52 protein-coding genes (2 of these 52 cut by a window edge) are annotated in these 56,841 nt (G+C 71.2%); 21 read left to right on the top strand and 31 right to left on the bottom strand.

Going from position 1 to position 56,841, the window contains the following annotated elements; all coding sequences use genetic code 11:
- The 3 genes in view from HD596_RS56125 to HD596_RS56135 are tightly spaced (at most 57 nt apart) and all read left to right on the top strand, a layout consistent with a single transcriptional unit that may run on beyond the window.
- Positions 1-743 carry the 3' portion of an MFS transporter gene (locus HD596_RS56125; RefSeq protein ID WP_185077541.1) on the top strand. The gene continues 664 nt to the left of window position 1, outside the view, so the window shows 743 of its 1,407 coding nt (coding positions 665-1,407); the start codon falls outside the window, past its left edge; the stop codon is at positions 741-743.
- Positions 740-1,087 carry a nuclear transport factor 2 family protein gene (locus HD596_RS56130; protein WP_185077542.1) on the top strand — a complete coding sequence of 116 codons (348 nt, stop codon included), beginning with the start codon at positions 740-742 and terminating at the stop codon, positions 1,085-1,087. Before HD596_RS56125 ends, HD596_RS56130 begins: the two co-directional genes overlap by 4 nt.
- A gap of 57 nt (positions 1,088-1,144) precedes the next feature.
- Positions 1,145-1,837: a DUF998 domain-containing protein gene (locus HD596_RS56135; RefSeq protein ID WP_185077543.1), complete on the top strand. Its 693-nt coding sequence runs from the start codon at positions 1,145-1,147 to the stop codon at positions 1,835-1,837.
- Here HD596_RS56135 and HD596_RS56140 read toward each other — a convergent pair.
- The 8 genes from HD596_RS56140 to HD596_RS56175 all read right to left on the bottom strand — a co-directional run bounded on the left by HD596_RS56140 (position 1,779) and on the right by HD596_RS56175 (position 11,385).
- Positions 1,779-2,027, bottom strand: coding sequence for a hypothetical protein (locus HD596_RS56140; RefSeq protein ID WP_185077544.1), 249 nt, complete (start codon positions 2,025-2,027; stop codon positions 1,779-1,781). The genes HD596_RS56135 and HD596_RS56140 overlap by 59 nt on opposite strands.
- Before the next feature lie 130 nt (positions 2,028-2,157).
- Positions 2,158-3,798, bottom strand: a complete 1,641-nt coding sequence (locus HD596_RS56145) for a monocarboxylic acid transporter (RefSeq protein ID WP_313047274.1) — start codon at positions 3,796-3,798, stop codon at positions 2,158-2,160.
- Positions 3,795-4,124: a DUF485 domain-containing protein gene (locus HD596_RS56150; protein ID WP_185077545.1), complete on the bottom strand. Its 330-nt coding sequence runs from the start codon at positions 4,122-4,124 to the stop codon at positions 3,795-3,797. Before HD596_RS56150 ends, HD596_RS56145 begins: the two co-directional genes overlap by 4 nt.
- A gap of 165 nt (positions 4,125-4,289) precedes the next feature.
- Positions 4,290-7,124 carry a glycosyl hydrolase family 95 catalytic domain-containing protein gene (locus HD596_RS56155; protein WP_185077546.1) on the bottom strand — a complete coding sequence of 945 codons (2,835 nt, stop codon included), beginning with the start codon at positions 7,122-7,124 and terminating at the stop codon, positions 4,290-4,292.
- A gap of 94 nt (positions 7,125-7,218) precedes the next feature.
- Positions 7,219-8,055 carry a carbohydrate ABC transporter permease gene (locus HD596_RS56160; protein WP_185077547.1) on the bottom strand — a complete coding sequence of 279 codons (837 nt, stop codon included), beginning with the start codon at positions 8,053-8,055 and terminating at the stop codon, positions 7,219-7,221.
- Complete coding sequence (locus HD596_RS56165; protein WP_185077548.1) at positions 8,052-8,936, bottom strand: carbohydrate ABC transporter permease; 885 nt, start codon at positions 8,934-8,936, stop codon at positions 8,052-8,054. Before HD596_RS56165 ends, HD596_RS56160 begins: the two co-directional genes overlap by 4 nt.
- Positions 8,933-10,189, bottom strand: coding sequence for an ABC transporter substrate-binding protein (locus HD596_RS56170; RefSeq protein WP_185077549.1), 1,257 nt, complete (start codon positions 10,187-10,189; stop codon positions 8,933-8,935). The genes HD596_RS56165 and HD596_RS56170 overlap by 4 nt, the downstream gene beginning before the upstream one ends.
- A 32-nt stretch (positions 10,190-10,221) precedes the next feature.
- Positions 10,222-11,385 (bottom strand): trans-sulfuration enzyme family protein, encoded by a 1,164-nt coding sequence (locus HD596_RS56175; protein WP_185077550.1) that lies wholly within the window; start codon positions 11,383-11,385, stop codon positions 10,222-10,224.
- Between the two features lie 11 nt (positions 11,386-11,396).
- Here HD596_RS56175 and HD596_RS56180 point away from each other — a divergent pair, with 11 nt between their 5' ends.
- On the top strand, positions 11,397-12,431 hold the full coding sequence (locus HD596_RS56180; RefSeq protein WP_185077551.1) for a LacI family DNA-binding transcriptional regulator: 1,035 nt from the start codon (positions 11,397-11,399) through the stop codon (positions 12,429-12,431).
- A gap of 41 nt (positions 12,432-12,472) precedes the next feature.
- Complete coding sequence (locus HD596_RS65410) at positions 12,473-14,611, top strand: helicase-associated domain-containing protein (RefSeq protein WP_185077552.1); 2,139 nt, start codon at positions 12,473-12,475, stop codon at positions 14,609-14,611.
- A gap of 12 nt (positions 14,612-14,623) precedes the next feature.
- Here the strand turns inward: HD596_RS65410 and HD596_RS56190 are convergent, their stop codons facing one another.
- From HD596_RS56190 to HD596_RS56235, 10 genes are all read right to left on the bottom strand, one after another.
- Positions 14,624-16,111 carry a sodium/solute symporter gene (locus HD596_RS56190; protein ID WP_185077553.1) on the bottom strand — a complete coding sequence of 496 codons (1,488 nt, stop codon included), beginning with the start codon at positions 16,109-16,111 and terminating at the stop codon, positions 14,624-14,626.
- Positions 16,112-16,178: 67 nt separating this feature from the next.
- A complete protein-coding gene (locus HD596_RS56195; RefSeq protein WP_185077554.1) occupies positions 16,179-16,559 on the bottom strand; it encodes a hypothetical protein in 381 nt (126 codons plus the stop codon).
- A 43-nt stretch (positions 16,560-16,602) separates the two neighbouring features.
- Positions 16,603-17,349, bottom strand: a complete 747-nt coding sequence (locus tag HD596_RS56200) for a LytR/AlgR family response regulator transcription factor (RefSeq protein WP_185077555.1) — start codon at positions 17,347-17,349, stop codon at positions 16,603-16,605.
- Between the two features lie 33 nt (positions 17,350-17,382).
- The gene (locus HD596_RS56205) at positions 17,383-18,561 is read right to left on the bottom strand and encodes a histidine kinase (protein WP_185077556.1); all 1,179 of its coding nucleotides are present in this window, start codon (positions 18,559-18,561) and stop codon (positions 17,383-17,385) included.
- 9 nt (positions 18,562-18,570) lie between these two features.
- Complete coding sequence (locus HD596_RS56210) at positions 18,571-18,978, bottom strand: HIT family protein (RefSeq protein WP_185077557.1); 408 nt, start codon at positions 18,976-18,978, stop codon at positions 18,571-18,573.
- Positions 18,979-19,012: 34 nt separating this feature from the next.
- Positions 19,013-19,729: a DUF1838 family protein gene (locus HD596_RS56215; RefSeq protein WP_185077558.1), complete on the bottom strand. Its 717-nt coding sequence runs from the start codon at positions 19,727-19,729 to the stop codon at positions 19,013-19,015.
- Positions 19,730-19,749: 20 nt separating this feature from the next.
- A complete protein-coding gene (locus tag HD596_RS56220; RefSeq protein WP_185079365.1) occupies positions 19,750-20,172 on the bottom strand; it encodes a protease inhibitor I42 family protein in 423 nt (140 codons plus the stop codon).
- A gap of 51 nt (positions 20,173-20,223) precedes the next feature.
- A complete protein-coding gene (locus HD596_RS56225) occupies positions 20,224-20,862 on the bottom strand; it encodes a DUF3618 domain-containing protein (protein WP_185077559.1) in 639 nt (212 codons plus the stop codon).
- Positions 20,859-21,239: a phage holin family protein gene (locus tag HD596_RS56230; RefSeq protein ID WP_185077560.1), complete on the bottom strand. Its 381-nt coding sequence runs from the start codon at positions 21,237-21,239 to the stop codon at positions 20,859-20,861. Before HD596_RS56230 ends, HD596_RS56225 begins: the two co-directional genes overlap by 4 nt.
- Positions 21,240-21,495: 256 nt before the next feature.
- Positions 21,496-22,257 (bottom strand): methyltransferase domain-containing protein, encoded by a 762-nt coding sequence (locus HD596_RS56235; protein ID WP_185077561.1) that lies wholly within the window; start codon positions 22,255-22,257, stop codon positions 21,496-21,498.
- Between the two features lie 91 nt (positions 22,258-22,348).
- On the opposite strand from HD596_RS56235, the gene HD596_RS56240 reads away from it, so the two are divergent.
- Together HD596_RS56240 and HD596_RS56245 are read left to right on the top strand one after the other, a co-directional pair.
- On the top strand, positions 22,349-25,312 hold the full coding sequence (locus HD596_RS56240; RefSeq protein WP_185077562.1) for a DEAD/DEAH box helicase: 2,964 nt from the start codon (positions 22,349-22,351) through the stop codon (positions 25,310-25,312).
- Entirely contained in the window at positions 25,312-26,076 is a 765-nt protein-coding gene (locus HD596_RS56245; RefSeq protein ID WP_185077563.1) for an SWIM zinc finger family protein, read from the top strand. The genes HD596_RS56240 and HD596_RS56245 overlap by 1 nt, the downstream gene beginning before the upstream one ends.
- Before the next feature lie 12 nt (positions 26,077-26,088).
- Here the strand turns inward: HD596_RS56245 and HD596_RS56250 are convergent, their stop codons facing one another.
- From HD596_RS56250 to ctaD, 8 genes are all read right to left on the bottom strand, one after another.
- Positions 26,089-27,027 (bottom strand): diacylglycerol/lipid kinase family protein, encoded by a 939-nt coding sequence (locus HD596_RS56250; RefSeq protein ID WP_185077564.1) that lies wholly within the window; start codon positions 27,025-27,027, stop codon positions 26,089-26,091.
- 95 nt (positions 27,028-27,122) lie between these two features.
- Positions 27,123-29,867, bottom strand: a complete 2,745-nt coding sequence (locus HD596_RS56255) for an immune inhibitor A domain-containing protein (protein ID WP_313047284.1) — start codon at positions 29,865-29,867, stop codon at positions 27,123-27,125.
- 146 nt (positions 29,868-30,013) lie between these two features.
- Complete coding sequence (gene frdD, locus HD596_RS56260) at positions 30,014-30,355, bottom strand: fumarate reductase subunit FrdD (RefSeq protein WP_185077565.1); 342 nt, start codon at positions 30,353-30,355, stop codon at positions 30,014-30,016.
- The gene (locus tag HD596_RS56265; protein WP_185077566.1) at positions 30,352-30,735 is read right to left on the bottom strand and encodes a succinate dehydrogenase/fumarate reductase transmembrane subunit; all 384 of its coding nucleotides are present in this window, start codon (positions 30,733-30,735) and stop codon (positions 30,352-30,354) included. Before HD596_RS56265 ends, frdD begins: the two co-directional genes overlap by 4 nt.
- The gene (sdhB, locus tag HD596_RS56270; protein WP_221520069.1) at positions 30,732-31,466 is read right to left on the bottom strand and encodes a succinate dehydrogenase iron-sulfur subunit; all 735 of its coding nucleotides are present in this window, start codon (positions 31,464-31,466) and stop codon (positions 30,732-30,734) included. Before sdhB ends, HD596_RS56265 begins: the two co-directional genes overlap by 4 nt.
- Positions 31,459-33,192, bottom strand: a complete 1,734-nt coding sequence (gene frdA, locus HD596_RS56275) for a fumarate reductase (quinol) flavoprotein subunit (RefSeq protein ID WP_185077567.1) — start codon at positions 33,190-33,192, stop codon at positions 31,459-31,461. Before frdA ends, sdhB begins: the two co-directional genes overlap by 8 nt.
- A gap of 4 nt (positions 33,193-33,196) precedes the next feature.
- A complete protein-coding gene (locus tag HD596_RS56280) occupies positions 33,197-33,430 on the bottom strand; it encodes a hypothetical protein (protein WP_185077568.1) in 234 nt (77 codons plus the stop codon).
- 33 nt (positions 33,431-33,463) lie between these two features.
- On the bottom strand, positions 33,464-35,215 hold the full coding sequence (gene ctaD / locus HD596_RS56285; RefSeq protein WP_313047288.1) for an aa3-type cytochrome oxidase subunit I: 1,752 nt from the start codon (positions 35,213-35,215) through the stop codon (positions 33,464-33,466).
- A 269-nt stretch (positions 35,216-35,484) separates the two neighbouring features.
- On the opposite strand from ctaD, the gene HD596_RS56290 reads away from it, so the two are divergent.
- Together HD596_RS56290 and HD596_RS56295 are read left to right on the top strand one after the other, a co-directional pair.
- Positions 35,485-36,312, top strand: coding sequence for a TIGR03619 family F420-dependent LLM class oxidoreductase (locus HD596_RS56290; protein WP_185077569.1), 828 nt, complete (start codon positions 35,485-35,487; stop codon positions 36,310-36,312).
- Positions 36,313-36,407: 95 nt separating this feature from the next.
- Positions 36,408-37,613 (top strand): aspartate aminotransferase type Ic, encoded by a 1,206-nt coding sequence (locus HD596_RS56295; RefSeq protein ID WP_185077570.1) that lies wholly within the window; start codon positions 36,408-36,410, stop codon positions 37,611-37,613.
- 1 nt (position 37,614) lies between these two features.
- Here HD596_RS56295 and HD596_RS56300 read toward each other — a convergent pair whose 3' ends face one another.
- Positions 37,615-38,184 carry a hypothetical protein gene (locus HD596_RS56300; protein WP_185077571.1) on the bottom strand — a complete coding sequence of 190 codons (570 nt, stop codon included), beginning with the start codon at positions 38,182-38,184 and terminating at the stop codon, positions 37,615-37,617.
- Positions 38,185-38,284: 100 nt separating this feature from the next.
- Between HD596_RS56300 and HD596_RS56305 the strand changes: the two genes are divergently transcribed.
- The 7 genes from HD596_RS56305 (at position 38,285) to HD596_RS63315 (ending at position 49,234) form a co-directional block, all read left to right on the top strand.
- Entirely contained in the window at positions 38,285-39,646 is a 1,362-nt protein-coding gene (locus HD596_RS56305; RefSeq protein WP_313047292.1) for an FAD-binding oxidoreductase, read from the top strand.
- A gap of 205 nt (positions 39,647-39,851) precedes the next feature.
- Positions 39,852-42,188, top strand: coding sequence for a serine/threonine protein kinase (locus HD596_RS64485; protein WP_313047294.1), 2,337 nt, complete (start codon positions 39,852-39,854; stop codon positions 42,186-42,188).
- A gap of 66 nt (positions 42,189-42,254) precedes the next feature.
- On the top strand, positions 42,255-42,893 hold the full coding sequence (locus HD596_RS56315; protein ID WP_221520070.1) for a TetR/AcrR family transcriptional regulator: 639 nt from the start codon (positions 42,255-42,257) through the stop codon (positions 42,891-42,893).
- Positions 42,894-42,946: 53 nt separating this feature from the next.
- A complete protein-coding gene (locus HD596_RS56320) occupies positions 42,947-44,479 on the top strand; it encodes an acyl-CoA carboxylase subunit beta (RefSeq protein WP_185079370.1) in 1,533 nt (510 codons plus the stop codon).
- Positions 44,476-46,353, top strand: coding sequence for an ATP-binding protein (locus tag HD596_RS56325; RefSeq protein WP_185077572.1), 1,878 nt, complete (start codon positions 44,476-44,478; stop codon positions 46,351-46,353). Before HD596_RS56320 ends, HD596_RS56325 begins: the two co-directional genes overlap by 4 nt.
- A complete protein-coding gene (locus HD596_RS56330) occupies positions 46,350-47,111 on the top strand; it encodes an enoyl-CoA hydratase-related protein (RefSeq protein WP_185077573.1) in 762 nt (253 codons plus the stop codon). The genes HD596_RS56325 and HD596_RS56330 overlap by 4 nt, the downstream gene beginning before the upstream one ends.
- Positions 47,112-47,119: 8 nt before the next feature.
- On the top strand, positions 47,120-49,234 hold the full coding sequence (locus tag HD596_RS63315) for an acyclic terpene utilization AtuA family protein (protein ID WP_246555493.1): 2,115 nt from the start codon (positions 47,120-47,122) through the stop codon (positions 49,232-49,234).
- Here the strand turns inward: HD596_RS63315 and HD596_RS56340 are convergent.
- Positions 49,223-50,086 carry an ROK family protein gene (locus HD596_RS56340; RefSeq protein ID WP_185077574.1) on the bottom strand — a complete coding sequence of 288 codons (864 nt, stop codon included), beginning with the start codon at positions 50,084-50,086 and terminating at the stop codon, positions 49,223-49,225. The genes HD596_RS63315 and HD596_RS56340 overlap by 12 nt on opposite strands.
- Positions 50,087-50,113: 27 nt before the next feature.
- On the opposite strand from HD596_RS56340, the gene HD596_RS56345 reads away from it, so the two are divergent.
- From HD596_RS56345 to HD596_RS56365, 5 genes are all read left to right on the top strand, one after another.
- Positions 50,114-50,920, top strand: coding sequence for a GNAT family N-acetyltransferase (locus HD596_RS56345; protein WP_185077575.1), 807 nt, complete (start codon positions 50,114-50,116; stop codon positions 50,918-50,920).
- 279 nt (positions 50,921-51,199) lie between these two features.
- Positions 51,200-52,213: a phosphotransferase family protein gene (locus HD596_RS56350; protein ID WP_185077576.1), complete on the top strand. Its 1,014-nt coding sequence runs from the start codon at positions 51,200-51,202 to the stop codon at positions 52,211-52,213.
- Between the two features lie 86 nt (positions 52,214-52,299).
- Entirely contained in the window at positions 52,300-52,554 is a 255-nt protein-coding gene (locus HD596_RS56355) for a hypothetical protein (RefSeq protein WP_313047298.1), read from the top strand.
- 57 nt (positions 52,555-52,611) lie between these two features.
- Complete coding sequence (locus HD596_RS56360) at positions 52,612-53,463, top strand: helix-turn-helix domain-containing protein (protein WP_185077578.1); 852 nt, start codon at positions 52,612-52,614, stop codon at positions 53,461-53,463.
- 69 nt (positions 53,464-53,532) lie between these two features.
- Positions 53,533-53,799, top strand: coding sequence for a hypothetical protein (locus tag HD596_RS56365; RefSeq protein ID WP_185077579.1), 267 nt, complete (start codon positions 53,533-53,535; stop codon positions 53,797-53,799).
- Positions 53,800-54,353: 554 nt separating this feature from the next.
- On the opposite strand, the gene HD596_RS56370 is transcribed toward HD596_RS56365, so the two are convergent.
- The 3 genes in view from HD596_RS56370 to HD596_RS56380 are tightly spaced (at most 14 nt apart) and all read right to left on the bottom strand, a layout consistent with a single transcriptional unit that may run on beyond the window.
- Positions 54,354-55,328: an ABC transporter substrate-binding protein gene (locus tag HD596_RS56370; RefSeq protein WP_185077580.1), complete on the bottom strand. Its 975-nt coding sequence runs from the start codon at positions 55,326-55,328 to the stop codon at positions 54,354-54,356.
- A 14-nt stretch (positions 55,329-55,342) separates the two neighbouring features.
- Positions 55,343-56,290: an ABC transporter permease gene (locus tag HD596_RS56375; protein ID WP_185077581.1), complete on the bottom strand. Its 948-nt coding sequence runs from the start codon at positions 56,288-56,290 to the stop codon at positions 55,343-55,345.
- Positions 56,287-56,841 carry the 3' portion of an ATP-binding cassette domain-containing protein gene (locus tag HD596_RS56380; RefSeq protein WP_185077582.1) on the bottom strand. It continues 219 nt past the right edge of the window, so 555 of the gene's 774 nt are visible here — the last part of the coding sequence; its start codon lies beyond the right edge, outside the window — the gene reads right to left on this strand; its stop codon occupies positions 56,287-56,289. The genes HD596_RS56375 and HD596_RS56380 overlap by 4 nt, the downstream gene beginning before the upstream one ends.

Raw genomic sequence — 56,841 nt, forward strand, 5'->3', positions numbered from 1 at the left:
TGTTCGGCCTGGCCAGCGGGCCGGAGGCCGGATGGGGGTCGGTACGCGGCGCCGGGTCGCTGATCGCGGGCCTGGTGCTGCTGGCGCTGCTGGTCCTGGTCGAGGCGCGCGGCCGGGATCCGCTGATCCCGCTGCGGCTGGTCCGGCGGCGCGGCCCGGCCACCACGATGGTGGTGATCGCCGTGTTCCAGGGCACGCTGGGCGGCGCCTACTACGTGCTCACCACGTACCTGCAGCCGGTCCTCGGCTACAGCGCCCTGGCGGCGGGGCTGACGTTCCTGCCGCTCACCCTCGTCTGCATGGCCGCCGCGCTGAAGGCCGCCCCGGTGATGCTCGGCCGGTGGGGGATCCGTACGACGCTCAGCGCCGGCATGCTCGGCGCCGGAGCCGGGATCGCCATGCTGACCGCGGGCATGCCCGCGGGCGGCGGCTTCTGGACGTTGATGCCGGGCAGCCTCGTCTGGGGCTTCTTCGGCGGCGTGGCCTTCGTCGCCCTGTTCGCGGCGGCCGGCGCCGGGGTGGCCCCGGAGGCGCAGGGCGTCGCGTCGGGCCTGGCCAGCACGGCCAAGGAGGTCGGCGGCGCGATGGGGCTGGCCGTCTTCGTCGCCGTCGCCACCGCCTCCTCCGACCTGCTCGGCGGTCTGCACGCGGCCGGCTGGGCCGCCGCGGCCGCCACCGCCCTGGGCGGCCTCGCCGCCCTGGCACTCGAACCGAACCCGACCTCGGAAGGAATCACGTCATGATCGACGACCTCATCGGCAAGTACCTGGACATCTGGAACGAGCGCGACGCCGCCGCCCGGGACCTCCTGATCAAGGCCGTGCTCACCGACGACTCGGTCTACTCCGACCCCGACTACGCCGGGCTGCACGGACACGCGGAGCTGTCGGAGGCGATCGGCCGGGCTCAGGAGAACTTCGGCGACCTGGTGTTCACGCTCGGCACGCTGATCGGCGCCCATCACGACACGGCGCTGTTCACCTGGCGGCTCGGCGCGCCGGGCTCGGACGCGCCGGTCGCGACCGGCTACGACGTCGTGGAGTTCGCGGACGACCGCATCAGCCGCGTGGTCGGTTTCTTCGGGTGAGCCCTCCTTGTCAGGCTGGATTGACAGCGACTCGCCTGTCAGTCTAGCTTGACAAGCATGCGAACTCTCACACCTGCGGACCACTGGCGGCTGCTGCTGTGCGGCGTGGTCGCCGGGCCGCTGTTCGTCGTCGCGTTCCTCGTCCAGGGCGCCCTCCGCCCTCACTACGACCCGCTGCGCCACCCGGTCAGCTCGCTCGCGCTCGGGCCGGGCGGCTGGGTGCAGGCGGTCAACTTCGTCGTGGCCGGCCTCCTGACACTGGCCTTCGCCGCCGGGCTGCGGCGGGCGCTCCACCGGGTCTGGGGCCCGGTCCTGGTGGGGGTCTGGGGCGCCGGCCTGATCGGCGCCGGGCTGTTCACCACCGACCCGGTGAGCGGCTATCCGCCGGGCACTCCCGGCCTGCTGCCCGAGTACGGCAGCGCGCACGCGGCGTTGCACGACTACCTCTCGCTGGCGGCATTCGTGGTGCTGGTCGCCGCCTGCTTCGTCTTCGCGGCCGGGTTCGCGCGGGACCGGGAGTTCGGGTGGGCGGCGTACTCGGTGGCCAGCGGGGCCGGGTTCACGGCGGCGATGGCGACCGCCACGATCGCCTTCGGCCAGGACCCGGCGCTGGTCGCCCACGGCGGGCTCTACCAGCGCGTCGCGATCGCCATCGGCTGGGCCTGGCTGACCCTGCTGGCGCTGCGGCTGCTCAGGCGGCGACCCGCCGGGCCGCGAACACCAGCAGGACGGCCGCGGCGACCGTCATGACCGCGTTGCCGGCCAGGTCGGCCGCCGGGCTCGCGCGCACGATCACCTGCCACGGGAACGAGTGCCACGCGTACGTGAGCATGGCCCCCGCCGCGACGGACACGCGGCGAACCAGGGCGAGAGGCCTTTGGGGTCGCAACGCGTAGAGGAGCACGAAGAGCGCACCGGCCACCAGGGCGAACGCGAACATCACCCACGGGCCCGGCGCCCGCCCGGCGACGGAGGGGCCACGCGAGCGAAGGGCCCGGCCTCGCGGGAGGCCGGGCCCTCGGGTGCAGGCGCCTTCAGGAGAGGAGGGGGGAGGCGCCTTCGGGGGAACGTCAGTGCTGGGTCGCCTTCTCCGCGCCGACGCCGGTGAGGGAGCGGACCTCCATCTCGGCGTACTTCGCCGCGTTGTACTCCTTGCTGAGGATCGTGCCGAGCCACCCGCACAGGAAGCCGATCGGGATCGACAGGATGCCGGGGTTGCTCAGCGGGAACCAGTGGAAGTCCACGCCGACGATCAGTGCGGTCGGCTTGACGCCGGCCGGGGGCGGCGGCGCGGAGACCACCGGCGAGAAGATGACCAGGATCAGGGCCGAGATCAGGCCGCCGTAGATGGCCGAGACCGCGCCCGTCGTGTTGAACCGCTTCCAGAACAGGCTGTAGAGGATCGCGGGCAGGTTGGCCGAGGCCGCGACGGCGAAGGCCAGGGCGACCAGGAAGGCCACGTTCTGGCCCTGGGCCAGGATGCCCAGGCCGATCGCGATGGCGCCGATGATCAGGGCGGAGACGCGCGCCACCACGACCTCCTGGCGCTCGCTGGCCTGGCCGCGCTTGAAGACGTGCGCGTACAGGTCGTGCGAGAAGCTGGAGGAGGAGGCCAGCGTGAGGCCCGCCACGACGGCGAGGATCGTGGCGAAGGCGACGGCGCCGATGAGCGCCAGCAGGATCGTGCCGCCGACCGAGCCGAAGATCTCCTGGCCGACGCGTTCGGCCAGCATCGGCGCGGCGGTGTTGCCCGCCGGGTCACCGGCGACGATCGCGGACTTGCCGACCAGGGCCGCGGCGCCGAAGCCGAGGACGAGGGTCAGCAGGTAGAACACGCCGATGATGCCGATGCCCCACAGGACCGACTTGCGGGCGTCCTTGGCGGTGGGGACGGTGTAGAAGCGGATGAGGATGTGCGGCAGGCCCGCGGTGCCGAGCACGAGCGCCAGGCCCAGGCTGATGAGGTCGATCTTGCCGGCCAGCCCCTGGGCCTCCGTGCCGTACTTCAGGCCGGGGATCAGGAAGCTGCCCGGGTTCGCCTTGGGGCCGCTGGTGGTGGCGGCCTGGCCGAGCAGGGACGACAGGTTGAAGCCGAACTTGCCGAGCACCAGCACCGTCACCAGCGCGGCGCCGCCCATCAGCAGCACGGCCTTGACGATCTGCACCCAGGTGGTGCCCTTCATGCCGCCGAAGACCACGTAGACGATCATCAGCGCGCCCACGCCGACGATGGTCCACGCCTTGCCCGCCGGGGAGGTGATGCCGAGCAGCAGGCCGACCAGGGCGCCCGCGCCGACCATCTGGGCCAGCAGGTAGAAGATGCTGACCACGATGGTGGACACGCCCGCCGCCGTGCGCACGGGGCGCGGGCTCATCCGGAAGGCCAGCACGTCGGCCATGGTGAACTTGCCCGAGTTCCGCATCAGCTCGGCGACCAGCAGCAGCGCGACCAGCCACGCCACCAGGAAGCCGATCGAGTACAGGAACCCGTCGTAGCCGGACAGCGCGATGATGCCGGCGATGCCGAGGAAGGAGGCGGCCGACATGTAGTCGCCGCCGATGGCCAGCCCGTTCTGCACGCCGGTGAACGACCGACCGCCGGCGTAGTAGTCGGCGGCCGTCTTGGTCTGCCGGCTCGCCCAGAACGTGATCCCCAGCGTGGCCGCGACGAACGTGAGGAAGAGGATCATCCCCAGGGTGTGGGAGCTCACTTGGTCTTCTCCTCAACCTCGTGGCGGAGCTTGTCGGCGATCGGGTCGAGCTTCTTCTCGGCGTGCCTGGCGTACGCCCACGCGATGAGGAACGTGGAGACGAACTGGAGCAAACCGAAGACGAGGCCGACGTTGATCTCGCCGAGCAGCTTGATCCCCATGAAGCCGCGGGCCCATCCGGACAGCACCACGTAGAGCAGGTACCACACGAGGAACGCCACGGTCATCGGGAACGTCCAGGCGCGGAATCGCCGTTTCAGATCCTGGAACTCACTGCTCTCCTGAACTTCCTCATAGACCGATGCGTCATGTTCTTTAGTCGTCACGAGACCTCCACTGTGATGCGGATCACGCCCAACGTAAGAGCGCAACCTACCCGTCGTGGAGGTCCCTGGTGACGTTGTTCGGCGAGTCGCTGGGGTCCGGCGATTAGTTGGGAATGGCTTGCGGTGAAAGGTCTGTTGCGCGCGACGAGCGGTTGATCGCGCCTCTCATCGGGGTGCTTCCACGGAGAGCGCGAACAGGTGGAGCTGCGGCCGGGTGAGCGCGGGCAGGGTGAGCGAGCGCAGCTCCCTGGCCGGGTCGAGCGCCGCCTGCACCTCGAAGAGCCCGACCCGCAGCGAGTTGGCGCCCGTACGGCCGTGGCGGTGGGTGCAGCGGATCACCTCGGAGGCCCCCGCCCCGGGCTGGCCGCCCCAGTCGGGCAGGACGAACGGCACCTGGGCGGTGGTCCCGTCGGCGTACGTGGCGGTCAGCGCGGAGGTGAGGACCCCGGAACTGGCCGCGCCCAGCAGCCGGACCTTGGCGTACTTCCCGGGCGTGACGGCGATCGGCTGCCCCTGGCCGGTGACGTTGTTCTCGACCCCGTCCCCGTACGCGGGGAAGGCGAAGCTCAGGCCCTCGTGGACGAGCGCCCCGGCGGGCGGCAGCTCCTCGGCCGGATAGGTGTAGCCGGACCCGTCGAAGTCGCCGTCCGTCATCGCCTCGTGCGTGGAGACGCCGTCGTTGTCGAAGTACGCCGACAGGTCCACCGGCGTGGTGGCGCCGGGAGGCGGGACCGGCGGCAGCCCCCAGGCGGCGCCCGGCCTGCTCACCGGCACAGGTCCGATGACCGGGTCGGGCCGCGCGCCCGCGTGGACGAGCACCTCGCTCCCCCTGCCCAGGGTGATCTCCACGACGCCCTCCCCCAGGTCCTTCACCCGGGCGGGACGGCCGTCGGGCAGCACGGCGGTGACCGGCCCGTCGAGCCCGTGCTTGAGCCTGAGCGGCGCCCCCGCCAGGCTCCTGACCCGGATGAACGAGGTGCGGCCGCCCTTGCGCACGGCCGAGACCAGGAACGCGCCCTGCGTCCGGAAGTCGTGGATCGCCACGTCGGCCCACGAGGCGGGCACCGCCGGGAAGACGCGGACGATCCCGCCCCAGCTCTGGCAGAGCATGTCGTGGAGGGACTGGGCGGCCGACAGCGGCGTCTCGATGACCGGCCCGGCCTCGGCGTAGTGGGTGTTGGCCGTGCACGGGTAGCGGCTGGCCGGGTCGAAGAACCGGTCCAGGTAGGACAGCGCGGTGTCGCCCCGGCCCATCATCGCGTAGAGCGAGGCCGCGCCGGTGTAGCTGTAGCCGCGGTGCGCGCTGGTCAGCGACTGCCAGTGGGCGACCGACTTCTCGATCAGCTCGCGCTGCTCCGGCTGGTCCCAGTTGACCAGGTAGAGGGGGTAGATCATGAGGAGGTGGGAGTAGTGGCGGTGCGACTGCGCGTACGGCGTGCCCGCGCCGATCATGAAGCCGTTGGCGTCGGCCGGGTAGTCCACGAGCGTGGCCAGCACCTCGCGCCACTTCGCCGCGAGCGGGTCGTCGATCCCGAGCCGCTCGGCCGACTCGATCAGCGTCCGGCAGCCCCATCGGATCAGCGCCAGGTCGTAGTTGGTGTCCTGGGGCGGGGTGACCGGGTACTCGGGTGAGAGCGTGCTGGGCAGGTGCAGCCTGCCGTCCGGGCCCGCGGCCAGGAAGTGCAGGTAGTAGTTGATCGCCCGCCGCAGCAGCGGGAAGACCGTGTCACGCAGCAGTTTGTCGTCCATGGTGTGCCGGTAGGTCAGCCACACGTTGTGCAGCGCCCACGTGAGGTCGCCCACCTCGGCGCCCGTGCCGGGCGTGCCGACGCTCCGGTTGCAGAACATGTCGGAGCTGCGTCCCACCCCGGCCGAGTCGGCGCGGTAGGCGGCGGGGACGTTGGCGACGAGCTGGTCGCGGTTGCGGTCGAGCGTGCTGGTGAGCGAGTCGAGCTCCAGGTGGTTGGAGCCGTGGATGAGCCAGTATTCGAGCTGCACGTTGAGGTTCCACCACACCGCCGGCCACGGGGTGGACTCCAGCCAGGGGCCGCTGGTGGCCATGACCGGGCCGCCCGTCCGGCTGGCGGAGGCGACCTTGTAGAGCTGGATCCAGTAGAAGCTCTGCAGCCGCTGGTCGGGCAGGGAGATGAAGCTCTTGCCGTAGAAGTCGTGCCACCAGTCGCGGTGCCGCTTCTTCATGATCCCGTACGGCGGCGCGTTCCGGATCCTGGCGAGCGCGCTCTCCTGGGCCTCGGTCGCGGACGGGAAGCTGTGGCCCACGGTGACCAGGAGCGTCCCGTCCTTGACGCGGTAGGCGGTGGCGGTCTGGCCGCCGCCGGTGAGCGGCTGGAGCACCTGCTCGACGTCGCCGGCGGTCGCGGTGGTCCACGGAGGGTTGGGCGTGTAGCCGCTGGGCGGGGCCTCGGAGGCCGATCGGGGGCTGACGGCCTCCTCGGGGTGGAACGTCCAGCGGACCTGCTCCTCGCCGTCGGCCTCCGCCCTGGCGACGAGGACTTCGTCGTGGATGAACGCGGAGAAGGACAGCTTGCCCTTGTCCGTGGTGACGGTGCCGGTGACCTCGGCGTCCCACAGGCTGAGCCGCCAGTCGACGGCCGTGATCGTGCCGAGGGGGTCGAGGGTGACGTGGCCGACGGGCAGGCGGCAGGTGCCCCAGCCGCTGCCGAACTGGGGGCGGTGGTCCTGGACGCGGCCGTGCTGGACGGTGAAGCGGACCTTGTTCTGGCCGGGCTCCTGGTAGACCATGCTGCCCAGCAGGCCGTCGCCGAGGAACGGGCCCTCGTACCAGGTCCTGGGCATCCTGCCCCAGAGCAGGTCCTGGCCTTTCATGAACTCCGCCCAGGGCACGCGCTGCCGGAGCTGCCAGCCCCGGGCCGCCCCGGCGTGCTCGGTTTGCGCGAGCGCCGGGGCGGCGGGGACGAGGGCGAGACCTAAGCCGCCGAGCACGGCGCGGCGGGTCGGGTCGTGAGAGGGGGGTGTCATACGGGACCTCACAGACGAGACATCGGGTCTTTCGCCTGTATGACACGCAAGATGACCTTAGTCAAGGGCGGTCAACCGAAATTCATCGGATGCATCACCCCTTAACGGCGCCCGCGGTGAGCCCTTCGACGATGTAGCGGCGGATGGCGGCGAACAGGACGAGGGTCGGCAGCACCGAGATCACGGTGGCCGCGGCCATGGAACCCCAGTCGATGTCGTACTGGGTGATGAAGGAGTTCATGGCGACCGGGATGGTCTTGGCGTCCTCGCTGTCGATGAACGTGATCGCCAGGAACAGCTCGTTCCAGCACTGCACGAACGCGAAGATGAACGTGGCCGCGATGCCCGGCAGCATGACCGGGATGACGACGCGCACCATGGCCACCAGCCGCGAGGCGCCGTCCACCTGCGCGGCCTCCTCCAGCGCGACCGGCACCCGCTCGTAGAAGCCGCGCATGATGATCGTGGAGAACGGCACCAGCATGGCCACGTACACCAGCATCAGCCCGGCCAGCCGGTTGAGCAGGTCGAGGTCGGACATCAGCAGGTAGAGCGGGCCGAGCGCGATGAACAGCGGGATCATCTGCGTGACCAGGAACGCCAGCATCAGCGCGCCCCTGCCGGGGAAGGCGAAGCGGGCGAGGGTGTAGCCGCCCAGCACGCCGATCGCGGTCACCACGCCGGCCGCGACGAGCGAGACGAGCAGGCTGTTCAGCAGGTACGCGCCGAAGTCCGCGAACGAGAACAGCTCCGCGTAGTGCTCGAAGGTCACGTTGCCCGGCCAGTACCTGAGGGGCATCGAGAAGATCTCGGACTTGGGCTTGAGCGAGGTGACGACGATCCAGTAGAGGGGGAAAAGGGTGATCAGCAGCCAGGCGCCCAGCACGACGACCTTGACCGCCGTCTGCAACAGGGTCGCGACACGTCTCATCTGGATTTCTCGAATCTCGTCGCGTTCAGGTAGAAGACGCTGAAGGACAGCAGCAGGCCCAGGATGAGCAGGCCCACCGCGCCCGCGCGGCCGTAGTCGCCGCCGATGACCTGCTGGATGAGGAAGGTCGTGATGATGTCGGTGCCGCCGGCCGGGCCGCCGCCGGTCATCGAGTAGATGAGGTCGGGGAAGTTGAGGATCCAGATGATCCGCAGCAGCACGATGAGGGCGAGCGTGGGCCGGATGTGCGGCAGCGTCACGTGCCAGAACTGCCGCAGCCGCGACGCGCCGTCCACGGCCGCCGCCTCGTACAGCTCCTTCGGCACCGACTGCAGGGCGGCCATGATCATGATGGCGAAGAACGTGACGCCGTACCAGATATTCGCCACGATCACCGACGTCATCGCCCACCCGGGCGTGGCCAGGAAGCCGATGCGCTGGTCGATGAGGCCGGTCTTGAGCAGCAGGTCGTTGATCACGCCGAACTGCCCGTTGAACATCCACCGCCACAGCAGCCCGATCAGGAACCCCGACATGGCCCAGGGGAAGAACACCCACGCCTGGTAGAGGCCCCGGCCGCGGAAGTGCCGGCGCAGCAGCAGCGCCAGCCCGAAGCCCAGGAAGAACTGGAAGAACAGCGAGACGACCACCCACGTGCCGGTGTTGCGCAGCGCGGTCCAGAACCGGTCCTCCGACAGGACGGCCCGGAAGTTCTCCAGGCCGACGAAGGGCGTCGAGGTGATGTCGAACAGGTTGTAGCGCTGGAAGGCGATGACCGTGCCGCGGATCATCGGGTAGTACGTGAACAGGGCCACGAAGACCACGCCGGGCAGCAGGCACAGGGCGATGAACCTGGCCCGGCGGGCGGTGAAGAGCCTCATGAGACCTTCTTGGCCTGGTCCGTCCAGAAGGCGTCCCACGACTTGAGCACCTCGGCCGTGGTCTTCTTGCCAGTGATCAGGGCCTGGACGTCACGGTCGGAGTCGACGAGGAACTGGCTCCAGCCCGGGTAGTCGACGGGCCTGATCGTGATCACCTGCTTGGGGTCCTGCTGGGCCTGCAGGTACGCCTTCCACGCGCCCTGCGAGAACTGCGGGTCGCTCTGGGCCTGCTTGGAGATCGGGATGAGCGAGTTGCCCTTGGCGAAGGCGATGCTCTGCTTGGCCTCCGACAGGAACTGGACCAGCTTGACCGCCTCCTTCGGGTGCTTGGTGAACGAGGTGGCGCCCCATCCGGCGTAGCCGACGGGCTGGAAGGCGTATCCGGTTGGGCCCTTGGGGATGGGGGCCGTCGACCAGGCCGTCATGCCGCTCTCCTGGACCGTCTTGATCACCTCGGGGTCCTGGATGAGCATGCCGGTGACGCCCGAGGTGAACCCCTGGACCATCTCGGGGTAGCCCCAGGAGACGGAGTCGGGCGGCGACGCCTCCTTGAAGATCTTCACGTAGAGGTCCATGGCCTGGGCGGCCTCGGGGGTGGAGAAGATCGTCCGTTTGTCCTTGAGATAGAACGATTTTTCGGGATTCAGGGCTTCGCCGTTGTACGCGCTGACCATCATGACCGCGTAGTCGGCCCCGCCCTTGCCGCCCCGGAACGAGTAGCCGAACCGGTCGCCCGAGGTCATCTTCTTGCCGGCCTCGTAGAGCTCCTGCCAGGTGGCCGGCGGCTGCGTCATGCCCCAGTCCGTACGGTAGAAGATCGTGCGCTCGTAGAAGCCGTACGGGATCAGGTACGCCTTGCCGCCGACCTCGACGGCCTTCTTCTGGGCCAGCTCGGTCAGGTCCGACCAGCCGGGCCACTGCGTGGTGGGCAGCTCGGCCAGCCAGCCGTTGTTGGAGAAGGACTTGGCCGTGTGGTCGCGCACTTCCAGCACGTCCAGGTCCTTCTTGGTCTGCAGGATCTGGGTGATCTTCTGGTCGGCGCTGTCGAGCGGGGGCGAGATCAGCTCCACCTTGATGCCCGGGTTGGCCTTCTCGAAGTCCTTCAGCAGCGTTTTGATGAGCTTCGTGCGTTCGGGACTGGTCAGGCTCTCGATCATGCGGAGCCGTACCTCGCCGGGGGACGACGAGCCGGAGCCGCAGCCCGCGAGCAAGAGCGTGGCGGCGACCCCGGCCGCCAGGAGGGGGGTTCTCATGCTGAGCCTCCAGCTTCAGACAGCGCTGTCAGTCAAGCTAGGCGACCGACCCCCTCCAGCGCTAGACCGAGATCCTTGATCAACGTGTCCGCGGGCTCCAGGCCGACCGAGAGCCGCACGAGGCCCACGGGGATGCCCATGGTGGCCCGCACGCTCTCCTCGGTGGACAGGGCGGGGGCGTTCACCAGGCTCTCAAACCCACCCCAAGACACCCCAATCCTGAAATGTTGCAACTTGTCGAGGAAGAGTCCGACCTCCTCGCGCGACTCCGTGTCCAGCACGAGGCTGAACAGGCTGGAGAACCCCGACATCTGCCGCTTGGCGATGTCGTGCCCCGGATGGGACGGCAGGCCGGGGTGGTTCACCGCCCGCACGGCCGGATGCCCGGTCAGGAACCCGGCCACGGCCAGCCCCCGCTCCTGGTGCGCGGCCATCCGCACGGGCAGCGTGCGCAGCCCCTTGATCACCTTGGCCGCGTCGTGCGGCGACATGGCGGCCCCGTACAGCTGGTACTCGGTCAGCGCCAGCGGCCTGATCAGCCGGGACGGGCCCACCACGACGCCGCCCACGAGGTCGCTGTGCCCGCCGATGTACTTCGACAGCGAGTGCACGACGAGATCGACGCCCATGGTCAGCGGCTTCTGGAAGATCGGCGTGGACCAGGTGTTGTCCATCACGCTCACCAGGCCGCGCTCCCGCGCCCACGCCGTGACTTCGGCGATGTCGACCACGGCGTAGGCCATGTAGGACGGCGACTCGAAGTAGAGTAGACGGGTGCTGGCCCTGATAGCGCTGTCACACTCCGCGAGGTCGTTCACGTGCGTATGCGTGACCCCGAACTTCTCCAGGTAGCGCAGGAACTGGGTGGTGGGCCCGTACACTGCGCCCAGCACCAGCACGTGATCCCCGGCCTTGACGAGCGAGGAGATGGTCGCCGAGATGGCCCCCATTCCCGACCCGAAACACTTGGCACGCTCTCCCCGCTCGAGCGCGGCGAGCTTACGCTGAGCGAGATCGACCGTCGGGTTGGTCCCCCGCCAGTAGACGTACCTCTCGTCCTCGCTCCTGATCGCCTCGCCGAGCTCCTGCGCGGTCCTGAACGTGAACAGCGAGTTCTCGAACACCGGCGGGTTGACCGCGCCCAACGCCCAGGGCTCGTCCTCGCCCAACCGGCCACAGATCCATTCGTCATCCATGGGGGCAGACTATGACAGCCAGGGATCTGGGTGACCGGGCGGCCTCGCGCGGTGCGACCGCTCGCAAGCCGACCATGGCCGACGTGGCCCGCCACGCGGGCGTGAGCCTCAAGACCGTCTCCCGCGTGGTCAACCAGGAGCCGCACGTCCGGGCCTCGCTGCAGGAGCGCGTGCAGGCGGCCATCAGCGCGCTCGGCTACCGCCGCAACGAGGCCGCCGCCCGCCTGGCCAGGGGCGCGACCATGCTGACGCTCGGGCTGGTGATGGAGAACATCTCCAACGAGTTCTACTCCCGCCTGGCCGCCGCCGTGGAGTCCGCCGCGGCCCGGTACGAGGCGCTGGTGGTGTTCGGCTCGTACGAGGAGAGCGCCGACAAGGAGCGCATGCTCGTCGAGTCCATGTACGCGCGCGGCGTCGACTCCCTCATCGTCGTCCCCTCGGCGGCCGATCACTCGTGGCTGGCCGAGCACGCCTCGCTCACCACGGTGTTCGTGGACCGCGTCCCCCCGGGCCTGGAGTCGGCGGACGTGGTGCTGCTGGACGACGTGCGGGGCGGCCGGGCCGCGACCGAGCACCTGCTGGCCCGCGGCCACCGCCGGATCGCGCTGGTCTCCGACGACGAGGGCATCAGCTCGGTGCACGACCGCGCGACCGGCTACCGCGCGGCCCTGCGCGCGGCCGGGCTGGCGGCCGACGACGCGCTGACGGTCCGCGGCCTCTTCGACCCGTGGCGGGTCTCCCACGAGGTGAGCCGCCTCCTGGACCTGCCCGACCCGCCGACGGCCTTCTTCGCCACCAACAACCGCGCCGCGATCGGCATCCTGCAGGCGCTGCGGGAACGTCCGGAGCGGCCCGCGTACGTGAGCTTCGACGACTTCGCCCTGGCCGACGTGTTCAACCCGGGGGTGACGGTGGTCCGCTACGACACGGCTCGCCTGGCCCGCAGCGCGGTGGACCTGCTGCTGAACCCGTCGCCGTCGCCCCGCCGCGTCAAGGTCCCGGTCGAGCTGGTGGCCAGAGGCTCGGGAGAGCTGCCGCCCTCCTGAACACCGTGCGTGAGCGGCGCTCATCTCGCTAGGGTCGAGGTGTGCCTCTTCCCGCCGCCGACCTCGCCCGGCTTCTCCGCAACCGGCCGGAGCTGGCCGCCGTCCCGTCCGCCGAGGCGCTCGAACGCCTGCTCGCGGCGCCGGAGCTGGCCGTTCCCGCCCTGCTCGCGCTCGACGCCGACTGCCACCTCGTCAGCCAGGCGCTGCAGCTCCTGGGCGGTGCGGCGAGCCGCGCTGAGCTGGCCGACCTGCTCCACGACCCCGGCGACCGGCTCGGCGAGACGGTCGAGACCCTGGCCGCGTGGGGGCTCGTGACGCTCGACGGGAACACCGTGAAATCCCCTCACCCGCAGGGGCTGTGGGCGAACCCGTTCGGGCTGGGCCGGCCGCTGCGCGAGCTGGCCGCCGAGGATCTGAAGTCCCTGGTCAAGGGGCTGGGCGGCAGGCCCAAGGGCCGCAAGGCGGAGGTGCTCGCCCAGGCGGCGGACCTCCTGCGCGACGGCCGGGCCGTGCGGGCGCGCGCCGCCGCGCTGCCGCGCGAGGCGGCGGCGCTGCTGGAGTCGATGGCGGACGGCCAGCCCGTCTTCCGGCACGCCGTCTGGTACGGCTCCGCCGATGCGGACCATCCGGTCACGTGCCTGGCCGAGGCCGGGTTCGTGGTGCGGGACGGCTGGGAGTACGAGATGCCCATGGAGGTCGCGCTCGCGCTGCGCGGCGACGGCTGGAAGCCGGAGCTCACGGGCCAGCCGGACGTGCCGTCCGTGGAGCTCGCCGGGCACTTCGACGGGCTCGCCTCCGCCCTGGCCGCCGTGGACCGGGTGGAGGCGCTGATCGAGCTGGTGGGGACGCAGCCCGTCGCCGAGCTGAAGGCGGGCGGGGTGGGCGCGCGGGAGCTGAAGCGGCTGGCCAAGGCGCTCGACGTGGCCGAGCAGGCGGTCGTGCTCTGGCTCGACGTCGCCTTCGGCACCGACCTGATCGCCTCCGAGGCCGGCGAGAGGCTGGCCGGCACCACGCTGGCCGACGAGTGGCTGGGCCTGGATCCGGCCTCGCGCTGGCAGGCCCTGGTGGAGTCCTGGCTGGCGATGCCGCAGGCGGCCACGTTCAGGGTGACGGGCTGCTGCCCCGAGCACATGACGCCGCAGGCTCCGCCGTACCAGTTCGAGTGCGGGGCCGGCGAGATCCGGCGGGCCGTCCTGCGCGTGCTCCAGACGCTGCCTCCGGGGCGGGGGGCGAGCCCCGAGGGGTTACTCCCGGCCGTGGGCTGGCGGACGCGGGCGGTCAAGGAGTTCGCGCCGGCGGCCAGCGAGTTCGTGGCCGCCGCCCTGCGCGAGGGCGAGCTGCTCGGGATGGTCCAGGAGGGCGCGCTGACCGAGCTCGGCCGCGCCCACCTCGACGGCGCCGGCGTGGCCGATCGCTTCCCCGCGCCGACCCACACCGTGACCCTGCAGAACGACCTGACCGCGATCGTGTCAGGGATGCCCGCGCCGCAGCTGACCGCGTTCCTGAACGGCTGCGCCGACCTGGAGTCACGCGACCGGGCCAGCGTGTGGCGCTTCTCGCACCAGAGCGTGCGCCGGGCGCTGGACGCGGGGACGACGGCCGACGGCCTGCTGGAGGAGCTGGCCCGCGTCGCCGCCAAGGCCGTCCCCCAGCCGCTGCGTTACCTCGTCACCGACGTCGCCCGCAGGCACGGCGCCGTCCGCGTCACCACCGCCGCCTCCGTGGTGACCGCGGAGGACCCGGCGCTCATCACCGAGCTGTGCGGGACCAGGGCCCTGCGCAAGCTGGCGCTGCGCGCCATCGCCCCCACCGTCGCCCTCAGCGCCCTGCCTCCCGACGAGACCCTCCAGCTGCTGCGCCAGGGCGGCCACGCCCCGGTCGCGGTGGCCCCCGACGGCACCATCAAGGCCGAGCCGCCCCGGCGCCACCGCCTGCCCGTGGAGCCCGACCCGGCCTGGGACGCCACCGCGATCTTCCAGGGCGGCGAGCCCGGCACGCCCGCCGAGGCCCTGTCCGTGGCCTCCGTCACCGGCGAGCCGATCGTCATCGTCTGGCAGCGGCGCGAGCATTACATGGAGGACATCGAGCTCACCCGCGGCACAGTGTCCGGCTACTGCCACGACTGCGGCACCGAACACACCTTCCAGCGGGGCCGGATCAAAGAGGCGCACCTGCCCTGATCACCGGCGGGATCACGACGAGCGGGGGCTCCAGTCGCCGCGGTCGAGGTCGAGGTCCTCCGGGGTGTGCAGCCTGACCATGGTCCTGGCGACCCCGGGCGGCACGCGGTGCGGGGTCAGGAAGGACACCGACACCATCACCGCGAACGCGATCGGCACCGTCCACGCCGCCGGCTGGCCCAGCAAGGCGCCGGCGGGCCCGTCGTACGGACCGGCGACGATCGTGACAAGCACGGCCGCGCACGCGAGCCCACCGCCCACGAACAGCCCCGCCAGCGCCCCCGTGGTCGACAGGCGGCGCCACCAGATGCCCAGCACGAGCAGCGGGCAGAACGACGAGGCCGCCACCGCGAACGCCAGCCCCACCACGTCCGCCACCGGCAGCGCCCGCGCCCACAGCGCCAGGGCCAGCGGCACCACGACCGCCATCAGCGTGGCGATCCTGAACGAGCGCACGCCGCCCTTGAGCAGGTCCTGCGCGATCACCCCCGCGACCGACACGGTCAGCCCCGACGAGGTGGACAGGAACGCGGCGAACGCCCCGGCCGTCACCAGCGCCGTCAGCAGGTCGCCCAGCGTGCCGCCGACCATCCGTTCGGGCAGCGTCAGCACGACCGTGTCCGTGCGGACCAGGTCGGGAGCGTAGAGGCGGCCGAGCCAGCCGTACACGGCGGGCATCAGGTAGAAGGCCCCGAGCAGCGACAGCACCACCAGCGTCGTGCGGCGCGCGGCCCGGCCGTCCGGGTTGGTGTAGAAGCGCACCAGCACGTGCGGCAGCCCCATGGTGCCCAGGAACGTGGCCAGGATCAGCGAGTACGTCGAGTACAGCCCGTACTCCTTGCCCCCGGCCAGCGGCACCTGCCAGGTGGCCGCGTCCTGCGGGCTGACCGAGGGCGCGCCGTCGGCCTTCCACGCCATCAGCAGGATCACCAGCGGCAGGGCCAGCGCCGTCAGCTTGAGCCAGTACTGGAACGCCTGCACGAACGTGATCGAGCGCATGCCGCCGGACAGCACGTTCACCGCCACGACGACGGCGACCAGCAGGCCGCCCACCCACACGGGCGCGCCGGTGATCTCCCGCAGCACCAGGCCCGCGCTCTGGAACTGCGGCATCAGGTAGAACCAGCCGATCAGCACGACGAGCACGCTCGCGGTGCGGCGCACGGCCATCGACTCCAGCCTGGCCTCGGCGAAGTCCGGCAGCGTGTACGCCCCCGAGCGCCGCAGCGGCGCCGACACCAGCACGAGCAGCACCAGGTAGCCGCCGGTCCAGCCGACGGGCAGCCAGAGCATGTCCACGCCGAACGACAGGATGAGCCCGGCGATGCCCAGGAACGAGGCCGCCGACAGGTACTCGCCGCCGATGGCCGAGGCGTTCCAGAGCGGGCTGACGGTGCGGGAGGCGACGTAGAAGTCGGAGGTGGTGCGGGAGACCCTGATCCCGAACGCCCCGATCAGCACGGCCGCCACCACCACGATCAGCACCGCGGTCAGGCTCATGCGACCGGCTCCGCCGCTCGCATGAGCCTGAAAGAGCTGCGTCTGATGATTCGCTCGCTACGCTCGCTCATCGCCGCTCGACCAGTTCGGCGAAGTGGCGCTCGTTGCGTTCGGCCTGGCGCACGTACAGCCAGGCGCCGATGACGAAGGCGGGGTAGATGAGCCCGGCGAGGACCGCCCACGGGAGCGGGACGCCGAGCAGGTGGACCGAGCGCAGCTCGGGGATGAGCAGGAACAGCAGCGGCAGCCCGCCGACCACGCACGCCAGCACCGTGCAGACGAACAGCGCCAGCCGGACCTGGGTGCGCAGGAACGAGCGCATGTAGACCTCGCCGAGCCGGGTCTGCTCGTCGATCTCCCGGGTGGCCGGGTAGCGGGGGCGGCGCGCGGCGGCCGTACGCGGGCTCATCACGGCCACCCGGCGCCCGGGACGCGGTTCGGGGCTCATCACGGCGTTCCCTTCCCGGCCGGGACTTCCCGGATCGCGCTCATCACGACCTCGCCTTCCTGGCTCTGCGTACCAGCAGGTCGCGCAGCTCGCGCGTGTGGCGGCGGCTGACCGGCAGCTCGGTGTCCCCGACCCGCACCGTGCACTTGCCCGAGTCGATGTGCAGCTCCTCGATGTGCTTGACCGCCACCAGATGGCTCCGGTGCACGCGGACGAACCCGGCCGAGGCCCACCGTTCCTCCAGGGTGGCCAGCGGGATGCGCACCAGATGGCTGCCCGTCGCGGTGTGCAGCCGCGCGTAGTCCCCGTGCGCCTCGACGTAGATCACGTCGGCGCTGGACACGAACCGCGTCACCCCGCCCAGCTCGACCGGGATCGTGTCGGTCTCCCCCGCCTCCACGGGCACGTCGGCCGAGACCGCCACCCGCCGGATCGCCTCCGCCAGCCGCTCCGGGCGCACCGGCTTGAGCAGGTAGTCCTCGGCCTTGATCTCGAACGCGTCCACGGCGTGCTCCTCGTACGCCGTCACGAACACCACCCGGGGCGGGTTCGCGAACTGCGACAGCAGCCGCCCGAGCACCACCCCGTCGAGCCCGCGCATCCGGATGTCGAGGAACACCGCGTCGATCGGCCGGCCGTCGGCGATGGCGCGGTCGAGCAACCGCAGCGCCGCCGCGCCGTCCCTGGCGGTGGCCACCTCGCCGATGCGGGGGTCGGCACGCAGCAGGTACGACAGGTCTTCGAGGGCGGGCAGCTCGTCATCGACCGCGAGGACCCGTAGTTGCGCCATAGACAGTGATAAAACCGACAAGAAAGATCGAGGTCAACGGGCAGAGACGCCTGGGTGATATTTCGGCAACCTGATGTTGACCTTGGTGCCCGCTCCCTGGGCGGTCTCGACCACGAGGCCGTACTCGTCGCCGTAGACCTGGCGCAGCCGCTCGTCCACGTTCGCCAGCCCGACGCCGCCCGAGGGGGCGATGTCACCTGCGAGGATGCGGCGCAGCCGGTCGGGGTCCATGCCGAGCCCGTCGTCCTCGACGCTGATGCGGCACTCCGCGCCGGCGTCCTCGGCGACGATCGTGATGCGGCCGACGCCGTTGCGGCTCTCCAGGCCGTGCCGGACGGCGTTCTCGACGAGCGGCTGCAGGCACAGGAACGGCACCGCGACCGGCAGCACCTCGGGGGCGATCCGGAGCGTCACCTGGAGCTGGTCGCCGAACCTGGCCCGCTCCAGGATCAGGTAGCGGTCGATCGAGCGCAGCTCCTCGGCGAGCGTGGTGAACTCGCCGTGCCGGCGGAAGGAGTAGCGGGTGAAGTCGGCGAACTCCAGCAGCAGCTCCCTGGCCCGCTCCGGGTCGGTGCGGACGAAGGAGGCGATCGTGGTGAGCGAGTTGTAGATGAAGTGCGGCGAGATCTGCGCCCGCAGCGCGCGCACCTCGGCCTCCATGAGCAGCGTGCGCGAGCGGTCCAGCTCGGCCAGCTCCAGCTGGGAGTCCACCCACCCGGCCACCTCCTGCGCGGCCCTGACCAGGCCGGCGGAGGCGTCCTGCCCGTAGGCGGCCAGGGCGCCCACGACCCGGTCGTCGGTGGTGAGCGGCACCACCACGGCCTGGCGGATCGGGCATTCGAGCAGCTCGCAGTCGATGGTCAGCACCTGGGTGCGGCCGTCCTTCAGGGTGGCCGCCGCGTGCTCGAACGCCTGGTCGGCGTGGTGCTCGCCGGCGCCGTCGTACACGAGCAGGCGCTCGCCGTCGGTGATGGCGAGCGCGGCCGAGCCGAGCAGCGCGCGCAGGTGCCGCGAGGCCCGCTCGGCGCCGTCGGCGGTCAGCCCGGCCCGCAGCGGCGGCCCGGCCAGCGAGGCGGTGTGCAGCGTCTCGAACGTGGCCCGCTCCGCCGGGCTGGTGCCCAGCTCGCGACGGCCCCGCATGACCCGCCAGAGCACGATCGCGGGCACGCTGACGAGCACCGCGACCACGGCGACGCCCACCACGTACTCCACGCCGCGAGCCTAGCTCAGGGATTTGCCGATCAGCTCGGCGTACGACTCGGCCTCCTCGGTGGAGTCGTACGTGGTGCGCGGCCAGAAGAAGCCGCGCAGCCCGTCCTTCTTGTTGCGCGGCACGATGTGCACGTGCAGGTGGGGCACGCTCTGGCTGACGCGGTTGTTCATGGCCACGAAGGTGCCGGCGACCTGCAGCCCCTCCTCCACCGCCCGGGCCATGGCCTGCACCCGCTCGAAGAAGGGCCCCACGTCGGCCAGGTCGGCGAGCGTCTCCACGTGGATCCTCGGCACCACCAGCACGTGCCCCTTGAAGACCGGCCGGACGTCCAGGAAGGAGACCGCGACCTCGTCGGAGTGGACCATGGTCGCCGGTCGCTCACCCGCGATGATCTCGCAGAACAGGTCAGTGCTCACCGCCCCGACCCTATCCGCCTCACCCGCATCCGCCTCATCCGCGCGGCCGTCCCGCCCGCTCGGCGAAGGCCGTCCAGCTCGTCACGTTGGGCGCCGACCACTCGGCGGGGGCGTGCAGGAAGTGCTCGCCCACCCGCTCGCGCAGCCGCCGCGGCACCTCGGCCACCTTGGCGCCCCGGCAGTGGTAGACCAGCCCGCCCCCGCGCTGCCCCATCGCCATCCACGGCAGCCACGGCGAGACCCGGCACCACGAGAACACGCACGGCACGTCCGGCACGCCCGAGTCCAGGTCCTTGGCCGCGACGAAGAACTGGAACAGCTCCATCGCCCGGTAGGTGTCGTTCGCCGAGTTGTCGGGGTAGTCGGCGACCTTCAGCGGCGAGGGGTAGGCCAGGCGGATGTCGATGTTGTAGACGACCTGGTCGCCCAGGCGGGTCGTCGGCACCGGGTAGGCGCCGAGCCGCTGGTTGACCGGGTCGTTGAAGACGTGCTGCACCTCGACCGTCCGCTCCGTGAGCGGGTTGTCCCAGGTGTCGAGCACCTCCCTCGTCTTCGGGTCGAGGTAGAGGGCGGCCTCCCTGGTCAGCAGCTGCCAGCCGCCGTCGGCCTCGACCGCTCTGGCCACGTTCAGCCCCTCGAACCCGAACAGGTGGTGCGGCCCGCCGTCGTCCTGCCAGCCGTACACGTCGCCGGTCCAATAGGAGATGGTCTCCGCGCCGTCGGAGGAGGCGCGCACCCGGATGAAATCCATGATCCCCACAGTAACCGCGCTCACTCGACCGTGACGGTGAAGACGGCCTCCCCCGACTGCTGCCTGCTCTGCTCGTCCGGCGGCGTCGTGGACCGGCCGCACCGCCAGCAGTCGTACAGCTTGATCTCCGTCGTGCCCGGGCGCTTGCCGTTGAACACGAAGTAGGTCGTGCCCCCGGCTCCGACCCCGTCGCCCTCGGTCCTGTGCTCCTCGCTGATGAACGAGGCGACCTTCGGGTCCGGCACGGCGACCAGTCTCCACTCGTCGCCCACCGACGGGTTGTCGGCCACGGCCAGCGAGAAACGCTGGCCGGAGCGCAGCTCGACGGGCACGGTCGTGCCCTTGGCGCCCTTGATCACCGTGCCGAAGTCGCTCACCGCTGAGCCCCCGCCGCACCCGGCCGCCAGCAGGGCGAGCATGGCGGCGGCGATCGTTCGACGCATCACCACGGCAGGGTATCGGCCCGTGCGGGCGCCGGCCGTACCCGTCCCCTCCTACTTGTGCGGGCGGCGGTGGCGCCGCTGCATCATGCGGCGGACGACGAAGGCGGTCACGGCGCCGGCCGCGGCGACGAGCAGCATGGGCCGCTTCCGCGCCTGCCCTGCGGCGTCCTTGACCTGGTGGGGCGTGCCCTCGCGGACCTTGCCCGCCATCTCCGTCGCCTTCTCCTTGACGGATCCGGCCACGTCGGCGGCCCTGTCCTTGGCGGTCTCGGCCACGTGGGCCGCCCTGGCCTTCACGTCGGCCTTCGCCGCCAGCGCACCGACGGTCTCGCCCAGTTCCCTACGGGTTTCCTGGATCTCCTTGCGCACGTTGCTCTCCTCCTGGTGACCTGTTCCGCCTGCCGTCCCGGGCGTGTGCCGTGCCCCGCTGTGATGGTGGTGGCGCGGCGACTCCGCCTCGGCCCACTCGCGTTCCAGGGCCTGGGCACGCTCATCGGGAATGATGGGTTCGGGGGCAAATGTCTCGTGTGCCGTCCGCTCCTCCTCCACCCGGCGGGCATTCTCGGCCGCGCCCGGTCTGGTCGGAGGGACGTTGATGGATTCGCGTTCGGTCGGCGTGCCCACGGTCGCCCTGCGGGCGCCGACGTTTCCGGCATATTGTTCGCTGTATCCAGGGTCGGTCTCACTCATCGCCGTGCCCTTTCCTTGACCATGTCGATGTCGGCCCTGACGCTCGCGATGGTCTCCGACGGGATCGGTGACCCGGCGCGGCGCACCTGGCCCTTACCGACCAGGCCGAGCAGCGCGGCGATGACGAAGAGCACGCCCGCCACGATGGCGGCGGCGGCCCACGCCGGCAGGACCAGCGCCAGTAGCAGGATGACGGTGGTCACGAGTGCGGCGCCGCCGAAGAACGCGGCCATTCCCGCCGCGCCGAACAGCCCCGCGCCGAAGCCCGCGCGCTTGCCTTTTTCCGCCAGCTCTATTTTCGCCAGGCGGAATTCATCCCTCACGAGCCTGGAGAACTGCTCGGAAAGGTCGTTGACCAGCTTGTGGGTGTCGTTCACAATGCTCGCCTCCTCCGCTGAGGAAGGCGACTACCCAAACAAACGGCCTTCTATCACGCGCTTTTACCGCTTGACGACCTTGAGCAGGAATCCGAGGGCCGAAAGCACCGGGTCCTTCTGCACTTCGCACCAATTGTCCGGCTGCTTGGGCTTGCTCCACGGAGACGGGAGCTCACACGAGGGAGCCTGCGGCTTGGGCCGCTCACACCACGATCCGGGAGGGTTCATACCAACATGCTACAACTTCAGGTGTGGCTTATATAAGCCTTTCCTCACCTCTTGCGCAGATGAGGTGGACCAGCGCGGCCACTCTCCGGTAGGGGTCGGTCCGGCCGGCGCGCTCCTCCGCCGCCAGGAGGTCGTCGATGTCCTCGGGAACCGGCGCGCCGTCGGGCGCGGCGTCGCAGAACACCCGCACGCCGTACCACTGCCGCACCTGCAGCCCCTGTACGGCCAGCCGCCGGGTGAGCTCGTCGAGCCGGTCGGCCCTGGCCGGGACGCCGAGCCGGTTGACGTAGCCGGTGCCCTCGAACGCCTGCAGCGCCCCCGTCCAGTCGCCCAGGAGCCCGCTGCGCATGGCGAGGGCGTCGCCGTTGCGGACGAGCAGCGAGAGCAGGCCGCCGGGCGCGAGGAGGCGGGCCAGGTCGGCGAGCAGCGGGTCGGGGTCGTCGAAGTACATCAGCACGCCGTGGCACAGGACGATGTCGAAACTCCCCGGCTCGAACAGCTCCCGCAGCCGCTCGGCCTCGGCCTGGACCGTCCGGATGCTCATGCCCGGCTGGATCCCGGCCTCCAGGACGCGCAGGAGGTCACGGGAGGCGTCGAGGGCGGTGACGTGGTGGCCCCTGGCGGCCATCCTGAGCGCCTGCGTGCCCTGGCCGGAGCCCACGTCGAGGATGCGGCAGGGGGTCTTGGGGAGGTGCCCGGCGAGCTGGCGGGTGACGAGGTCCTGCCGGACGACGTCCCGCAGCGCCCCCAACCGGGCCGCCCACCTGCCCTCTGCCCCTGAGAACCTCATGTGCAGGATCCTAAGCGGGCCCGATCTTCCCCTCCTCGCGGACCCCGGCCGCAGGCGCGGCGGGGCGGTGGCGACGCGGTAGCCTGCCGGAGTGCTGGTACACGGGGTCTGGGCGGCCGGCGGGCTCGCCTTCTGGGCGGAGATCGCCGAGGTCTGCGACGCGTCCCCCGATGCCGCCCCGCGCCGCCGGACGGCGTCCGTCCCGCACCCGTTCGCCTCCCCCGCGGCCGAGGTCGCCGCCGCGCTCGGCCTCGACGACCCGCCGTCCCGGACCCTGGAGCTGCTCCTGCCGGGCTCGGCCGGGGAGCCGTTGCCCTCGCCGGAGACCGGCCGGCTCGCCGGGACGGCCCGGCCGCGGCTGCGCCTGTGGCAGGTCCCCGTCGTGGTGCCGCCCGCCTCGGAGGCCCTGCACGTGCTGGACGGGCACGCCGGCACCGCGACCATGCGCCACTGGGCCGCCGTGGCGGCCTTCGCCCGCGACCTCGTACGCCGGGGCCGCGTCATCCCGCAACTCGTCCACTCGCCCACGGACAGCCACGAGCCCGAGGACTCCGCGGTCAGGTGGGCCGTGCCGGAGGCCGACGCGCGGGCCGTGTGGCGGCCGGTGGTGACCGGGGCCGACGCCGCGTACTTCCGGGAGCTGGCGCTGGCCATGCCGCCCGCGTGCCGTACCTCCCGTGTCGAGCGGCCCTCCGCCGGCGTCCTGCTCGACGCCCTTGAGACCTTCGCCGACGCCCTCGTCCGCCAGGCACTCACCGAACCCCTGGTCGTCCGCCCCAGGACGCTCCACGAGCGCTGGCTGGCCGCCCTGACCGGCGCCGCGCCGCAGTGCCCCGACGTGCCCGGGCTGCGCCAGGAGCTGGAGCGGTGGCACGAGAGCGTCGCCTCGGCCGAGAGCGCGACCCGGGTCTGCTTCCGGCTGCTGGAGCCCGCCGACACCGAGGACTGGCGGGTCGAGCTGGCGCTGCAGGCCGCCGACGACCCCAGCCTGTACGTCCCCGCGGCCCACGTCTGGAGCGGCGAGGGCGTGACGGGGCTGCCCGGCAGGCCCGAACGCGACCTGCTGGCCGGGCTGGGCCGGGCCGTCCGGCTCTATCCCGAGCTCGACCGCGCCCTGCGCGGGCCCACGCCGAGCGAGCTGGCGCTGGACACGGCCGGCGCGTTCGGGTTCCTGCGGCAGGCCGCGCCCCTGCTGCAGGCGGCCGGGTTCGGGGTGCAGCTGCCCCGCTGGGCCGGGCGTACGAGGCTGGGGCTGAAGCTGACCACCAGGGCCAAGGCGCAGACGGCGGCCACTGGGCAGGGGTTCGGCCTGCGGGAGCTGGTCGACTTCCGCATCGACCTGGCGGTGGGCGAGGAGACGATCAGCGAGGCGGAGCTGGCCGAGCTGGCCCGGCTGAAGGTGCCGCTGGTCCGGGTGCGCGGCCAGTGGGTGGAGCTGGACGACCGGCAGCTCAAGGCCGCGCTCAGGGCCGTGGAGGGCGCCCGTACGGGGGAGGCGAGCGCCGCCGACCTCCTGCGCCACGTGGTGCAGGAGGATGACGCCGAGCTGCCGCTGCTGGAGATCGACGCCGACGGCGTGCTCGGCGACCTGCTGTCCGGCCAGGCCGAGCGGCGGCTGACGCCCATCGCGACCCCCGCGGGCCTGGACGCCACGCTCAGGCCCTACCAGGAGCGCGGCCTGGCGTGGCTCAGCTTCCTGTCGGAGCTGGGCCTGGGCGGCGTCCTGGCCGACGACATGGGGCTGGGCAAGACGGTCACCACGCTGGCCCTGCTCGTCCACGAGCGGGCCGGCACGCCCACGCTGCTCGTCTGCCCGATGTCCCTGGTCGGCAACTGGCAGCGGGAGGCCGCCAGGTTCGCGCCCGGCCTGCGCGTCTACGTGCACCACGGCAGCGGGCGCGACGCGGCGCTGATCCCCGGCGCCGATCTGGTGATCACCACGTACGGCACCGCCCATCGCGACCTCGAGACGCTCAAGCGGCACGAGTGGCGCAGGGTCGTGTGCGACGAGGCCCAGGCGATCAAGAACAGCGGCACGCTCCAGGCCCAGGCCGTGCGCTCGATCCCCGCGGGCGGCCGGCTCGCCCTCACGGGCACCCCGGTCGAGAACCACCTGGCCGAGCTCTGGTCGATCATGGAGTTCGCCAACCCGGGGCTGCTGGGGCCGCGCTCGCGGTTCAGGACGCGCTTCCAGGAGCCCATCGAGGCCCGCCAGGACGAGCAGGCCGCGCGGGCGCTGAAGCGGGCGACGGGCCCGTTCATCCTGCGCCGCGTCAAGACCGACAAGTCGATCATCTCGGACCTGCCGGAGAAGCTGGAGGTCAAGGAGTGGTGCCCGCTCACCACGGAGCAGGCCACGCTCTACCAGGCGGTCGTGGACGACATGCTGGCCAGGATCGACGACAGCGAGGGCATCGAGCGGCGCGGCCTGGTGCTGGCGGCCATGGCCAAGCTCAAGCAGGTCTGCAACCACCCGGCCCACCTGCTCAAGGACGGCTCCCGGCTGGCGGGCCGGTCCGGCAAGCTCACCCGGCTGGAGCAGCTGTCCGAAGAGATCCTGGCCGAAGGCGAGAAGGCCCTGCTTTTCACGCAATATGCCGAGTTCGGCACGATGCTGCAGCCGTACCTCGCCCAGCGGCTCGACACCACGGTCCTGTGGCTGCACGGCGGCCTGCCGAAGAAGACCCGTGACCGCCTGGTCGACCGGTTCCAGAACGACGAGGAGCCGATGCTGTTCGTGCTGTCGCTCAAGGCGGCCGGGGTCGGCCTCAACCTGACCGCCGCCAACCACGTCGTCCACGTGGACCGCTGGTGGAACCCGGCCGTCGAGGACCAGGCCACCGACCGGGCGTTCCGCATCGGGCAGCGCAAGAACGTGCAGGTGCGCAAGCTCATCTGCGCGGGCACCCTCGAGGAGCGCGTCGACCAGATGATCGAGCGCAAGAAGGCCCTGGCCGAGCGGGTGGTGGGCACCGGGGAGGACTGGCTGACGGACCTGTCGACGGAGGAGCTGCGCGAGGTGTTCAGGCTCACGACGGAGGGGGTGGGCGGCTGATGCCGGACTGGTTCCAGGCCACCGGGCCGATCAGGGTCGAGGGCGGCCTCAGGGCCCGCACCCAGCGCGGCACCATCGGCTCCACGTGGTGGTCCAGGCGGTTCATCGACATCCTGGAGCGCGTCTGCGACAAGGGCCGGCTCTCGCGGGGCCGCGCCTACGCGCGCCAGGGCCAGGTCCTGTCGATCGACCTGTCCCCCGGCGAGGTCAGGGCCGCCGTCCAGGGCTCGCGGCGGGAGCCGTACGCGGTCGTGATCAGGATCGAGGCGTACGACGAGCGGCGCCGGGCCGTCATCGAGGAGTCGATCGCCGGGCAGGCCGTCCACCGGGCCAAGCTGCTGGCGGGAGAGATGCCGCCGGAGATCGAGGAGCTGTTCGCGGCGCTCGGGATCGACCTGTTCCCCCGCGACCTCGACATGGACTGCACGTGCCCCGACTGGGGGTTCCCGTGCAAGCACCTGTCGGCGGTGCTCTACCTGCTGGCCGAGTCGTTCGACGACGACCCGTTCCTGGTGCTGGCCTGGCGCGGCCGGACCCGCGAGCAGCTGCTCGGCTCGCTGGCGGAGGACGCGCCCAGGCTGGAGGTGCGGGACGTGCCGTTCGCCGACCGGCTGGCCGACTTCTACGCGCCCGGCGCCACGGCGCACCGGCCCGAGCGCCGCCCCGTGGCCGCCGCCCCCGACCTCCTCCTGCGCGTCTTCCCGCCGCCCGCCGACCTGGCCCGCACGCTCACCCCGGCCTACCAGCGGCTGGCCGGCTCCTGAGACCCCTGGTGGTCAGCGGTCCTCGAAGGAGGAGGGCACCATCACGCGCACGCCGTTGGGGACCACGCGCAGCCGGATCGGGGTGCGCAGCCGTACCTCGCCGTCCACGTCGGCCGCCATCGGCGGGTCGGTCTCCAGCAGCATCTCCCGCCCCACCACGAACGGCCCGCCGGCCAGGCTGCGCCACCGCCCGGTGGTCGCCCTGATCAGGGTCTCGCCGAGCAGGCGCAGCTTCTTGCCCGAGCCGAGCTGGTAGGCCACCAGCATGCCGTTGTCGATGCTGATGTCCTTGGCCACCTGCCAGCCGCCGTGGAAGCGGCCGTTGGCGATGTTGAGCTGGTGGGTGAGCAGCTCGTGGCGCTGCCCCTCGACCGTGATGTACGCGCGGAACGGCGTGTGCCCCGGCAGGATCGTCAGGGCGGTCAGCGGGTAGGCCGGGCGCCCCACGATGCGCTTGAGCCACGGCTTGACCTTGCCCGCCACCTCGACGGACACGCCGAAGCTGGCCAGGTTGGCGAACGGCCGGTCGTCGGCCAGGCCCAGGTCGATGTCGGCCACCTTGCCCTCGGCGAACACCCGGATCGCCCCCGCCAGGTCGAGCGGCAGGCCGAGGCTGCGGGCGAAGTTGTTGGTGGTGCCCAGCGGGAGCACCCCGAGCGCCACGTCGCGGTGGGCCACATGGCGCACGGCCGAGGAGAGCGTGCCGTCGCCGCCGCCCACGACGAGCAGGTCGGGCTTGGTGGCCAGGGCGGAGTCGAGCAGCTCGCGCAGCCGCTTGGGGTTGTAGACCGACAGCTCCACCAGCGGCTCGAAGCCGAGGTTGTGGATCTGCTCGATCACCTCGAAGTAGTGGCGGCGGCCGCGGCGCGAGCGAGTGTTCACCACCACTGCCACCTTGCGATCTCTCCGGATCGCCTCGGTGTGCTCGTCTTTGGTGCGCAATTCGCTCATGGTCACCAATGGTAGGTGCAGACCGCGCTGCCTAGGGTCGGCCGGCGGGACGCGGAGGGCCGCCGGGATGACCCGGCGGCCCTCTTGATCGTTGCTTACTTCTTCGGCGGGACGACCTGGACGACGGCGCCCAGGTTGCCCGGCAGCGGGCTCACCAGCTTGAACTGCACGCCCAGCGCCTTGCCCTCGTCACCGGGGTTGCCGGTGCCGAGCACCGAGCCGGCGGCCACCTGGCCGTACAGCTCCGTGGCGGGGGTGCCGTCCTGGTGCACCACGCGAGTGCTGTACGTCTGGTCGCCCTTCGACGGCACGACCACCGAGGCGTCGGAGTCACGGTAGTAGAGACCGGTGCCGATCACCTCAAGGCCCGGGAACCAGGTCTTCGCGTCGGTGAAGGCCGGGACGCCCTTCTGCGCGGGCAGGTCCGTGCAGTACGCGCTGAACGGCTCGTCCGGCGCCTCCAGGCACTCCTTGAACGGGTACGTCTTGCCGAACCCGAACGCGGCGTTGGACGACTGGACGCGTCCCTGGAGGTTCTTCTGCAGCGTCGGGTCCTTCTCGGCCGCGGTCCCGGTGCGGCGCAGCGGGTCGAAGTGCGAGTCCACGACCAGCAGGCTGCCCTTGGGACCGAGGCTCGGCGGGAGCCGCAGGGTGCTGCCGACGTTGTTGTTGATGAACGTCGAGTCGCGGTACCACACCAGCAGGCCCGGCGCGTTGTACTTCAGCTTCTGCACCTTCCACGCCCCGTCGCGGGAGTAGTCGGTGTCGTAGGCGTACTGCAGGCCCTTGTCGAAGCCGTCGAAGTTGCGCCACTCGGCCAGGTAGAACCGGGAGATCTCGCGAGAGCCGTTGTTGCGGGTCCAGCCGGTGCCGCTGGTGTTGGTGAACGTGCCGCCGACGGCCTTCCACCCGTTGTCGCCGTTCTCGACGTCGTCGCTCCACACGGCCGTGCCGCCGTTGGTGAGCTGGAAGTCGTCGGCGTGCCAGCCGCGCTCCTGGAAGGCGGCGTCGGTGTTGTACGTCAGCCGCAGCTTGATCGTCTTGCCGGCGAACGGCGTCAGGTTGACGTAGTCGTGCCGCCAGCCGCCGCTGTCACCGGTGAGGCCGTACTTCTTCTCGCCGAAGGCGTGCAGGTTCTTGTTCGGGTCCGGGTAGTCGTCGGGCGTGCTGACCTCGGCGCCGGACTCGTCGAAGACCTTCTGCTGGGCCCAGGTCTGGCCGCCGTCCGTCGAGATCTCGACGAAGCCGAAGTCCCAGTCCTGCTCGATGACGTAGTTGTTCCACATCCAGAACTTGAGATCGGTCCCGGCGGGGACGGGCACGTCGCGGGTCACCGTGAGGTTGGCCCAGTCCTGGTCGAGGCCGCTCCACCAGGCGTTCGAGCCGCTGTGGACGTCGATCATCTTGAGCGGCGTGGAGGCCAGGTTGACCCGGACGCCGTCCTCGGTGAGCTTGGGCGTGCGCGAGGACTGTCCGACCGTGACGAGCTTGGCGGCGTCGCCCGGGTTGAACGTCTTCGGGTTCGCCCAGCCGAGCACCCACTTGTCCCACAGGCCCATGTGCGACGGCATCGACTGGAAGATCGGGCCGGAGTGGGAGCCGCTGGACATCAGGTCCCAGAAGTCCACGGCCGAGCTGGCCTGGCCCGAGGTGTCGTACAGGTCGGGCAGGCCCAGGTCGTGGCCGTACTCGTGGGCGAAGACGCCGACGCCGGAGTCCTCGGGCTGCACGATGTAGTTGGAGATCTTCTTGTCGGTGCCGGGCACCTTGTAGCCGCCGGCGACCGCGCTGGAGTGGGCCCAGATCGCGTACGTGCCCTCGGCGCCACCGTCGGAGGACTTGTCCTTGCCGGCGTGGACCAGCACCAGGTGGTCGATCACGCCGTCGGGCTCGTTGAAGTTGCCGTCACCGTCGGCGTCGGCGACGTCCTCGACGTCGTAGTCCGCCCACGGGAAGCTCGGCTGGGCCTTGACCAGGCTGTCCACCACGTCGATCGGCAGCTGCTGGGCGCCGCGCGGGTTGTCGGGGTGGCCGGACATGTCCTGCGGGGGGCCGCCGCAGGCCGCGGCGCCGTACCAGGCCTCGGAGTGCGGGACCTTGATCCAGCCGACCGCCGAGCCGGTGACGGAGTAGGCGCCCTTGGACATCTCCTCGTACATCTTCTTCATCGTGTAGCCGGAGATGTCGATGCCGGGCTTGCCGTCGCGCGGGTCCTTCAGGTCGGTGCGCACGCGCTCGGTGATGCCCTTGTCGGTGTAGAGCATCTTGTTGAAGTGCGCGGGGCTGAAGTCCTTGACCCAGAAGGAGTTGTTGTCCTTGTGCGGCAGCGTGGCCGGGTCGGGGATGTTGTTGTGCAGCGGCCCGTTCTTGAGCGTGCCGGGCGGCTCCACGACGCAGTCGTTGGCCTCGCTGTCGGTCGTCCGCAGCCGGTTGAAGCCCGAGAAGTCGTCGTTGGCCTGCTCGTTGAACTCGACGAGGATCGTCAGGAGCTTGGCCGTGCGGGTCTGCTTGGAGTTCTTGAAAATCCATTCAGCGGGATTGCGGCCGGTCCTGATGGCCTCGTTCTCGCGGGCGGCGAGAATGCGGCCGGCGGCCGGATTTCCGCTGGTGAACTTGCGGTCGAACTTCTGTGCCGGACCGAGCGAGCGCTGGTTCTTGTCGTTGACCGACGGTTCCTGCGGGTCCTTCTCCACCGCGGGAGGCACGTAGTTGATGTAGTAGTCCGCGGCGGTGGGCTTGTAGTCGGCGACGGACGCCGCCTGAGCCGTGGGCGCGGACAGGGCGGCGCCGAGAAGGGCGACCGCCGGCAATGCTGCTAATAAGCGCTTCGTGCTGGGCACCAGGAACCCTCTCTGCCCGGCATGCCGGGCGCATGGCCATAGGGTGTGCAATGCCGGACGCTAGAGGGTGTTTCAACGCATCGTAAAGTACGTTGTTGAAATGTGATCAAAGGGGGACATATAGCACACCGTTGGCGTAAGGGGAATCAGAACAATACGAGCCCGGCCACGATTGCGCCCGCGACGGCGCCCCCGTAACAGATCACCGCGATGACCAGGTCGAACCTGGCGATGCCGAGCAGCTCCTCGCTGGTGAACCTGATCCGGTGCGCGGCGTGGAAGAGGCACAGCACGACGACCCCGAGCAGCGCGAGCCGTACCGGCACGGGGTCGAGCAGCGCGCCCAGCCGCTCAGGGGCGGGCCAGTCGACCACGCCGAGCGGCATGAGCACCCCGAAGAGCAGCACGAGCACCGGCAGCACGAGCGCCGCCACCACTCCCCCGCCGCTGAAGAGCAGCCACAGGTACGGCTCCAGGGTGCGTCTCATGGCGACCTCAGGACGAAGTAGGCGATCAGGAGGGAGATCGCCACCCAGGCCGAGTGGTTGCCGCCCTGGATCATCCAGGCGGGCACCCGCCAGCCGTCCAGGCGGACGACCGTGGCCTTGGGGGCGAGGTTGAGGAACGTGATCGTGTGGAAGACGGTCGCGGCCAGCGCGAGCACGTTGATCACGATCATCCACGGCCGGGCCGCCAGCGCGGCGAACTCCTGGAGGCCGCCGCCGCGCACCGCGTCGGCGAACATCAGCAGGAAGACGATCGACCAGGCCACGAAGACGCTGGTCAGCTCGCGCAGCACGAACACCGCGCAGTGGCGGGTGCGGACGAACCAGAGGTTGTCGCGCGGCGGACGGTAGGTGGTCGTCATCGCCTGCTCCACGGCAGGACCGAACGCAGGGCGGCGGTCACCTTGTAGCGCTGGATGGCCTCGGCCGGGTCCACGTGCTTGGGGCAGACCCGCGTGCACTCGCCGACGAACGTGCACCCCCAGACGGCGTCCTCCTGGTTGAGCACGTCGAACCGGTCGCCCATGTCGCGCGAGTCCAGGTTGTAGCGCTGGGCGAGCGCGATGGCCGCCGGGCCGAGGAAGTCGGGGTCGAGCACATAGACGGGGCAGGCCGAGTAGCAGAGCAGGCAGTTGATGCACATGCTGTACTGCTTGTACGCCTCCAGCTGCTCGGGCGTCTGGGCGTACTCGGCGCTCAGCGGCAGCTCCTCGCCCTCCCTGACCAGCCAGGGCCGCACGGACGACAGCTTGGCCAGGAACCCGTCGATGTCCACGACCAGGTCCCTGATCACCGGGAAGCCCTTCAGCGGCTCGATCCTGATCGGCCCCGCGCCGAACTCGGTGAGGAAGGTGCCGCAGGTCAGCCTGGGCTCGCCGTTGACGGTCATGCCGCACGAGCCGCACACGCCCATCCGGCACGACCAGCGGTAGGACAGGCTGCCGTCGAGCTGGTCCTTGATGTGGTTGAGCCCGTCGAGGACCGCCCAGTCGGGCATGAGCGGCACGTCGTAGCCCTGGAACACCGGCTCCTCGTCCTCGCCGGGCCGGTACCGGGCCACCTCGACCCTGATCGTCGCCGTCCCATCAGTCACGTCCGTACACCCTTTCTCCCGGAGGCCAGCGGGTGATCGTCACGGGGAGCAGCCCGACGGACGGGGTGCCGTCGGGCGCGCGGTGCACCAGCGAGTGCGCGAGGTAGGCGGCGTCGTCCCTGGCCGGGAAGTCGGTGCGCTGGTGCGCGCCGCGCGACTCCTGCCGGTTGAGCGCGCAGGCCACGATGGTCTGGGCGACCTCCAGCATGGTGTGCAGCTCCTGCAGGTTGATCAGCTCGGTGTTGAACGCGGTGCTCGTGTCGTCGAGGCGGACCTCCTCGGCGCGCTCGCGCAACTCCGCGAGCGTGTCGACGGCCTTGGTGAGCACGTCGCCCGCGCGGTAGATGCCGGCGGCCCCTTCCAGCGTGTGCTGCATCTCCTCGCGCAGGTCGGCGATCCGCTCACCGGTGCTGCTGCCCTCCCGCAGGCGTTCCAACCGGCGCCGCTCGTCGGCCCCCTGGCTCCGCACGGCGGGCGGCTCGCCGTCCCGGTGCGACCTGGCGAACGCGGCGGCGGCGATCCCGGCCCGGCGGCCGAAGACCAGGCACTCGGGCAGCGAGTTGGAGCCGAGCCGGTTGGCGCCGTTGATGCTCACGCAGGCGGTCTCCCCGGCCGCGAACAGCCCGGCGACGGGGGTGGCGCCGTCGATGTCGGTGTGGACGCCGCCCATCATGTAGTGCACGACCGGGCGCACCGGGATGAGGTCGGTGGCCGGGTCGAGGTTCTGGTAGCTGCGGCACAGCTCGCGCACGAACGGGATGCGGGCGTCGATCTTGCCCTCGCCCAGGTGGCGCAGGTCCAGGTAGACGACCGGGCCGTACGGGGTGTCCACCGTGCGGCCCTTCTGCTGCTCGTGCACGAACGCCTGGGAGAGCCGGTCGCGCGGGCCCAGCTCCATGCTGCGCAGCTTCGGGGTGGGCGTGGGCTTGCCGAGGTCGTAGTCCTGCAGGTAGCGGTAGCCGTCCTTGTTGATCAGCCAGCCGCCCTCGGCCCTGGCCGCCTCGGTGATGAGGATGCCGGTGAACGGCAGGCCCGTCGGGTGGTACTGGACGAACTCCATGTCCTTCAGCGGCGCTCCCGCCCGGTAGGCCAGGGCCATGCCGTCGCCGGTCTTGATGGCGGCGTTCGTGGTGAAGGGGAAGACGCGGCCGCAGCCGCCGGTGGCCAGGATGACGGTCCTGGCGGCGATGGCCTCGATGCGGCCGGTCCTGATCTCGACGGCCACGACGCCGTGGACGCGGCCGTCGTCGACGACGAGCTTGGTGACGTACCACTCGTCGTACCGCAACACGTCCTGATATTTCAGGGTTGTTTGGAACAAGGTGTGCAGGAGGTGGAAGCCTGTCTTGTCGGCCGCGTACCACGTACGCATCTTCTTCATGCCGCCGAACGGGCGGACCGCCACGCGCCCGTCGCTCTCCCGGCTCCAGGGGCAGCCCCAGTGCTCGAGCTGGATCAGCTCCTTGGGCGCCTCGGCCACGAACGCCTCGACGGCGTCCTGGTCGCACAGCCAGTCACCGCCGGAGATCGTGTCGTAGCAGTGCTCGTCGAGCGTGTCGCCGAGGCCGATCACCCCGGCGGCGCCGCCCTCGGCGGAGACGGTGTGGCTGCGCATCGGATAGACCTTCGAGACGACCGCCACCTTCAGGGACGGGTCACTCTCGGCCACCGCGACGGCCGCCCGCAGGCCCGCCCCGCCTCCTCCGACGATGAGCACGTCGATCATCACGTCACTTCCCGTGGTCGGGTTGTATCGGGTCCTTCACCCGTTTGCCGTCGTGCCGGATGGCGGACAGGTGGATGCTGCCGTCGTGGTACTCGTGCCGGATCCGGCGGCAGCCGCAGTCGAAGAACTGGTCACGGATCACCAGGCCGTAGCCGTCGTCGTCGACGAGGCGCTCACCGCCGGACTCCTTCCCGCAGGGGGCCGTCTCGGGGGTGAAGGGGATTCGAATGCCTGACATCGCCGATCTCCCTAGATAGGCGAAATTTCATGATCAGTCGGGATTGTCCGGGCGGGACTCGGCCCCGGAGGCTTCGTCAGGCCCGAGCTCGCGCCTGGGCTCGTGCTCGATCTCCTGCTCGACCTCGTGCTCGATCACTGGGGGCAGCTCCGCCTGCTCGTGGGGGTAGTGCAGGTCGAAGGCGGGCCGTTCGGAGCGGATCGGGGGCATGCTGACGAAGTTGTGGCGCGGCGGCGGGCAGCTGGTGGCCCATTCGAGGGAGGCGCAGTACCCCCACGGGTCGTCGAGGGTGACCTTGGGCGCGTGCCTGGCCGTCTTCCAGACGTTGTAGAGGAAAGGCAGCGTCGAGGCCCCCAGCAGGAACGCCCCGGCGGAGGAGATCTCGTTGAGCGCGGTGAAGCCGTCGCCCGGGCTGTAGTCGGCGTACCGCCTGGGCATGCCCGCCATGCCCAGCCAGTGCTGCACCAGGAACGTGGTGTGGAAGCCGATGAACAGCGTCCAGAAGTGCACCTTGCCGAGGCGGTCGTCGAGCATCCGGCCGGTCATCTTCGGCCACCAGAAGTAGAAGCCGGAGAACATGGCGAACACGACCGTGCCGAAGACGACGTAGTGGAAGTGCGCGACCACGAAGTACGTGTCGCTGATGTGGAAGTCGAGCGGCGGCGAGGCCAGGATGACCCCGGTGAGCCCGCCGAGCAGGAACGTCACCAGGAACCCGACGGCGAAGAGCATCGGCGTCTCGAAGCTCAGATGGCCCCGCCACATCGTGCCGATCCAGTTGAAGAACTTCACCCCGGTCGGCACCGCGATGAGGAACGTCATGAACGAGAAGAACGGCAGCAGCACCTGGCCGGTCGCGAACATGTGGTGCGCCCACACGGTCATCGACAGCCCGGCGATGGTGATGGTCGCGCCGACGAGCCCCAGGTAGCCGAACAGCGGCTTGCGGCTGAAGACCGGGATCACCTCGGAGATGATCCCGAAGAACGGCAGCGCGATGATGTAGACCTCGGGGTGGCCGAAGAACCAGAACAGGTGCTGCCAAAGCAGCGCGCCGCCGTTCTCGCTGTGGAAGACCTGCGTGCCGAGCTTGCGGTCCGACTCCAGCACGAGCAGCGCCGCGGCCAGCACGGGGAACGCCATCAGCACGAGCATGCTGGTCAGCAGCACGTTCCAGGTGAACAGCGGCATCCTGAACATCGTCATGCCGGGCGCCCGCATGCCGATGATCGTGGTGATGAAGTTGACCGAGCCGAGGATCGTACCCAGACCCGACAGCGCCAGGCCCATGATCCACAGATCGCCGCCGATCTGCGGCGAGTACATCGCCGTCGACAGCGGCGTGTAGGCGAACCAGCCGAAGTCCGCCGCCCCGCCCGGGGTGAAGAACCCCACCACCACCATCAGCCCGCCGAACAGGAACAGCCAGTACGCGACCGCGTTCAGCCGGGGGAAGGCCACGTCGGGCGCGCCGATCTGCAGCGGCATGACCACGTTCGCGAACCCCGCGAACAGCGGGGTGGCGAACAGCAGCAGCATCACCGTGCCGTGGATGGTGAAGAGCTGGTTGTACTGCTGCTGGGTCACCAGCTGCATGCCGGGGGCGACGAGCTCGGCCCTGATGACCATGGCCATGACACCGGCCACGAGGAAGAACCCGAACGAGGTGATCAGGTAGAGATACCCGATGATCTTGTGGTCGGTCGTCGACAGCCAGGAGGCGATGACGGTCCCGGTGCGGCGGCGCCTGACCTGCTCGATCGAGGTCTCGCGAACAGTCGTCACGGCTGCTCCCTCCAGTGCGGAGTGCTACCTGCGACGGACCGCCGGCCGCGGCCCGCCTCAGGCGCGATTCGGCTACCTGCGGCGGACCGCCGGCCGCGGCCCACCATGGCCAGCCCCGATCTACCCATTCCACGCCAACCAGCGCCGCTCGGGAAGGCGTTCTTTGACATTCGCACCGGAAGGTTTGACATGCGGGCGAGGCATGTGACCCATGCGTGATCGTCGCTGGTGGATCCCCTGAATCCGGCCTAGCGTTTCCAGGCGTGCCCATGACGCTCGGATTTCACATGCCCAACGGCTACGCCGGCGCCGGCCGCCGCGGCGCCGCCAGGATCGCCGCGCTGGCGGAGGAGCTGGGCTACGACTCGCTGTGGACGGCCGACCACGTGGTCCTGCCCAGCCCGCGGGTCGAGCCCTCGCCCCTTGAACCCGGCGCGCCGCTGCTGGACGCCGTGGTCTCGCTGGCCTTCCTGGCCGCGCACACCGAGCGGATCCTGCTGGCCACCGGCTGCGTGGTGCTGCCCCAGCGCGACCCGCTGGTGCTGGCCAAGCAGCTGGCGAGCGTGGACGTGCTCAGCGGCGGGCGGCTGGTGTTCGGGGCCGTGGCCGGCTATCTGGAGCCGGAGCTGCGCGCGCTCGGCGTGCCCCTGGAGGGCCGTGGCGAGCGTACAGCCGAGTACCTGCGGGCGATGCGCGCGCTGTGGGAGCAGGACGAGCCCGCCTTCCACGGCCGGTACGTGTCGTTCGAGGGCGTGGACGCCCACCCGCGCCCGCTCGGCCGCGTGCCGGTCGTCATGGGCGGCCACACCCGCGCCGCGCACCGGCGGGCCGCCGAGCTGGCCGACGGCTGGTACGGGTGGATGCTGGGCCTGCGGGCGGCGGCCGCCCAGGTGGAGTCCGTACGCGCCGAGGCCGCGGCGGCGGGCACGACCCCGCACGTCTCGGTCACCCCGGCCCGCCCCCTCGACCCCGGGACCGTGCGCGCCTACGCCGACGCGGGGGTGGACCGGCTCATCCTGGCCCACCGCCCCGGGCTGTCCCTGGCGGAGGTGGAGGAATTCCTGCACCGCAACGCCCCCGAGCGCCTCCTCGCCTGACGCGCCGCATGTCCCACATTGCGGATATCAGCGGGCGCACGTGGTGAGGTCTTCTATCCTTCGTAACCGGACCCGATTTCGGAGGAGAAGATCTCGTGACTGCTCAGGCTGACTACGCCGCCCTCGTCCAGCGAGGGCTCTCGCTCGACCTCACCAGGGGCAAGCCGTCGCCGCGCCAGCTCGATCTCTCCAACGACCTGCTCAGGCTGCCCACGTCCTACCGGGCGGCCGACGGCACCGACGGCCGCAACTACGGCAACCTGCAGGGCCTGACCGAGCTGCGCGAGCTGTTCGCGCCGCTGGTCCAGGTGCCCGCCGGCCAGCTCGTCGTCGGCGGCAACTCCAGCCTGGCCCTGATGCACGACACGATCGTGCACGCGCTGCTGACCAAGGTGCCGGGCGCCGCGCGGCGGTGGGTGGAGGAGCCGGAGGTCACGTTCCTGTGCCCGGTCCCCGGATACGACCGGCACTTCACGATCACCGAGCGGTTCGGGATCAAGATGGTGCCCGTCCCGATGAACGCCGAGGGCCCCGACATGGACGTGGTCGAGCGCCTGGTGGCCGCCGACGCGAGCGTCAAGGGCATCTGGTGCGTGCCGAAGTACAGCAACCCGTCCGGCGTCACCTACAGCGACGAGACGGTCCGCAGGCTGGCCGCGATGCCGGCCGCCGCGCCCGACTTCCGGATCTTCTGGGACAACGCGTACGCGGTGCACCACCTCACCGAGACCCCCGACGAGCTGGCCGACCTGCTGGCGCTGGCCGCCGAGCACGGCAACGCCGACCGCGTGTTCGTCTACGCCTCCACCTCCAAGGTGACGCTGGCCGGCTCCGGGGTGTCGTTCTTCGGCTCCTCGCCCGCGAACGTCGAGTGGTTCCTGCACAACACGGGCAAGCAGTCCATCGGCCCCGACAAGCTCAACCAGCTCCGCCACGTCGAGTTCCTGGGCGACCCGGCGGGCGTGGCGGCCCACATGCGGCGGCACGCGGAGCTGATCGGGCCGAAGTTCGAGCTGGTCGACAAGGTGCTGACCGAGCGGCTCGGCGACCTCGGCACCTGGACGAGCCCCGCCGGCGGCTACTTCATCAGCCTGGAGGTGCCGCACGCCGCCGAGGTGGTGGCCAGGGCCAAGGCCGCGGGCATCGCGCTGACGCCCGCGGGCGCGACGCACCCGTACGGCAAGGACGCCGCCGACCGCACGATCCGCATCGCCCCGACCTTCCCCGAGCTGGACGAGCTGGAGCAGGCCATCGAGGGCCTGGCCGTCTGCGCCCGCGCGGTGGCCGAGGAGCTGGGCTGAGCTAGCGGCCGTTCCTGAAGCCGAAGATGTACTCGCGCGTCTCGCTCGGATGGAACGAGACGCCGACCCCCGGCTCGAACACGACGTTGTCGCGCGCGCAGTAAGACAGGCTCTCCCACACGGCCAGGGCCTTCTCCCTGGCCGGGGCCTCGATGGTGTCGCGCTTCCTGGCGCCGTACGAGCCGAGCACGTTCAGCAGCCCGAGCCCCCAGAACAGGCCGGTCAGGCAGAACGGGGCGAGCAGCACCTCGCCCCACTTGGGGTCCTGGCCCATGGCGATGACCAGCGACACGACCAGGTGCACCAGGGCCGCCACGAGGAGCAGGAGATAGCCCTGGTTCCTGGCCCACGGGGTGTAGTGGCGGCTGGGGAACGACAGCCAGACCGCGAGCTGCGTACGGCTCATGACGTGCTTCGAGGCGCCCAGCGCCGCCGCCGTGGGCAGGTCGGGGATCTCGCGCGCGCCGGGCAGCCGCACTCTGCCGATCTTGTACGTGGTCCCGGCGGCCACCGCTCCGGGGACCGCGACGACCTGGTCGGTCTCCGAACACACCGGGCACCTGACTTCCACCTGGGCAGTTTGGCCTTAAGTAACGACCTGCGCAAACCGGGAGGCGGAGCGTGTCCGGCCGGGCCCGCCGGCTGAGTGGTTTGCACCTAAAGTGCATGGTGTGAAGCCGATTGATGCTTTGGTGAGCTCCCTGCCCGAAGGCCGTGTCCTGACCGACCCGGATGTGATCGACTCCTACGCCCGCGACCGGACGTTCGTGGCGCCGGGCAAGCCGCTCGGCGTGGTGCTGGCCGCCTCGCGCGACGACGTGGTCACGACCATGCGGTGGGCCACCGAGCACCGGGTGCCCGTGGTGCCGCGGGGCGGCGGCTCGGGCCTGGCGGGGGCCGCCGTCGCCGGCGACGGCTCGATCGTGCTCTCGCTGGCCAGGATGAACGCGATCAGGGAGCTCTCCCCCGCCGACGAGATCGCCGTCGTCGAACCCGGCGTCATCACCGCCGACCTGGACAGGGCCGCCAGGGAGCACGGGCTCATGTACGCGCCGGACCCCTCGTCGTACGAGATCTCCACGATCGGCGGCAACCTGGCCACGAACGCGGGCGGGCTGCGGTGCGTGAAGTACGGCGTGACCAGGGACTCGGCGCTCGGGCTCGAGGTGGTGCTGGCCGACGGCCGGGTGATCGAGACCGGCCGGCGCACGATGAAGGGCGTCACGGGCTACGACCTGACCGGCCTGTTCGTCGGCTCCGAGGGCACGCTCGGCGTCATCACCGCGGCCACGGTCCGGCTCAGGCGGGCGCCCGCGGCGCCGCCGGCCACGTTCGCGGCGGAGTTCGGCTCGCTCAGGGACGCGGGCGCGGCGGTGTCGGCGATCATGGCGGCGGGCTGCCAGCCGTCCCTCATGGAGCTGATCGACCGCGCCTCGCTGGAGGCCCTCGACGACTGGCTCAACATCGGGCTCGAACCGGACACGCAGGCCACGCTGATCGGCCAGTCCGACGCCACCGACAGCCAGGCCGTGGTCGAGCGCATGGAGCGGCTGTGCCTGGAGAACGGCGCCTCGTTCGTGGCCGTGTCCACGAGCCCGCAGGAGGCCGAGGAGCTGATCAGGCTGCGCCGGCTGGACTACCAGGCCAAGGAGCGGCTCGGGGCGTGCCTGGTGGAGGACGTGTGCGTGCCCCGTTCCCTGCTGCCCGACATGATCACCGCCATCGAGGAGACGTCCGCGCGGCACGGGGTGAAGATCCTCACGGTGGCGCACGCCGGGGACGGGAACCTGCACCCGGTCTTCATCTTCGACCGCGGCATGCCGGAGCCGCCGGCGGAGGTCTGGGCGGCGGCGGACGAGGTGTTCAAGCGCGCGCTGGAGCTCGGGGGCACGCTGACCGGGGAGCACGGGGTGGGGCTGCTGAAGCGGCGCTGGCTCGACCTGGAGTCGGGGCCGGTGGTCACCGAGGTCCAGCAGGGCATCAAGGCGGTCTTCGACCCCCTGGGCATCCTCAACCCGGGCAAGGCGATCTGACCCTGGCCTGGGGAATCTCGGACTGTGGGCACCTTGACCAAGCCGTGACATTGGGGCCCGATGCCGGTCCGACCTGCGGTTACGGGCTGACGGCGGCCTGACTTTCTTCGTCAGAACATGAAACTTCTGACAGGTCCGGCAGACGTCCCAACCATCACGCTGGTAGCGTTTTGCCCCATCTAATGGGTTGTAATGGGGGTCCGACGTGAATCAGTTCCAGCCGTTGGCGGCGGACGATCCGCGGCGGCTGGGGGCGTATGAAATCGTCGCCCGGCTCGGCGAGGGCGGCCAGGGCGTTGTCTATCTGGGCAAGAGCGACACCGGGGAGCAGGTGGCGGTCAAGCTGCTGCACAATGCCCTGGTGGCCGACGCCGACGCCAGGACGCGGTTCCTGCGCGAGGTGGCGGTGGCACAGCGGGTGGCCAGGTTCTGCACCGCTCCAGTGCTCCACGCCGACTTGGAGGGCAGCCGGCCGTACATCGTGAGCGAGTACGTCCCGGGGCCGTCGCTGCGTGAGATGGTCATCAACGAGGGGCCGCGGCGGGGTGCGGCGCTCGAACGGCTCGCGATCAGCACGGCCACGGCGCTCGCGGCCATCCACCGCGCCGGCATCCTGCACCGCGACTTCAAGCCCGCCAACGTGCTGATGGGGCCCGAGGGTCCCGTCGTGATCGACTTCGGCATCGCCCGCGCCCTGGACTCGCCCGGCGCGACGGCCACGGGGATGGCCATGGGCACGCCCTCGTACCTGGCGCCCGAGCAGCTCAGCGGGGCGGCGGTGTCGGAGGCGGCCGACGTGTTCGCCTGGGGCGTCACGATGGTGTTCGCGGCGACGGGCAAGCCCGCCTTCGGCGCCGACTCCATTCCCGTCGTGATGAACCGGATCCTCAACGAGGAGCCGGAGCTCGGGCGGATGGAAGGCATGCTCGGGGAGCTGGTCGGCCTCTGCCTCTCGAAGGACCCGGCGCAGCGGCCCAGCGCGGACGAGCTCATCGTCCGCCTCACCGGCCAGCCGGCCCCGAAGGCGGCCATCGAGCCGGTGACGGGCCAGCAACTGATCGGCGGCGCCGCCGCTGGTGCTGGCGCGGAGGGTGGCGCCCCTGCCGCCAAGGGCCAGGACGTCTACCCCGGCCCCTGGACCCAGCCCACCGGCCCCGTCCCGCAGACCGGCTCGTACGGCCGCCCGGCCGCGGCAAACGCCCAGGCCGCCTCCCCTATGCCGGGCAACCAGCCCCAGGGCGCCCCGCAGCCGGGGACCCCCGGCGTGCCGGGGGTCCCCGGCGTGCCGGGAACGCCCGGCGCGCCTCAGCCCGGGATGCCCGCCGGACCTGCCGGCTCCCAGCCCGGAATGCCCGGCGGCTCCCAGCCTGGCATGCCCGGCAACGCCACGCCGGGGGCACCGGCGCCCGGCACCGGCCCGCAGGCGGGCGCGCCTCACGGAGCCCCTCAGCAGGCACCCCACGGAGCCCCTCAGGCCCCTCAGGGCGGCCCCCAGGCGCCTCAGGGCGGCCCGCAGGGTGCGGGCGCGCCCGGAATGCCGCCGCACGGCCCCGGCACCCCTCAGAGCCAGCCGCCCTTCCAGGCGGGAACGCCAGGCGGACCCGGCGGACCGGCCGGACCGGGCAGGCCCGGAGCGCAGGGCGGCCCCACCCGTCCCGGCGGCCCGTCCCGCCCCGGTGACGGCGCACCCGCGAAGCAGCGCCGCACCCTGACCCTCGCCCTTTCCGGCGCCGCGGCCGCCGCCCTCCTCGTGGTCGTCGGCGCCGTGGTGGTGCAGGCGAACACCAAGGACGTCCCGGTGGTGGCCGTCGGCAACTCCTCCAACAAGACCAGCGGCGACGGCTCGGGCGGCGGCCAGCCCGTCGACCCGCCGCCCGGCGACCAGACCGCGGTGCCGATGCCCACGGACACCTCGGTCTCGGTGCCCACGCTGAACGTCGAGCCGACGGAGAGCAAGAAGGCCAAGCACACCAAGCAGCCGGACCCCATCGCCCAGGTCCCGAACCCGGTCACCCAGGCACCCAGGCCGCAGACCACGACCAAGCGGCCGGAGCCCACCCCGACTCAGACCAAAAAGAAGAAGTCTTCCGACAGGGTCGAGCCCGCGGTGGACCCGACGCTCGACGACTCGACGGGCCAGGTGGACACCGGCAGCACGACGGTCCCGACCCGTCCCAGCAGCAAGCCGACCAAGACCTACGGCCCGCGCAAGCCGAACCCGTACAACGCGGCGTCCGTGTGCGGCTCCGGCTACAAGGTCATCGACTCCCGCTCCTTCGCCGGCGGCAACGCCACCGTCTACCTTCTGTACAACGCCGGAGCGGGCAAGAACTGCGTGGTCACGATGTCGCGCATGCTGTACCCGGAGAAGGCGCAGATGAACGCCATCCTTCAGGTGAAGGGCGGCTCCAGCGCCAGCAACCCGGGCAACTTCACCGCGTACGCGGGCCCGGTCCGCCTGCCCGGAAAGCAGAAGTGCGTGATCTGGGGCGGCTCGTGGGGCGCCCAGTCGTGGAAGTCCGGCTGGAGCCACTGCACCTGACCTGACGACGACCTCCGCTGAAAAGGGCCCCTTGTACGGGGCCCTTTTTGCGTTAGCGTAGTTGACGTGATCGTCAGGTCTTCGGTGCCGACGTCCAGGGGCAGGCGGACGCGGGCCGCGCTCCTGCGGGCCGGGCGGGAGGCGTTCGAGGAGCACGGGTACGACGCCGTGCGGATCGACGACGTGTGCGGGCGCGCCCAGGTCTCCCACGGCACGTTCTACACCTACTTCGACTCCAAGGAAGCGCTGTTCGGCGAGGTCGCGGCGGCCGCGGTCGGGGAGATGTTCGCGGCCAGCGCGGTCGGCGCGGCGGCGGCGCCGGATGATCCGTACGCCCGGATCGAGGCGGCCAACCGGCTCTACCTGCGGGCCTGGGCGGCGAACTCGCGGCTGGTGCGGATGGTGGAGCAGGCGGCCACGTCCGAGGAGAGGTTCGGGCGGTTGCTGCTCGAGCTGCGGGAGGTGTTCGTGCGGCGGGGCGCGGAGGGGTTGAAGCGGCTGCAGGAGCAGGGGCTGGCCGATCCGGAGCTGGACCCGCGGCTGACCGCCGTCATGCTGGGCGGGATGGTGGAGCACTTCGCCCACGTGTGGCTGGATCTCGGGGAGCGGGCCGACGAGCAGGTGGCGGTCGATCACCTGACGCGGCTGTGGGCCAGGGCCATCGGGTTGACGGGGACGTCAGGTTCTCGGGAGGAGGGTGCGTGATCAGGAGCAGGCTCGACACCGAGGGTGACGACTATCGGGGGCGCCGCGAGGCCATGCTCGCCAAGCTGCGCGAGCTCGACGCCGAGCACGCCAGGGCGGTGGCCGGCGGCGGCGAGAAGTACGTCGAACGGCACCGCGGGCGCGGCAAGCTCCTGGCCAGGGAGCGGATCGAGCTGCTGGTCGACCCCGACTCGCCCTTCCTGGAGCTGTCGGCGCTGGCCGCGTGGGGCAGCGAGTTCCCGGTCGGGGCCGGCATGGTGTCGGGGATCGGGGTGATCGAAGGCGTCGAGTGCGTGATCACCGCGAACGACCCCACGGTCCGCGGCGGCGCGTCGAACCCGTGGACGCTGAAGAAGTCCCTCCGGGCGGCCGACATCGCGCTGCGCAACAGGCTCCCGTACGTGAACCTGGTCGAGAGCGGCGGCGCGGACCTGCCGACGCAGAAGGAGATCTTCATCCCGGGTGGCCAGATATTTCGTGACCTGACCCGGTTGTCGGCGGCGGGCGTTCCGACCATCGCGTTGGTGTTCGGGAACTCCACGGCAGGCGGTGCGTACGTGCCCGGCATGAGCGACTACGTGGTGATGGTGCGGGAACGAGCGAAAGTGTTCCTGGGCGGCCCGCCCCTCGTGAAGATGGCCACCGGGGAGGAGTCGGACGACGAGTCCCTGGGCGGGGCCGAGATGCACGCCAGGACCAGCGGCCTCGCCGACTACCTCGCCCAGGACGAGCACGACGCGCTGCGGATCGGGCGGCGGATCGTCCGTTCCCTCAACTGGCGCAAACAGGGCATGAGCCCGCAGGCGGCGCGCGAGCCCCGATATCCGGCCGAGGAGCTGCTGGGGATCGTCCCCGAGGACCTGAAAGTGCCGTTCGACCCCCGCGAGGTGCTCGCGCGCGTGGTGGACGGGAGCGAGTTCGAGGAGTTCAAGCCACTGTACGGCGCCTCCCTCGTGACCGGCTGGGCGCGCATCCACGGCTACCCGGTGGGCGTGCTGGCGAACGCGCGCGGCGTGCTGTTCAGCGAGGAGTCGCAGAAGGCGACCCAGTTCATCCAGCTCGCGAACCAGTCGCGCACTCCGCTCCTGTTCCTCCAGAACACGACCGGTTACATGGTCGGCAAGGACTACGAGCAGGGCGGCATCATCAAGCACGGCGCCATGATGATCAACGCGGTGTCCAACTCGACCGTCCCCCACCTCACCATCGTCATGGGCGCCTCGTACGGGGCGGGCAACTACGGCATGTGCGGGCGCGCGTACGAGCCCCGCTTCCTGTTCAGCTGGCCGAGCGCCAAGTCGGCGGTGATGGGCCCGGCGCAGCTCGCCGGGGTGCTGTCCATCGTGGGCCGCGCGTCCGCGCGGGCCAAGGGGCAGGTGTACGACGAGGAGGCCGACGCGGCGATGCGCGCGATGGTGGAGGCCCAGATCGAGGCGGAGTCGCTGCCGTTCTTCCTGTCGGGCCGCCTGTACGACGACGGGGTCATCGACCCGCGCGACACCCGTACCGTCCTGGGCCTGTGCCTGTCGGCCGTCAACAGCGCGCCGGCGCCCGAGCCGGCGGGATTCGGGGTGTTCCGGCCATGATCACCCGCCTGCTCGTCGCGAACCGGGGAGAGATCGCCCGCCGCGTCTTCCGCACCTGCGGGTCGCTCGGCATCTCGACGGTCGCCGTCTTCTCCGACCCCGACGCGGACGCGCCGCACGTGGCCGAGGCCGACCTGGCCGTACGGCTGCCGGGCGCCCGCCCGTCCGATACGTACCTGCACATCGGCCGCATCCTGGACGCCTGCCGCGCCTCCGGTGCGGACGCCGTTCATCCCGGATATGGCTTCCTGTCCGAGAACGCGGAGTTCGCGCGGGCCGTGCTGGACGCCGGACTGGTGTGGGTGGGGCCGCCGCCCGAGGCCATCGCGGCCATGGGGTCCAAGGTCGCGGCCAAGCGGCTGATGGAGCAGGCGGGGGTACCCGTGCTCCCCTCGCTCGACCCGGAGGCGCCCGGGGAGTTCCCGGTGCTGGTCAAGGCGTCCGCCGGTGGGGGCGGGCGCGGCATGCGGATCGTCCGCGAGGCCGGGGAGCTGGCGCGGGAGGTCGAGTCGGCGCGGCGCGAGTCGGCGGCGGCGTTCGGCGACGGGACCGTGTTCGTGGAGCCGCTGCTGGAGAACGCCCGGCACGTCGAGGTGCAGGTGCTGGCCGACCGGCACGGCACGGTGTGGACGCTGGGCGAGCGCGAGTGCAGCGTGCAGCGGCGGCACCAGAAGGTCGTCGAGGAGTGCCCGTCGCCGGGGATCTCGGCCGAGCTGCGGGAACGGCTGTGCGAGGCGGCGGTCAGGGCGGCGCGGAAGATCGGCTATGTCGGGGCCGGGACCGTGGAGTTCCTGGTCAAGGGGGATCGGGTGGCGTTCCTGGAGATGAACACCCGGCTCCAGGTCGAGCATCCGGTCACCGAGCTGGTCTACGGGGTCGATCTGGTGCGGCTGCAGCTTGAAGTGGCGGAGGGGGCCGTCCTGCCGGTGACGCCGCCCGAGCCTGCCGGGCATGCCGTGGAGGTGCGGCTTTATGCGGAGGACGGGGATTATCTGCCGCAGAGCGGGATGTTGCGGCGGTTCGAGGTCTCCGGGGAGGTGCGGGTGGATTCGGGGGTGGAGTCCGGGTCGGTGATCTCGCCGTACTACGACCCGATGCTGGCGAAGGTGATCGGGTACGGGCGGGTACGGGCGGAGGCGGTGCGCAAGCTGGTCACGGCGCTCCGGCGGGCAAAGCTCCACGGAGTCACGACAAATCGTGATTTATTGGTAAAAATCCTGACAAGTCCGGCTTTCGGGGCAGGGGACACCCACACCGGCTTCCTCGCCCCGGACGGCCCTCTCCACGAGGTCTCCTGGGACGGGAGCGATGACGACCTCCCGGTGCTGGCCGCCGCCCTCGCCATGGCCGCCGGGAACCGCCGCCGGGCGAAGGTGCTGGCGGGCCTCCCGAGCGGCTGGCGCAACGTGCGCTCCCAGCCCCGCCGGGCCCGCTTCGAGGAGGCCGAGGTCGTCTACGACCCGCTCCCCCAGGGCGTCACCGTGATCAGCGCGGAGCCGTACGAGGTGATCCTGGAACGCGACGGCGTCCGGCACGCCTTCGAGGTGGCCCGCTACGACGAGGACGGCAAGGTCTACGTCGACCACGTCGGCGGGTGCGCCGAGCTGACCCCGCTCCCCCGCCTCCCCGAGCCGGTCGAGCACGTCGCGCCCGGCTCGCTGCTGGCCCCCATGCCGGGCAGCGTGCTCCGGGTCGAGGTGGAGCCCGGCGACCGGGTGACGAAGGGGCAGGCGGTGCTGGTGCTCGAGGCGATGAAGATGGAGCATCGGATCGCGGCGCCGTCCGACGGCGTGGTGTCGGACGTACCCGTCGAAAAGGGCCGGCAGGTCGAAGCGGGCGCGGTGCTGGCGATCATTCAGGAGGAGACTTCATGACGAGCCTGGTGCACGGGGACCTGGCGGCGGGCGTCGCGACCGTCACGCTGGACTCGCCGCCCAACCGCAACGCCCTGTCCGTACGGCTCCTCACCGACCTGTCCGACCGGCTCCGCTGGGCGCTGGCCGAGCCGGAGGCCAGGGTGATCGTGCTGACCGGCACCGGGAACGTGTTCTGCTCGGGCGCCGACCTCAAGGAGCAGAAGGCCTCGGGCGCGGCGGTGACGGCGTCGTTCCCCGACGTCCTCACGCTGATCTGGGAGAGCCCGAAGCCGGTCATCTGCCGTCTGAACGGCACGGCGCGGGCGGGCGGCCTGGGCCTGGTGGCGGCGTGCGACTTCGCGATCGCGCCGCTGACGGCCTCCTTTGCCTTCTCCGAGGTACGGCTCGGCGTCGTGCCCGCCATGATCTCGGTGCCGGTGCTGCGCCGGGTCGAGCCCCGGGCGGCGGCCGAGTACTTCCTGACCGGCGAGGTGTTCGACGCGGCCCGGGCGGCGGAGATCGGGCTGCTCTCGCGGGCCGTGCCGGAGGACGAGCTGGACGCGACGGTCGCGCACTACGCCGAACTGCTGATCAAGGGCGGCCCCGAGGCGCTGGCCGTCACGAAGCGGATGGTGCGGGAGGTGCCCGCCCTGTCGTTCGAGGAGGGGCTGCGGCGGATGACCGAGCTGTCGGCCGAGCGCTTCACCTCGGAGGAGGGGCAGGAGGGCATCGCGGCGTTCAGGGAGAAGCGGCCGCCCAAGTGGGCTGCCCAATGACCCCGCCGATGACGCTGCGGATCGCGAACTGCAGCGGCTTCTACGGCGACCGCCTCTCGGCCGCCAGGGAGATGGTCGAGGGCGGCCCGATCGACGTGCTCACCGGCGACTGGCTGGCCGAGCTGACCATGCTCATCCTCGCCGGAAACCGCCTCAAGGGCCGCCCGGGGTACGCGCCGACGTTCCTCCGGCAGTTGGAGGACGTCCTGGGCCCCTGCCTCGATAAATCCATCAAAATCGTGACCAACGCCGGCGGCCTGGACCCGGCCGGCTGCGCGGAAGCGGTTCACGACCTCGCCACCCGCCTCGGCCTGTCCCCCACGATCGCCCACATCACGGGCGACGACCTCACCGGCCGCCCCCTGGACCTGACCAACGCCGACACCGGCGAACCCCTCACCGCGACCCCCCTGACCGCGAACGCCTACCTCGGCGGCCGCCCCATCGCCACCGCCCTCGCGGCGGGCGCGGACGTGGTGGTGACCGGCCGCGTGACGGACGCCGCCCTGGTGACCGGCCCCGGCATCTGGCGGTACGGGTGGGGGCCCGGCGACCTGGACCAGCTGGCGGGCTCGGTGGTGGCGGGACACGTCATCGAGTGCGGCTGCCAGGCGACCGGCGGGAACTACGCGTTCTTCCAGGACGTACCGGACCTGGCGCACTGCGGCTTCCCCATCGCCGAGCTGAACGCGGACGGCTCCGCCGTGATCACCAAGCACCCCGGCACGGGCGGGCTGGTCTCGGTCGGCACGGTCACGGCGCAGCTCGTGTACGAGCTCGGGGGCCCGCGCTACCTGGGACCTGACGTGGTGGCCCGCTTCGACACGATCACCCTCACGGACGACGGCCCCGACCGCGTCCTGATCTCGGGCGTCCGGGGAGAGCCGCCGCCCGACACCCTCAAGGTGGCCGTCAACTACCTGGCGGGCTACCGCAACACGATGACCCTGGTGCTGACGGGCCTGGACGTGGAGGCCAAGGCCCGGGCCGCCCAGGACGCCCTCTGGGCCCGCGTCCCCCGGGACTCGTTCGACCGGGTGGACGTGGAGCTGACGGACACGGGCCTGCTGCGGATCACCGTCATGGACGCCGACGAACGCCGGGCGGGGCGCACGTTCTCCTCCGCCGTGGTGGAGACGGGGCTCGCCAGCTACCCGGGCTTCTACGCCCTCACCCCACCGGGCAGCGCCACGCCGTACGGGGTCTACTGGCCGGTCCTCGTCCCCGCCTCGGAGGTCCACCCCCAGATCTTCCTCAACGGCACCGAACTCCCCCCACCCACCTCCCCCACCCCCGCCGCCGCGCCAGGCGCTTCGGTCCCGCCAAACCCGGAGACGGCGGACGCGACGGAGACGGCGGACGCGACAGGCGCGACGGAGGCGGCCGGCGCGACGGCGACAGGCGCGACGGAGGCGGCCGGCGCGACTCGCGCGGCGGGCGCGACCGAAGCCACCGCCCCACAACCCGCACCGGCCCTCCTCCCAGTGCCGGGTCGGCGAGAAGCCGCACGGCGCGACCCGGCGCCCGCGAACGGCGAGCAAGGAGCCGGGACCGCCATCGGGAACGACGTGCAAGAAGCCGAGAGCACCACCGGAAACGACGGGCAAGGGGCCGAGAGCGCCGCCGGAAACCACGAGCAAGGGGCTGGGGGCGGCGGGCGAGGAGCCGGGGGCGTGGCAGGTGTGCAAGGGCTCGGGTCCTCAGGTGCGGGGCAGGTGTCCGCAGGGGAGCGGCAGGCGGCTGGGGGCGAGCCTTCGAGGCGCGAGGCGTCGGCGGTCGGGCCTCAGGTGGGGGTGCGGGTGCCGTTGGGGCGGATTGCCGGGGCGCGGTCCGGGGACAAGGGCGGGAACGCGAACCTGGGCGTCTGGGCCGACACCCAGGAGCGGTACGACTGGCTGGCCGCCCACCTCACCCCCGACACCCTCAAAAGCCTCCTCCCGACCCTCGCCCCCCACCGCATCGACCGCTACGAACTTCCCAACATCAAGGCGCTCAACTTCGTCATCCACGGCCTCCTCGGCAGGGGTGTGGCGGCGAGCCCCAGGATGGACCCGCAGGCGAAGGCGTTGGGCGAGGAGTTGCGGGCGAGGGAGGTGGACGTACCTCCGCACCTACGAGACTGACCGCCAGCCCAGCAGCCCGGCCCCGAGGAGCCCGGCCCGTACGCCGAGGGACGACGCCACCACCTCCGGTGCCCGCCGGAAGGCCAGCCGCCCCGCCAGCCGCTCCCGCAGCGGCACCAGCAGCGCGTCCCCCGCCAGCGAGACCCCGCCCCCGATGATGATGCGCGCCGGGTCGAGCAGCAGGGTGTACGTGGCCAGCGCCAGGGCGAGCGTGTCCACGGCCGACGACCACACCTCCGCCGCCCGTTCGTCCCCCTCGGCGGCCAGGCGCGCCACGTCCGCGGCGGTGCCCGAGCCGTAGCGTGCCGCGATGGCCCCGCCCGACGCGTACGCGGCCAGGCAGCCCCGCTGCCCGCACCCGCAGGCCAGACCGTCGGGCCGGACCGGGATGTGACCGATCTGCCCGGCGAAGCCGCCGGCGCCCCCGTACAGCGAGCCCGACAGGACGACCGCGCCCGCGATACCCGTACCGATGGGGAGGAACAGGACGTCGTCCCCGCCCGCCCCGTAGGCCAGCTCGGCCTCCCCGGCCGAGCGGACGTCGTGTCCGAGCGCCACCGGCACGTCCACGTCCGCGAACGACGAGACGGGCACGTCCCGCCACCCGAAGGCCGCGGAGTAGACGGCGTGGGTGGGCGTGACCAGCCCCGGCACCGCCAGCCCCACGGCGAGCGGGCGACGCCCGGCGCGGGGCCGCGCCAGGTCCGCGACGAAGGCGGAGACGGCCGCGATCACCTGGTCGGCGCCGCGAGGCGTCGCACGTCGCTCGAAATGCAGAATTGTCCCGTCCCGGGCGACAAATCCGCCTTTGAAGGTGGTACCGCCGACATCGACTGCAACGACGTAATCCATCGCGCCATCGTCCCCTAGGGTGCAACCATGACCATCCGCCGCCTCACCCAAGAGGACCTCGACGACTGCACCCGCCTGGCCAAGGACCGCGGCTGGCCCCCCGAGCGTCACAAGTGGAGCCTCCTGCTGGAGGTCGGCGAGGCGTACGGCATCGACGCCCCCGACGGCGACGGCCTGGCCTCCACGAACATCCTGACCTGCTACGGCGACGACCACGCCGTGATCAGCATGGTCCTCACCGCGTCCAGGTACGCCAGGCAGGGGCTGGCCCGGCGGCTCATGGAGCACGTGATGGAGCGGGCCGGCGGCCGCACGGTCTCCCTCTTCGCCACCGACAACGGGCGTCCCCTGTACGAGCAGATGGGGTTCCGCGTCGTCGGCGGGGTCGTCAAGCACACGGGCGTGTTCGCGGGCGAGCCGTCGGGCCGGACCCGCCCCGCCACGGAGGCCGACCTGGACGAGATCGTGAAGCTGGACGCGGAGCTGTTCGGTACGGACAGGTCGGCGTTGCTGCGGCGGATGTTCGACTTCGGCGAGCGGGTACGGGTCGCGGACGGCGGCTTCGGCCACTGCTGGCGCAACGACGACAACACCGTGATCGGCCCGGTCGTGGCGCGGGACGAGGAGACCGCGCGGGCGCTGATCGGGGACCTGGCGCTGGACGTGGGCGGCGAGGTGCGGATGGACCTGGACGGGGCGATGGACGGCCTGGTCGCGTGGGCGGTCGCGCACGGCATGGGCAACCCGTGGGGGACCGCGAGGATGGTGTACGGGGGCGACCTGCCGGGCGAGCGCGCCTGCCAGTTCCTGCCATTCATGCAGGCACTGGGCTGACCACCCGGCGCCAGGTTGAGCGGGACGGCACCACCTGGCCCCACGGCACCACCTGGCCCCACGGTGCCGCCTGACCTCACGGTGCCGAGCGCCGCACCGCGCCGAGTTTGCCGCACCCCGCCGGGTGGCCCCTACGCTTGGTGGCCCCACTGTGCCAGGCCGCCGGACGGTGCTGGGTGGCTGCATGCGCTGGGCTGGGCCGGGGGTGATGGGTTGACCGGGTGTGTGGGGCTCTCGTAGGGTCGGGCGACCAGAATATGATTCTGCCGAGGGACGATCATGACCTCCACCCACATCGACGTCAGCGCCATCGACTTCGCCGCGCTCGGCACGTGGATGGACGACCGGGGCCTGCCCGGCGGCCCGATCACGGGCGTCGCGCCGGTCCTGGGCGGCACGCAGAACGTCATGGTCCGCTTCGAGCGCGGCGGCCGCCCGTACATCCTGCGCCGGCCTCCCCTGCACGCCCGCAGCAGGAGCAACGAGGTACTGCGCCGGGAGGCGCGGGTGCTGGCGGCGCTGCGCGGCACGGCCGTGCCCGCGCCCAGGCTGGTGGCCGCGCAGACCGAGCGGGAGCCGGTGTTCTACCTGATGGAGCCGGTCGACGGGTTCAACCCCTCGACGGGGCTGCCGGAGCCGCACGCCTCCGACGCCGCGATCAGGCACCGCATGGGGCTGGAGGCCGCGGCCGCGCTGGCCGAGCTGGGGCGGGTCGATCCGGGGGTGCTGCCGGGGTTCGGCAGGCCGGAGGGGTTCCTGGAGCGGCAGGTGCCGCGCTGGCTCAAGGAGCTCGACTCGTACGGCGAGCTGGACGGCTATCCGGGCCCCGACATTCCGGGTCTGCCCGAGACGGCCGACTGGCTGGTACGCAACCTGCCTCGGACGTTCACCCCGGGGATCATGCACGGCGACTACCACTTCGCGAACCTGATGTTCGCCTGCGACGGCCCCCGCGTGGCCGCGATCGTGGACTGGGAGATGAGCACGATCGGCGACCCGCTGCTCGATCTCGGCTGGCTGCTGGCCACCTGGCCCAGCAACAACGGCCACGTCCCCGGGCTGCCGGAGCCGCGCGAGCTCGTCGAGTACTACGCGGCGCTGTCGGAGCGCGACCTGTCGGCCATCGGCTGGTACGCGGTGATGGCCTGCTTCAAGCTCGGCATCGTCCTGGAGGGCACGCACGCGCGGGCGTTCGCGGGAAAGGCACCAAAGGACATAGGGGACGTACTACACGAAACCACCCTGCAACTGTTCGAACGGGCACATCAGTTTATGGGCGGTGTTCTCGGCTGATTTCCGGAAAAACGATCACTTCTTAATCCCCGAGTCGTACAATTGCGCGCAATTGCACCAGCTATCGGGTAAGGATCGTCATGCGAATGCGGTTCCTCGGCTCCACCTCGGAGGCGGGCGCCTGTCCCACCCTGTACGAGACCGACCGCGGCACCATCGTCGTGCAAGGTCTGCAAGTCACCGACGCGGAGGCGCTCGCGGACCTCCGTGACGTGCTCGACGGCGAGACCGCGGTCGAGGTTCCGCGCGAGCTCATCACCGAAATCGCCCGCCGGGTCCTCCCCGACGGCCCGGCAACCGCTTTCCCGACCAGCGGAGAAACACCCTCGGCAACCGCTTGATCACAATTGCGAGTGGCACTGGCATGATCGACGCAAGCAGGGCTAGCCTCTTGCGGCGTGACGTCGTTTCAGCAGGCGCGCATCGACCTCGGCGGGCAGTTACGACAGCTGCGCGAGTCCGCCCACCTGTCGGGCAAGGAGCTGGCCCAGCGCCTGAGCTGGCAGCCGTCCAAGGTCTCCCGTCTGGAGAACGCCCGGCAGACCGCCACGGAGGATGACGTGGTCGTATGGGCGCAGGCCGTACGCGCCTCACCCGACACGACCGACGAGCTCATCAGGCAGGCCATCGCGCTGCTCGAACGGCACGACGACTGGAAGCAGCGCCACCGCAGCGGCCTGGCCGCCCTCCAGGAGGACATCCGCGACCTGGAGGCGCGCACGAAGCTGTTCCGGGTGTTCGAGGCCGGCATCATCGTGGGCCTGCTGCAGACCTCCGAATACGCCAGGCACGTCTTCCGCAAGGTCAAGCGCCTCTACAGCGCGGCCGACCAGATCGACGCGGCGGTGCGGGTGCGGATGCAGCGCCAGGAGATCCTGTACGACCGGACGCGCACGTTCAGGTTCGTGGTGACGGAGGCGGCACTGCGCACCGCCCTCGCCCCGCCGGAGGTGATGCGCGGCCAGCTCGACCGATTACTCGCCGTCAGCACGCTGCCGAACGTCGAGTTCGGCGTGATCCCGTTCAGCTCGGAGCTGCCGTCGAGCCCGATCAACGGCTTCTGGATCTACAACGAGGCCATGGTCGGGGTGGCCACCATGACGAAAGACCTGATCCTTCGCGATCCCGATGACATCGGCTTCTACGTCCGGGCCTTCGATGACTATGCGAAGGTGGCGGAGTTCGACGAACCCGGGCGGGAGGTCATCATCAGAATTCTTCACGATTACCGCAAACAAACGTCACATTAACCGCAGCAATTGCTTGCCTCCTCACCCAAGATCGTGCAATTCTGTCGCGAGACGTTGCGGAGGTGACGCATGATGCTTGATACCGCGCTCTGCCTCGAGCGATTCGCCTGGCACGCAGGTCGTCACGCTGACCTGACCGTCCAGAGCCTCGCCCTGGCGAGCGACCCGGCGTACGTGTCGGTCCGCAACCGCTTCTCGGCCACGCTGACGGAGACGGTGACGTGCTCGGACGAGGGCGCGTACATCACCTCGTGGGGCTACCGCCTGGGCACCGCCGAGGACGTCGAGTCCGCCGCCGCCCGCCTCGCCTTCCTCCTCGCCGCCCTCCCCGCCTGACCCTGCCCGCACCTGGCCCGAAACACGCCTTACGGCCCCCGGCCCGGAATTTCGGCCCGCACCCCGCAGGCACCACCGCTTCGACGCGCTCGCCGGCTCCGCGCCCTGAGCCGCTGGTCCCGGCACGCGCCCTCCCGATGGCGGCCTTCCGGCACGGGCCCTCCGATAGCCCGCTCCGGCACGGGCTCCCCTCACAGTCCCGACAACGCCACCGCCCGCACCCATGCCCGCCAGAGCACGCTCCAGCGCCCCCAGGACACCCCCTCGCGTCGCCCGGACAGGCGACGGCGGGCAAGGGGGCCGCAACGCCCCTGTGGACGCCGTTCGGTGCCGCCCGCTCGTTTCCCAGGATGTGCAATCGCCGGGCGGCGCCGCCGGAGCAGTGGCGCCCCCGCCCACTCCGAGGGGAGCAACGGCTCGGGCCATGCGGCGGCACCGGGTCAGCGGCTCAACGGGCCGCGCCGAGTCGGCGAGCGCGCCGAAGCGGGGGCGGGCCGAAGCGGGACCGGGCCGTTGACGGACGGCGAGCGCGCCGAAGTGGTGGGTCCAGCCTGTCAGCAGCCGGCTTTGTAGAGGATCTTCTGCACCTCCGGCTGGTCCACGTTCTGCGCGGTGACGATGGTGGCGTCTGTCGGGATCGACGGCGTGACCTGCTGCCCCTTGACCGCCGCCACCGCCTGCTCCACCCCCTTGGCCCCGATGTCCCCGGGCAACTGGGCGATGAGCGCCTGCACGACGCCGTCCTTGAGCTGCTTCACCTGCGCGGGCCCAGCGTCGAAGCCCACCATCTTGACCTGCCCCAGCTTGCCCGCCTGCTGGAGCGCGGACCCCGCGCCGGTGGCGGAGTTGAGGTTCGTGGCGAAGACCCCGGCCAGGTCGGGATCCTTGGCCAGAGCCGCGTTGACGATCTTGGATGCCTCGCCGACGTCGTTGTGCGAGTACTGCACGCCCAGATACGAGATCCCGGGATGCGAAGCCTTGATCTCGTCCTCGAACCCCTTGATGCGGGCGTCCACGGTGCTCACGCCCGGGTCCGTGGAGATGACCAGCGCCTTGCCCTTGTCGCCGATCTGCTCCGCCAGCGCCTTGGCCGCCGCCGCCCCGCCCTTGACGTTGTCGGTGCTGATCCTGGACAGGCCGATGCCCGGGTCCTCGACCACCGTGTCCACCAGGATGATCTTGATGCCCTGCTGCTTGGCCTGGGTCAGCGGCGCGATCATGGCTTTGACGTCGGTCGGCGCGATGAGCATGGCATCCGGCTTGCTCGCCACCACGGAGTTGACGATCGGCGTCTGCAACGTCGGGTCGAACTTCTGCGGCCCCTGGACGTCCAGCGCCACGCCCAGCTCCTTGGCCTTGGCCTTCGCCCCGCAGGCCATGGTCTCGTAGAACTCCTCGCCCGCCAGCCCCTGCACGAGCGTCACCCTGACCTGGCCGCCGCCTCCGCCCTGCCCGCCCTGCCCGCCCTGCCCGCCGCAGGCGGCGATCGTCAACAGCAGCGTTCCCAGAGCTGCCACAGCCTTGCGCATCGTGGTGCCTCCTCCTACTGGTCCCGGGCCCTGCGCCTCCACTGGTCGACGTAGACGGCGGCGACGAGCACGGCGCCCACCACCACCTGCTGCCAGAACGGCCGCACGCCCAGGATCTGGAAGCCGTTCTGCAGCACGACCGGGATGAACACCCCGATGACCGTCCCGGCCACCGTCCCCACGCCGCCGAACAGCGAGGTGCCGCCGATCACGACGGCGGCGATGGCCTGCAGGTTGTCGGTGGAGTGGGCGGACACGCCGGTGATGCCGTACTTGGCGAGCGACAGGTGCCCGGCCAGCCCGGCCAGCAGCCCCGCCAGGCCGTACACCTTGATCAGGTGCCGGCGCACGGCCACGCCGCCGCGCCGGGCGGCCTCGGCGTTGGACCCGATCGCGTACGTGTGCCGCCCGAAGCGGGTCCAGGCGAGCACGAGCGCGAGCGCGGCGGTGATGGCGGCGCAGATCCACGCGATCAGCGGTACGCCCAGCCAGCGCGCCAGCCCGAGACCGAGGTTCAGGTCCGTGGGGGCGCGCAGATCGACCCCGCCGGTGAGCAGCAGGGCCCCGCCGAGCGACATGCCCAGCGTCCCGAGCGTCACGATCAGGGCGGGGATGCGGCCCAGGGCGATCAGCACACCGTTCAGCACGCCCCACGCCAGCCCCGTCACCAGGGCGGCCAGGGTGCCGAGCGCGAGCGAGCCGGTGGCGTCCATGACCTCGGCGGCCGCCACGGCCGAGAACACCAGCACCCCGCCCACCGAAAGGTCGATCCCCGCCGTGATGATCACGTACGTCATGCCGGTGGCGAGCAGCAGCAGGATGGCCGCGTCGCTGACGAGGTTGAGCAGGTTGAACGAGGTGGGGAACGTGGTGGGCGCCAGGATCGAGAACGCCGCCAGCAGCGCGACCAGCACCAGGCCGATCCACACGACCTGCAGGTCCCCGAGCCGCACCCCCTTCATTCCGTCCCCTCCGAGTCCCGCGCTTCGAGGGCTCCGGTCATGGCCCCGACCAGCTCCTCCATCGAGACGCGCGCGGTCTCGAAGCGGGCCACCCGGCGTCCGAGCCGCAGCACCTCCACCCGGTCGGACACCGCCATCACGTCCTGCATGTTGTGGCTGATCAGCACCACGGACACGCCCGAGTCGCGCACGCCGCGGATGAGGTCGAGCACGCGCTGGGTCTGCACGACGCCGAGCGCGGCCGTGGGCTCGTCCATGAACACCGCCCGCCGCGCCCACGTCACCGCCCTGGCCACCGCGACGCCCTGCCGCTGCCCGCCGGACAGGGCGGAGACCGGCACGGTCTGGGACGCGAGCCGCACGCCGAGCCGTTCGCACGCCTCGCGCGTGGCCCGGCGCATGGCGGCGTTGTCCAGTACGCCCAGCAGGCCGAGGAGGCCGGGCCTGAGCAGTTCCCTGCCGAGGAAGAAGTTGGCCGCGGGGCTGAGGTCGGCGCAGAGCGCGAGGTCCTGGTAGACGGTCTCGATCCCGGCGCCCCTGGCCTCCTCGGC

This window comes from Nonomuraea jabiensis, assembly GCF_014204795.1.
GTDB classification, from domain to species: Bacteria; Actinomycetota; Actinomycetes; order Streptosporangiales; family Streptosporangiaceae; genus Nonomuraea; species Nonomuraea jabiensis.

Bases quoted from the DNA above. Each gene is read 5' to 3' on its own strand.
- HD596_RS56225 (WP_185077559.1), bottom strand. From the start codon at position 20,862: ATGAGTGAGACCGACCCTGGATACAGCGAACAATATGCCGGAAACGTC.
- frdD (WP_185077565.1), bottom strand. From the start codon at position 30,355: ATGAGACGCACCCTGGAGCCGTACCTGTGGCTGCTCTTCAGCGGCGGG.
- HD596_RS56245 (WP_185077563.1), top strand. From the start codon at position 25,312: ATGCCGGACTGGTTCCAGGCCACCGGGCCGATCAGGGTCGAGGGCGGC.
- HD596_RS56130 (WP_185077542.1), top strand. From the start codon at position 740: ATGATCGACGACCTCATCGGCAAGTACCTGGACATCTGGAACGAGCGC.
- HD596_RS56350 (WP_185077576.1), top strand. From the start codon at position 51,200: ATGACCTCCACCCACATCGACGTCAGCGCCATCGACTTCGCCGCGCTC.
- HD596_RS56175 (WP_185077550.1), bottom strand. From the start codon at position 11,385: ATGGATGACGAATGGATCTGTGGCCGGTTGGGCGAGGACGAGCCCTGG.
- HD596_RS56290 (WP_185077569.1), top strand. From the start codon at position 35,485: ATGACGCTCGGATTTCACATGCCCAACGGCTACGCCGGCGCCGGCCGC.
- HD596_RS56325 (WP_185077572.1), top strand. From the start codon at position 44,476: ATGATCACCCGCCTGCTCGTCGCGAACCGGGGAGAGATCGCCCGCCGC.
- HD596_RS56235 (WP_185077561.1), bottom strand. From the start codon at position 22,257: ATGAGGTTCTCAGGGGCAGAGGGCAGGTGGGCGGCCCGGTTGGGGGCG.
- frdA (WP_185077567.1), bottom strand. From the start codon at position 33,192: ATGATCGACGTGCTCATCGTCGGAGGAGGCGGGGCGGGCCTGCGGGCG.
- HD596_RS56220 (WP_185079365.1), bottom strand. From the start codon at position 20,172: ATGCGTCGAACGATCGCCGCCGCCATGCTCGCCCTGCTGGCGGCCGGG.
- HD596_RS56370 (WP_185077580.1), bottom strand. From the start codon at position 55,328: ATGCGCAAGGCTGTGGCAGCTCTGGGAACGCTGCTGTTGACGATCGCC.
- HD596_RS56160 (WP_185077547.1), bottom strand. From the start codon at position 8,055: ATGAGACGTGTCGCGACCCTGTTGCAGACGGCGGTCAAGGTCGTCGTG.
- HD596_RS56165 (WP_185077548.1), bottom strand. From the start codon at position 8,936: ATGAGGCTCTTCACCGCCCGCCGGGCCAGGTTCATCGCCCTGTGCCTG.
- HD596_RS56190 (WP_185077553.1), bottom strand. From the start codon at position 16,111: ATGAGCCTGACCGCGGTGCTGATCGTGGTGGTGGCGGCCGTGCTGATC.
- HD596_RS56375 (WP_185077581.1), bottom strand. From the start codon at position 56,290: ATGAAGGGGGTGCGGCTCGGGGACCTGCAGGTCGTGTGGATCGGCCTG.
- HD596_RS56340 (WP_185077574.1), bottom strand. From the start codon at position 50,086: ATGGATTACGTCGTTGCAGTCGATGTCGGCGGTACCACCTTCAAAGGC.
- HD596_RS56250 (WP_185077564.1), bottom strand. From the start codon at position 27,027: ATGAGCGAATTGCGCACCAAAGACGAGCACACCGAGGCGATCCGGAGA.
- HD596_RS56155 (WP_185077546.1), bottom strand. From the start codon at position 7,124: ATGACACCCCCCTCTCACGACCCGACCCGCCGCGCCGTGCTCGGCGGC.
- HD596_RS56195 (WP_185077554.1), bottom strand. From the start codon at position 16,559: ATGAGCCCCGAACCGCGTCCCGGGCGCCGGGTGGCCGTGATGAGCCCG.
- HD596_RS56320 (WP_185079370.1), top strand. From the start codon at position 42,947: ATGCTCGCCAAGCTGCGCGAGCTCGACGCCGAGCACGCCAGGGCGGTG.
- HD596_RS56135 (WP_185077543.1), top strand. From the start codon at position 1,145: ATGCGAACTCTCACACCTGCGGACCACTGGCGGCTGCTGCTGTGCGGC.
- HD596_RS56215 (WP_185077558.1), bottom strand. From the start codon at position 19,729: ATGGATTTCATCCGGGTGCGCGCCTCCTCCGACGGCGCGGAGACCATC.
- HD596_RS56355 (WP_313047298.1), top strand. From the start codon at position 52,300: ATGCGGTTCCTCGGCTCCACCTCGGAGGCGGGCGCCTGTCCCACCCTG.
- HD596_RS56345 (WP_185077575.1), top strand. From the start codon at position 50,114: ATGACCATCCGCCGCCTCACCCAAGAGGACCTCGACGACTGCACCCGC.
- HD596_RS63315 (WP_246555493.1), top strand. From the start codon at position 47,120: ATGACGCTGCGGATCGCGAACTGCAGCGGCTTCTACGGCGACCGCCTC.
- HD596_RS56265 (WP_185077566.1), bottom strand. From the start codon at position 30,735: ATGACGACCACCTACCGTCCGCCGCGCGACAACCTCTGGTTCGTCCGC.
- HD596_RS56140 (WP_185077544.1), bottom strand. From the start codon at position 2,027: ATGTTCGCGTTCGCCCTGGTGGCCGGTGCGCTCTTCGTGCTCCTCTAC.
- HD596_RS56280 (WP_185077568.1), bottom strand. From the start codon at position 33,430: ATGTCAGGCATTCGAATCCCCTTCACCCCCGAGACGGCCCCCTGCGGG.
- HD596_RS56180 (WP_185077551.1), top strand. From the start codon at position 11,397: ATGACAGCCAGGGATCTGGGTGACCGGGCGGCCTCGCGCGGTGCGACC.
- HD596_RS56170 (WP_185077549.1), bottom strand. From the start codon at position 10,189: ATGAGAACCCCCCTCCTGGCGGCCGGGGTCGCCGCCACGCTCTTGCTC.
- HD596_RS56200 (WP_185077555.1), bottom strand. From the start codon at position 17,349: ATGGCGCAACTACGGGTCCTCGCGGTCGATGACGAGCTGCCCGCCCTC.
- HD596_RS56365 (WP_185077579.1), top strand. From the start codon at position 53,533: ATGATGCTTGATACCGCGCTCTGCCTCGAGCGATTCGCCTGGCACGCA.
- HD596_RS56330 (WP_185077573.1), top strand. From the start codon at position 46,350: ATGACGAGCCTGGTGCACGGGGACCTGGCGGCGGGCGTCGCGACCGTC.